The following is a 54606-nucleotide window of genomic DNA, read 5'->3' on the forward strand; positions in this document are numbered from 1 at the left end:
CACGGGTATCGTGTGATCTGCCCTGACTTGCGCGGCTCGGGCTGGACGGAGGCGGCGGATCCGCGATTCGGCCCCGAGTCGCAGGTCGACGACATCGAGGTCGTGCTCGACGTGCTCGGCGTCCAGCGGGCGCACTTCGTCTGTCACGACATGGGTGCGATCTCCGGGATGCAACTCTCCTATCGGCACCCGGAGCGGGTGCGGACGATGGTCACACTCGCGGTGCCTCCGGGGTTCATGGAGTTCTCGCCGAAGGTGATGCGCGCCTTCGAGCACATGCCCAAGCTGTTGATGCATCGCCCTGGCCGATCACTGCGCTACCTCTTCAGCCCGCGCTACATGGCCCGGCCGCTGTCGGAGCAGGCGATCGAGGCGTACCTGCGGCCGCACCAGCGGCCCGAGCTCGAGCAGGCCGTGCGGGCGTTGTACCGCGGCATGGTCATGGCTGTCTCGTTCCGTCTGGTGGGCGGGGTGTACAAGCGAATGCGGCTGCATCCCTCGACGCTCGTCGTGTTCGGACGCAGCGATTGGCCGTTCACCGAGGACACGGTGCGCCGTGTCTGCCGATATCACGAGAAGCACGCAGATCGCTTCGAGCTCGCTTTCGTCGACGACGCAGCGCACTTCATCACCGACGATGCGCCGGATGCCGTCACCGCGCTCGCGCTGGACTGGTTCGCCCGCGAGGGGTGAGACGGCTCAGGCGGCAGTGAGCGCGTCCGCGTCGAGGATCGTGTAGCTGTAGCCCTGCTCGGCGAGGAAGCGCTGACGGTTCTGCGCGTAGTCCTGATCGACGGTGTCACGGGCGATCAGCGTGTAGAAGCTGGCCGTGTGACCGGACTCCTTCGGGCGCAGGAGCCTGCCGAGGCGCTGGGCCTCTTCCTGGCGGGACCCGAACGAACCCGACACCTGGATCGCCACTGATGCCTCCGGCAGGTCGATCGAGAAGTTCGCGACCTTCGACACGACGAGCAGCTCGATCTCGCCCTCGCGGAACTGGCGGTACAGCTCTTCGCGCTCGTCCACGGGCGTCGCTCCCGTGATCTGCGGAGCGTTCAGCGCATCTGAGAGCGTCTCTAGCTGGTCGAGGTACTGGCCGATCACGAGGATGCGTTCGCCCGGATGCTTCGCGATGAGTTCGCGCACCGCGTCGATCTTCGCCGGAGCGGATGCCGCGAGCCGATACCTCTCGTCATCGGTCGCCGCTGCGTACTCGAGGCGGTCGTACGCGGGCAGGTCGACGCGCACCTCGTAGCAGGCGGCAGGGGAGATGAAGCCCTGGGCCTCGATCTGCTTCCACGGCGCGTCGAACCGCTTGGGGCCGATCAGGCTGAACACGTCGCCCTCCCTGCCGTCCTCGCGGACGAGGGTCGCAGTGAGGCCGATGCGCCGGCGTGCCTGGAGATCTGCGGTCAACTTGAACACGGGCGCGGGCAGCAGATGCACCTCGTCATAGATGATGAGGCCCCAGTCCAGTGCATCCAGCAGCGCCAGATGCGCGTATTCGCCCTTCCGCTTCGCCGTCAGGATCTGGTAGGTCGCGATCGTGACCGGCTTGACCTCCTTGACCTGGCCGGAGTACTCGCCGATCTCCTCCGCCGTCAGGCTGGTGCGCTTGAGCAGTTCATCGCGCCACTGCCTGGCGGACACGGTGTTGGTGACCAGGATGAGGGTCGTCGTCTTCGTCGCCGCCATGGCGCCGGCGCCGACGATCGTCTTGCCTGCCCCACACGGCAGCACCACCACGCCGGAGCCGTCCTTCGAGAACGCATTGACGGCGTCCTGCTGGTACGGCCGCACATGCCAGCCGTCCTCGGCGAGATCTATCTCATGCGGCGTTCCCGGCGTGTAACCGGCGAGATCCTCTGCCGGCCAGCCGATCTTCAGCAGCTCCTGCTTGATCTGGCCGCGTGCCCACGCATCGACCGCGTAGCGGTCGGGCGCTGGGTGCCCGATCAGGAGGGGCTGGATGCGCTTGTTGTTCGCGACCTGGGCGAGCACCGCCGGGTCGCTCGCACTCAGGATCAGCACGCCTTCCTCGTCGCGTTCGATCACCAGGCGGCCGTAGCGGTTCACCGTCTCACGCAGATCGACCGATACCGACGGCGGCACGGGGAAGCGCGACCAACGATCGAGGGTCTCCAGCATGTCCTCGGCGGTGTGCCCTGCCGCGCGGGCGTTCCACAGGCCCAACCGAGTGATGCGGTACGTGTGGATGTGCTCCGGCGCGCGCTCCAACTCGGCGAAGATCGCCAATTCGTGGCGGGCGCTCTCGGCATCCGCATGCGCGACTTCGAGCAGGACGGTGCGGTCGCTCTGGACGATCAGTGGGCCATCAGACATAGCTGACCAGTCTACCGCGCTCGGGTGTCACGGGCTCGACGTCGTGGGCGGCGCGAGGGACGGGTCGAACACGCGCGCGGAGCGGATGCTCTTGACCGGGAGAGTGCGCTCCACATCGGCCGCGCGATCGCGGCCACGCAGACGGCCGCCACCGAGTCCGCTGGCCTCCAGTAACAGCTCTCGCGTCGACCCGTCCGGCATGCCGACCACGACGAGCAGTACGGCCTTGGTGCGCACCGCGGCCTCGAGTTCCCGATCGAGCCACGCGGCATCAGCATCCGGCCCCTGATGTGCGCGCAGGCCTGCGATGAGGGCGTCGTACGACGGTGCGGTCGACTGGTCGGCCGCAGGAGCGGGATGACGATCCACGACCTGCGGTTTCCCGTCGGCGCCGACGATCGTCGCGGGGTAGCGTGCATCCGTCAGCGCCCAGTAGACCGTGTCGCGGCCGACCCGGGAGGTGAGCCCCGCAGCATCCCTCGACAACGCGAGTGGACGAAGCGACTGATCGACGCCCATCGCATCGAGCAGCGTGGCATCGTCGCTGGCGACACGCGTGCGCTCGGTCTCCTTGTCGGTGAACACGCGCACGAGTCCGTGTCGCTGGGCGGTCTGCGTGACGAGGTACTCCAGCGGCTGAGGGATACCTGTCAGCGAGAGCTGCTCGAGGAAGTCGAGGATCGAGGATGCCGTCTCGCCGGTCGCCAGGGCATGTGAGACGGACTCGGCGGTGAACCGGTAGGACGAGGCCTGAGCCGCGGACTCACGGGCGGCGATCCCTCGCAATCGCACGTCGAGGGCGGGCGCGAGGGGGCCGGGGGCGATCGCTGAGAGGTCGTTCTGCAGGAATATCCGGTCCACCTCGGCCGGGAGCAATCGCTGCAGAGCGGCGATCTCGGCTCGGTGTCCTTCTCGGATCGGCACCGCCCAGGCCGGTTCGCTGTCGCCGTCGGCGATCAGGCCGAGCAGGCGCGCGCGGTCGCGCAGCATGGCGCAGCGTTCTCGCCAGGATGGGTCCCACGGATGCTGGTGCTCCCACGCCGGCACCGGGAGCCAGCCGCCATCGGCGGTGCGCAGACCGCGGGGGAGTGCCGCACGGAAAGCCTCGCTGAGGCGCATCCATCGTTCGGGCGCAGTGAGCCGCAACCAGCTCTCCCCGATCGGGGTGAGGCGAAGCTGCCGATGAGCGGTGGTGACGAGCCCGGCATTCGCCGCGAGGGCGACGAGCGCGTCCACGATGTCGACGGGAAGGCCGGCATCCGTCAGCCTCCGCTTCTCGCCGGCGGCGAGGTTTCCGCTGGTCAGCAGTGCCAGTGGTGTCTCCCTCGCCATCATGAGCAGATCGGCGAGGGATGCGACGCTGGTGAACGCGCGCTCTGCGGCATGCGCCTCCGCGAGCTCCGATGCGGGCGCAGCTGACTCCGGCGCCAGTGCGGGGGGAACATCCTTGGCGCTCACGGCGTCGATGACCGGTGGGTACGGGGTGCCGTCGGGCCGGAGCAGCGCGAGTGCGATCAGCACCGCCGATCCGTCACTGCGATCTCCGTCGTCGGCGAGGCGGACATCTTCGCGATCGCTGTCTGCCCCTGCGACCGCGCGGTGCAGTGAGATGGCCTCCGGGAGGGTCAGGCGCGGCAGCATCCGCTCGATGGATGCCGTATCGAGGAGTTCCTCCGCCGCGTCGAAGAAGTCGGACCACGACGAATCAGGCCGCACCCCGCGCGCCTCGAAGAGGGCGGACAGCTGCGAATCGCTCGCAGCAGCCAACCACACAGCGAGCGGGCGGGCATGCGTGCTCATGTTCAGGAGCGCTTGGCGGCGCGTCCCTTCCTCACGAAGCTCATCACGAGCAGTGCGATGATCATCGCGAACGCGATCGGCAGGCCATACGGCGGGATCGCGATGACGATCGGCCAGAGACCTTCGGCGAAGGACTCCTGCGTCATGCCGGCCGCGCTGCCGATGATGATCGCGAAGAAGCAGATGACGGAGAGTGCGGCGAGCGTCAATGCCGTGAAGGCAAGGATGCGATCCAGGCGGCGGACGGGAACGTCCGGTCCGGAATTCTGCGTGCTCATTCGTCTCAGCCTAGTCCCTCGAACACCGGTAGGCTGGGGGTGGGCGCGCATGCGCGCGCCTTCTTTCCGCACCATCACACAGCGAGGTACTCCATGCCCACCGGCAAGGTCAGGTTCTACGACGACGAGAAGGGCTTCGGCTTCATCGCCAGCGATGACGGCCAGGACGTCTTCCTCCACGCCTCCGCTCTGCCCGCAGGCGCGACGGTCAAGCAAGGAGCCCGCGTCGAGTTCGGCGTCGCCGACGGCAAACGCGGTCTGCAGGCACTGTCGGTGCGGGTGCTCGAAGCCCCGGTCAGCCTCGCCAAGGCGAAGCGCAAGCCCGCGGACGACATGGCGATCATCATCGAGGACCTCGTCAAGCTTCTCGACGGCATCGGAGGCGATCTGCGTCGCGGTCGTTATCCGGCATCGAGCCACGGACGCAAGATCGCGGCGATGCTGCGCAAGGTTGCTGAGGACCTGGATGCCTGATGCCGACGCACGTCTGATCGGCGCGCACGATCTCGCGCTCGCAGCGCTGCACGAGATCACTCCTGCCTCGACGGTCGGACCAGCCGCAGGGTACATCGTCGAGGACGACGGGTCAGTGTCGTTGCGCTTCGAGAATCGCCTGCCCGGATACCCGGGCTGGTACTGGACGGTGACAGTCGCTCGCGTCGAGGACGCCGAACCGACCGTGCTCGAGGTGGAACTGATGCCGACCGACGGGGCGCTTCTCGCGCCGGAGTGGGTGCCGTGGGCAGAGCGCCTGGCCGAGTATCGCGCGCACCAGGTCGAACTCGCCGAGCAGGCCGCGGCCGATGCGGCCGAGTCCGGGGATCCCGCAGTCGCCGGTACGGGTGCTGACGACGACGACGCTGACGACGACGACGACGCTGACGACGACGACTTCGACGAGGACGTCGATGACGACCTCGACGACGACGATGAGGACGAGGACGGCGATCCGTCAGAGCCGCGCACGCTGCACGCGGGCGACCTCGACGGCGTCGACATCGACGAGCTCGATGAGTCGGCCGATGACGACGATGAGTCTGACGACGACGACGCGGAGTCCGACGAGGAGGAGTGATCCTCCCGCGGTCGGCTGAACCTAGGCCTGGCCGTTCTCCAGGACGAAGTCGATCGAGCGGATGAGCTGGCGCACGTCATCTGGCTCGATCGACACGAACGTCGCCACGCGCAGCTGATTGCGACCCAGCTTTCGGTACGGCTCGGTGTCGACGATGCCGTTGGCGCGCAGCGTCTTGGCGATGCCGGCCGCGTCGATGCTCTCGTCGAAGTCGATCGTGACGACGACGGGGGAGCGGTGCGCCGGGTCGGCGACGAACGGGGTCGCGACGGCGGAGGCTTCTGCCCAGTCGTACAGTGCCTGCGAAGACTCCGCGGTGCGAGCACCCGCCCAGGCGAGCCCGCCGCTCTCATTGATCCACTTCAGCTGGCTTTCGAGCAGATGCAGGGTAGCGATCGCCGGAGTGTTCAGCGTCTGGTTCAGGCGCGAGTTGTCGACCGCGTTCTTCAGGCTGAGGAACTCGGGGATGTAACGATCGGATGCCGCGATCCGCTCGATCCGTTCGATGGCGGCCGGCGACACCGCCGCGAACCAGAGCCCGCCGTCAGAGCCGAGGTTCTTCTGCGGGGCGAAGTAGTACACGTCGGCCTGGCTCACGTCGATGTCGATGCCACCGGCGGCGCTGGTCGCATCGATCACCGTGAGCGCGCCGTCGGCGTCGACCCGCTCGATGGGAGCCGCGACGCCTGTCGAGGTCTCGTTGTGCGGCCACGCGTACACGTCGACGCCGTCGACGATCTCGGCGGCGACAAGCGATCCGGGCTCCGCCTTGCGGACGTCCGGCGCATCGAGCCATGGTGCACCGGCGGCCTTGGCGAACTTGCCGCCGAACTCGCCGAAGGTGAGGTTCTGGCTGCGACGTTCGATGAGGCCGAAGGCTGCGGCATCCCAGAACGCGGTCGACCCGCCGTTTCCGAGCACGATCTCGTACCCGTCGGGAACGCGGAACAGGCTCGCGAATTGTTCGCGAACGCTGCCGACGAGATTCTTGACCGGCGCCTGACGATGCGAGGTACCGAGGATGCTCGCCCCAGAGGTGACCAGCGCCTCAAGCTGCGCTGCGCGCACCTTGGAGGGGCCGCAGCCGAAGCGGCCGTCGACGGGCAGGAGGTCACGGGGAATCTCGATCGCCATGCGTCGATTCTAGGGCCGCGAGTGTGCAGTCGATTCCCCGTGTGACCCGCTCCGCTGCCCACGCGAGAATGTAGGCTTACCTAAGAAGACCCGGAGGGCCTAATGACGGACTTGATCGACACCACGGAGATGTATCTCCGAACCATCCTCGAACTTGAAGAGGAGAACATCGTTCCGCTGCGCGCGCGCATCTCCGAGCGGCTCGGTCACTCCGGACCCACGGTCTCGCAGACGGTCGGCCGGATGGAGCGCGACGGTCTCGTCGTGGTCTCCGAGGACCGGACGCTCGAGCTCACTGACGCCGGCCGCCGCAAGGCCGTCGATGTGATGCGCAAGCACCGTCTGGCAGAGCGGCTGCTCTCGGATGTGATCGGGCTCGACTGGGCTTTCGTGCATGAAGAGGCATGCCGCTGGGAACACGTCATGAGCGAGCAGGTGGAGCGCCGGCTCGTCGAGCTGCTCGGCCACCCAACTGAGTCGCCGTACGGCAACCCGATCCCGGGTCTTGACCAGCTGGGCGATATTCCCGCGCGCACGTTCGACGAGGGCGTGATCGGCCTCGTGAAGAAGCTCAACGCCGCGAACGAGCCGATCGAGGGAACCGTTCGCCGCCTCGCCGAGCCAGCGCAGGTCGACCCTGAGCTGCTCGAGCAGCTCCGCGATGCCGGTGTGGTGCCTGGCGCGCGGGGGAACTATCGCTACAACGAGGGCTACGTGCTGATCCAGATGGACGGCGTGGATGAGGGGCTTGAACTGCCGGTGGAACTCGCTTCGCACATCTTCCTGGTGGGCGAGCCCGCGTGAAGTGCGTGAGCTGATTCGTGCTCTTTCGGGGGATTGCCAGTGTCTCAGGGTGACAGGATCGTTATCTTCCGGTAACCTCGGACAGGTCGTCAGTGAAGAAGCCCGCTGATGGCATTCCCGCGAAGATCGCCTCACCGGCTCGTCCTCTCCGCGGACAATCCGCACAGAATGTCACCGCGCAGGTGGCACGAGTAGCAGAGTGAAGACGAGCCAGCGCACCCGAGCGCCGAGGCACTGGAGGATTCCCTTTTGGCCGCAGACATCGAACCGACCGCGAACACATCTGAAAAGTCTCTGAAGCGAAGTCGTGCTGCTGCACCCCGTGACGTCGCGCGCAAGATGATCAAGCCGATGCGGTCGATCGCCATCTTCGGCGCAGTGGGCGCGCTCGTCGCCGCCGTCGCGTTGCCTGCCTACGCCGCATCCTCGACGCCGGTCGACGCGACAGCCACCCTTCAGCAGATCGCCGCAGAAGACTCGCAGTCTCTCGTCGTGGCATCCGCGGCCACCGCCTCTCCTCTTGATCGTTCGACGTACAGCGCGACGACGCAGGAGGAGATCGACAAGAAGAAGGCCGCCGCGGCCGCGGCAGCGGCAGCCGCCGCCGCATCGAGGGCTGCGGCAGCATCGGCCGCCTCCTCTTCCGGCGGAAGCATCAACGTAGGAAGCTACGCCCTCGTCTCTCCCGGTTCAGGTGAAGTTCGCTACCCGCTTCCTCGCGGTTCGTACACCGAGGGACGCACGACGAGCGGCGGACACGACGGCGCCGACATGCTCGCCCCGGCGGGTACGCCCATCTATGCGGCAGCGGCCGGTGTCGTTCGCGTGTCGTCCGAGAGCTACTACGGATACGGTGTCGCTGTCGTGATCGACCACGTCATCGGCGGCCAGGCCGTCTCGACGACGTACGCGCACATGACCAACGGAACCCGCCAGGTCCAGGCAGGACAGACGGTGGCGGCGGGTCAGCTCATCGGCGCGGTCGGCAGCACAGGCCGATCCACGGCGAACCACCTGCACTTCGAGGTTCATGTCAACGGCAGCATCCTCGAGCCGTATTCCTGGCTCGCTGCGAACGCCGGCTGAGTCCGTCGGCCGGATTCTCGGCGCGACACGGGGCTGAGTGTTCACTCGGCGTTTCGTCATCCGTCGGTGCGATGGGCTAATCTGATCCCGTCGTCGCACGGACGGGAGAAGCCGATGGAACGAATACCGAGCATCCGCACCATGGATGCGCTGGGTCGTTACGTCCTTCGGCATCGCCCGCAGGGATGCACCGATGTTGTCGTGTGCGAAAGGCGCTGTCTCTGAGACGGCGCCTTTTTTCGTCCCTGCGTACGTTCTGCCGTCCGAGTGACGTCGTGTGATTCGAGAGTGCCGGGAAGCCGTCCCGGCGGATCGAGAGGATGACGATGCGCACACTTGTTCTGAACGCCGGGTATGAGCCGCTTGCGGTGGTGTCCTTCAAACGAGCCCTGGTGCTCGTGATGAATCAGAAGGCCACCGTGATCGAACGCGTGGAAGACGATCCCGTCTGGGGTGCGCGCGGGCCGTACGATCGTCCGGCCGTCATCATCCTCCGCAGATACGTGCGCCTGCCGATGAGCAGACGCGTACCTGTCACTCGGCGTGGAGTGCTGCGCCGGGACAATCACCGCTGCGGCTACTGCGGCAAGACCGCATCCACGATCGATCATGTGCTTCCGCGTTCGCGCGGGGGAGCCGACTCCTGGGAGAACCTCGTCGCCTGCTGCCTGCGCTGCAACAACGTCAAGAGCGACCGCACGCCGCAGGAGATGCGATGGGAGCTGCGCTTCGCGCCGCGTCCACCGCACGGAACGGCGTGGACCGTGCGAGGCACAGAGCGCAGCGACCCGTGCTGGGAACCGTATCTCGCGCTGGCCGCGTGACAGCGCGCGCCGGTTCGGGCGGATAGACTTGTCTGGCCAGCCTCTGTAGCTCAATGGAAGAGCAGTTGCGTCCTAAGCAAACGGTTGGGGGTTCGAGTCCCTCCAGGGGCACCGATTCCGTCCAGCGTCGATGGAGCGTCGCCGACGTCAATCGGTCTCGTCCTCCATCTCGGTCTGGGGGCGACCGATGATACCGATGCCGACGGCTTCGTGGCTGGGCTCCTCCGGCTGCGACGCGTCCTGCGCCTTGGGCTCTTCGCCGGGCTCCTTCTCGGTGCTCGGCTCCCGCAGATCCTCTGTCGACGGCTCCTCCGCATCATGCTGCTCGAGATCCGACGGCGTCTCGGACTCGTCCGTGGGTGCCGCTTCGACCTTCTCGGGGCGCAGGCCCTGATCTTCGATGCCGCTCATCAGCTGTCCATCCTCTCGATCGATCTGAATCAACCAGGCTAGATCCCCATCGCGCACGACACGACCCGGTTGACCGGAGAGGTGCCGCGCGTTATACGCAATACGATGAGCAGGTGCAGATCATCGACACCCTCGCCGCCGTCGGCGAGGCGATGTCATGGATCGGGCTCGGGGTCGGCATCCCGCTGCTGGTCGTAGCCGGCATGGTCGCGCTCGCCGAAGGGCACTGGGAGCGTGTCGACATCGCGGTCATCGAACGTGACGGCGTCGCGATCGCCCGCTGGTTCGCTCGAGGAGACTTCCACGAGCGGCCCTTGCGGGAATCCGAGCTGGTCGCAGAGGACTGGCACCGCGGTTACGTCAGCACCAGGAGCCCCGAGAACGCGCGGATCCATCCTCCGATGGGCAGGCGCCTGCTCCTCACACTCGGCATCATCTTCACGATCGCCGGCCTCGTCGGCTTCCTCGTGTCGTTCCTGCCCGCCTTCGTCTGAATCGAGTGGCCCGCGGAAGGGCGACGAATCACTCCTCGCCGCGCCCCAACTTCGACGGCCACCAGATCTTGCGACCGATGTCATAGCTCAGCGCAGGAACCAGCAGGGAGCGCACGACGAACGTGTCGAGCAGCACACCGAAGGCGACGATGAACGCCAGCTGCACGAGGAACAGGATCGGGATCACGGACAGTGCGGCGAACGTCGCCGCGAGCACAAGGCCTGCAGAGGTGATCACGCCGCCGGTGATGGCGAGCCCGCGGAGCACACCCTGCCTCGTGCCGTGCGCGATCGACTCCTCGCGCACGCGTGTCATCAGGAAGATGTTGTAGTCGATGCCGAGCGCGACCAGGAACACGAAGCCGTACAGCGGCACTGCCGGATCCGCGCCAGGGAAGTCGAAGATCCCGTTGAACACGAGCGCCGAGACGCCCATAGCGGTGCCGAAGGAGAGCACAGTGGTGAGGATCAGCAGCACTGGCGCGAGGATCGAGCGCAGCAGCAGCATCAGGATCAGCATGATCACGACGAGGATCACAGGGATGATCAGATTGCGGTCATGGATGGAAGCGTCGTTCGTGTCGATCGACGTCGCCGTCACGCCTCCGACGAGCGCGTCGTAGTCGGCGAGTTCGGTGCGGATGTCGCGAACCGTGGATGCTGCGGCGTCGGAGTCCGCGGCATCGGTCAGCGTCGCCTGCAGCATGACTTCGCCGTCGACGACCGTGGGTGCGGGAGCAGGCGTGCCTGGAGGGCCGACGGCCGAGATGCCGTCGGAGGTGACGTTCGCGGTGCCGCTGGGGGAGTCGGACGCGTTGACGGCGACCGCATCCACGCCGTCATTCGAGAGCAGCACGTCGGCGACATCCTGCAGCGACGCCTCGTCGACGACGACGTAAGCGGGACTTCCGGAGCCACCGGGGAAGTGCTCGCCGAGCGCCACCTGTCCGTCGCGCGCTTCGGATTCGCCGATCACGAGGTCGGACTGAGGAACACCGACGGCGTTGAGCTGCGTGACGCCTGCGGCGCCTGCCAGCAGCACCAGTGTCGTCGCGATCCAGATCACGCGTGGGCGGCGCTTGATGAGGCCGGCGAGCTTCGCCCAGAGTCCCTTGCTGGGCATGCCGTTCTCTTCGGCAACGACATCCGGCTCGAACGCGGGGCGACGTGGCCAGAACACTGCGCGGCCGAACAGGAGAAGCATCGACGGAAGCAGCGTGAGCGCGGAGAGCATCGCGAAGAGGATGCCGATCGCGGCGACGGGGCCGAGCGTGCTGTTGGACTTCAGATCGCTCAACAGCAGGCAGAGCAGCCCGGCGATCACCGTTCCGCCGGAGGCGAGGATCGGCTCGAAGGAGCCCTTCCATGCGGACAGCACAGCCGCACCCTTGTCGTGTGTGACGCGCAGCTCCTCTCGGAAGCGCGCGACGAACAAAAGGGCGTAGTCGGTGGCGGCGCCGATCACCAGGATGAACAGGATGCCCTGCGTCTGCCCGCTGAGCAGCAGCACTTCGGCCTTCGCCAGCCACCAGACCACCAGCAGCGCGACGCACAGGGCGAACAGGCTAGTAGAGAGCACCACGATCGGCAGCAGCAGTGAGCGGTACACCAGGATCAGGATCACGAACACCGCCAGCAGGGCGACGCCGAGCAGCAGCCCGTCGATGCCGGAGAATCCGGCCACCAGATCCGCGCTGAAGCCGGCAGGGCCCGTGATGTAGACAGTGACGCCGTCCGGCGCCTCATCCTGCAGCTGCGCGCTGAGCGACTGCGCGGTCTCCGCAAGCTCGGCGTCGCTCTCTATCGGGATGAACGCCTGAGCCGCCATGTCGTCATCCGATGCGATCGCGGGGGAGACCTCGTCGCTGATGCCCTCCAGCGACGGCGCATCTGCCACGGCATCCGCGATCGTCTCGAGGTCCTCATCGGTGAGCTCTTCGTCTCCCACGAAGACAGCGATCGCCGGGATCGAATCGCCGTCGTTGAACTCGCTCAGCAGCGCCTGCACCTTCGTGGCATCCGCCGACGAGGGAAGGTAACTGGTCTGATCGTTCGAGGAGACTTCATCGACCTTGCCGAACAGCGGTCCGCCGAGTCCTGCACCGATGACCCAGGCGAGAATCAGCACCACGGGGATGAGCACCCGAGCCCAAGAGTGGCGGCGCACGCGAACGCGCCGTGTCGAATCGCTGTCGTCAACCATGTCGTCCCCAATTTAGCTAGCCTGGCGAGAAGAAACCTTAGCATGAAAAGAGTGAAGGAGATAGCATCAACATCATGCCTGCATCCGACGAAGCCGAATCAAGATCCTTCGCGGTCGGGCAGGGGATCTACGACGTCGATGTCAGCGATCCTGCCGGTGAACTCGTCGACCGCGCGGGGATGTCCGAGGAGGACATCCGCGACATCAGCGGTCTCATGCAGGCGCTCGGCGGGCTCCGCGACGCCGAGCAGAAGCTGTCCGAGGCATCGCTTCGCTACATGAAGCTCAATCAGACGGACATGCGGGCGCTGCACTTCCTCATCGCGTGCGAGAACAGCGGGATCACCGCCACCCCGGGTGGGATCTCCGCCCACCTGGGCATCTCCACCGCGTCCACGACCAAGCTGCTCGACCGGCTCGAACGCGGTGGTCACATCACCCGCTCACCGCATCCGTCCGACCGACGAGCGCTGGCGATAGCGATCACTCCGGAGACGCGCAGATCAGCGATCGAGACGGTCGGCAGACAGCACGCCCGCCGATTCATCGCAGCGGCCAGGTTGTCAGCGCAGGAGCGCGATGTCGTCCGGCGGTTCCTCGTGGACATGACGACGGAGATCGCCCTCGGCGAGGAGCCGTGGGCGACCTCCGAAGAAGCGTGAGTGGAAGATCAGTGGGCGGCGCGGTACGCGTCCACGATGGTTCCCGGAATGCGACCACGCTCGGAGACCGTGTAGCCGTTGGCGTTCGCCCACTCGCGGATCGCAGCCGTCTCAGGGGAGCCGGCGGATCGTTTGCGTGGCGAGCCTCCGCGCGATGAGGTGGACGACGATGCTCGTCGAGCGGCCGAGATGTACGGCTCCAGTGCCTCGCGGAACGCCTCCGCATTCTCGATCGTCAGATCGATTTCATATGCCGTGCTGTTGAGAGAGAAATGGACGGTTTCGCCCTCTCCGATTCCCAGAACAGTTCCATCGAGGTCGTCTACGAGCTGATGCACAATACGTCGGGCCATTTCGTCAGCTTACGCGCGAAAGAATGCACCGACAACAATTGCCCTTCTATTCGTGACCAGGATCGATGAGTTTGAGACCGACAATGCAGCCGACAAGACCGAGCAACAGCAGAATCCGCACCCAGGAGATATCGGTGTCTCCGGTGATCATCGCGTAGACGACGGTCAGAGATGCGCCGATTCCCACCCAAACCGCATATGCCGTGCCTGTGGAGATATCCTTCATCGCCCAGGCGAGGCCGAACATCGACAGCGCGAGTCCGACGAAGAACACGACGCTCGGCCAGAGCTTGGAAAGACCGTCGGATTTTCCGAGAGCGGTCGCCCAGACCGCTTCGAGAACTCCGGAGACGATGAGAATGATCCACGACATGGTCTGCTCCTTCGGAGCCAGTCTTTTCGCGTTCCGGGTACTGGTTCACCTCGTCCGGTGTCGCAGAGGGCGACCAGATTCAGAATACCGGGCGATCCTGGGCAGTGTCAGGGCAACAGCCCGGCCCGCCGCGCCCGTGCGACAGCAGCATGCCTGGTGGACGCATCCAACTTCGACATCGCCGTGCCGAGGTAGGCCTTGACCGTCCCCTCGCGCAACCCGAGTTGGGATGCGATCTCGGCATTCGTCGCGCCGAGCGCCGCACAGGCCAGCACATCGGTCTCGCGCGGCGAGAGATGGACCGTCGATACGGGGCCGGTCGCGACAGGCGGTTCCTCGCCGGCGACCGTGAGCAGCCGCTTCTCGAGCCTGGTGAGTCGCTCGCGCATCTCCGGATCCGTGACGTCCGCGGAGATGCTGCGCAGATCCGCGAAGCTCTCTCGTAGTTCCTCGAGCCGAGAGGGGGAGAAGCTCGGGGGACGCGGAGAGAAGGAACGCATGCGCCGCTCCACCTCATCACGGACTCGCAGTTCTGATGCCACGGATTCAGCGACGTTCATCGCAGGGGCGGTGCTCACCCCGCCGACGGGCGTCTCCTGCCAGGCGCCGGCGTAGAGCACTCCGCGCGAGCGCCCCCCGACGACGATCGGGATGGCCAGAAGGGTGCGCAGTCCCTCCCCGAGAATGAATCCGTCGTAGTCGTGGGTGATCTGCCGAGAGGCTCCGTAGTCGCTGGTCATACGGGGGCGCAGCTCTGTCATCGCGCGGCCGCCGAGGCCGCGCTCCGGTCGCACGCTGAGGCCCTCGAGGCTTCGCGTGCGGTTGCCAACGATGCTGGTCACCGAGACGACGCCATCTTCGATCAGTCCGCCGAATGCGACGGGGAAGCGGGTGCGACGAGACAGCTCCCGCACCGCATGAGCGACGACATCTGCTTCTGGGTCCATTGTGATCGTGGTGCTCACCAAGTACCTACTTTCGGGGGTGACGACGCCGTGCCCCGTTTCGTAGCGTCGACCCTACCACTCGCGCGGCACCACCGCGCGGGCTCCCGACATGTGGCAAGGAGGCCCCATGACCGACCGAATCGACTCTGCACCGCCCGGTGGAATCGACTACATCGCCGTCGAGGAATCACCACGATTCCGGCAATTGAAGAAGACCCAGCGCTCATTCATCTTCCCCATGGCCGCATTCTTCCTCATCTGGTATTTCGTCTATGTGCTCCTCGCAGCATTCGCGACGGATTTCATGGGACAGCGTGTGTGGGGCGACGTCACTGTCGGATTGCTGCTCGGCTTGGGACAGTTCGTCACCACTTTCGCGATCACCATGGCCTATGTCTCTTTCGCGAACAGGAAGCTTGATCCGAAAGCACAGGAAATCCGCGAAGAACTCGAGAAAGCTGAGGCGGGCGCGTGAATGTCATCCCCATGGCTGCCACCTCTACGGCAGACAACAATCCCATCCTCAACATCGCCATCTTCGCCGCATTCGTCGCGGTGACGCTCTTCATCGTCATCCGTGCCAGCCGCAACAACAAGACCGCGGCCGACTACTACGCGGCCGGACGTTCCTTCACCGGCCCGCAGAACGGGTTCGCCATCGCGGGCGACTATCTCTCCGCGGCGTCTTTCCTCGGCATCTGCGGCGCGATCGCAGTGAACGGCTACGACGGATTCCTGTATTCGATCGGATTCCTGGTCGCCTGGCTGGTCGCATTGCTGCTGGTCGCGGAACTCATGCGCAACACCGGCAAGTTCACGATGGCGGACGTCCTGTCATTCCGTCTGAAGCAGCGCCCGGTGCGTATGGCTGCAGCCATCACGACCCTCGCCGTCTGCTTCTTCTACCTGCTCGCCCAGATGGCGGGAGCCGGCGGACTGGTCTCGCTGCTGCTCGGCATCGACGGACGGATCGGGCAGTCGATAGTGATCGGCGTGGTCGGCGTGCTGATGATCGTCTACGTGCTCATCGGCGGCATGAAGGGCACCACATGGGTGCAGATCGTCAAGGCCATCCTGCTCATCGCGGGCGCCATCGTGATGACGATCTGGGTGCTCGCGCTCAACGGGTTCAGCCTGAACACGCTGCTGGAAGCGGCCGTCGAGAACTCGCCCTCTGGCGAGGCCATCCTCGCTCCAGGACTGCAGTACGGTGCGAACCCCTGGGACTTCCTCTCGCTCGGAATGGCTCTCGTTCTCGGCACTGCGGGGTTGCCGCACGTGTTGATGCGGTTCTACACCGTGCCGACGGCGAAGGAGGCACGTCGCTCGGTGGTATGGGCGATCTGGCTCATCGGCGGGTTCTACCTGCTGACTCTCGTGCTCGGCTACGGAGCCGGTGCTCTCGTCGGTGCCGACGTCATCATGGCCGCTCCTGGCGGTGTGAACTCGGCGGCGCCATTGCTCGCGCAGCACCTCGGCGGGCCGATTCTGCTCGGCTTCATCTCGGCCGTCGCGTTCGCGACGATCCTGGCGGTGGTCGCCGGACTCACGATCACGGCGGCCGCGTCGTTCGCACACGACATCTACGCGAACATCATCCAGAAGAACCGCAAGAACAATGACGGGACGGCGGCTGACCCCGACCCGAACGGCGAGGTCAGGGTGGCCCGGCGCACTGTGGTCGTCATCGGCATCCTCGCGATCCTCGGTGGCATCGGAGCGCAGGGGCAGAACATCGCCTTCCTCGTCGCGCTGGCGTTCGCCGTGGCAGCATCCGCGAACCTGCCGACGATCCTGTACTCGCTGTTCTGGCGGCGCTTCAACACGCGCGGTGCCGTGTGGAGCATGTACGGGGGGCTGGGATCGGCGATCGTGCTGATCATCTTCTCCCCGGTGTTCTCGGGCTCGGAGACGGCGATGATCCCAGCGATCGACATCGTGCTGTGGCCGTTGAACAACCCCGGAATCGTCTCGATCCCGCTCGGCTTCATTCTGGGTTGGCTCGGCACGATCACCAGCCGCACCGCTGAGTCCCCGCAGCTGGCGGCCGAGATGGACGTGCGCTCTCTCACCGGCTTCGGTGCGGAGAAGGCGACCGAGCACTAGCAGGCGCCCGGTCACATCCAGCAGGAACCCCCGAGGGCCCACACCTCGGGGGTTCCTGTCGTCTATCGCTCCAGATCGAGCAGATAGCGTTTGTGCTCCGGGTGTGCACCGTACTGCCCCGGTGTGCCGTCCGAGCGCACGACGCGGTGCACCGGCACGATGATCGAGAACGGCGTCAGCCGACACGCCGTGCCCACCGCCCGAGCAGCACCGGGGCTGCCTGCCACCACTGCCACCTCTCCGTAGCTCATCGTCTGGCCCCACTCGATCGAGCTGATCGTCTGCAGCGCAGTGCGGTGGAACCCTTCGATCAGTCGCCAGTCCAGTCGCACGTGCTCATCGAACCGAACGGGGACGCCGGCGAAGTAGTCGTCGAGCAGATGGGCGAGTTCGTCCGCCGCGCCAGGGTCGGGAACCGGAACCGCATGGAGGCGGGAGGAGATGTCTTCCAGGAGCCACGGGACGGTCGGATCGACCGATTCGGAAAGGTCGAAGCGCACGATCCCCTCATCGGAGAAGACCACGAGCGCGTCGCCGAACGGCGTGGGAGCGAAGTCGTAGCGGAACGTCATGACCCCATCCTGACGTGCCCGCCCGACGGGCGCGTACTCGAACCTGCGGGTGGGGGATAAGCCCCGATACGAGTGTGAATGTGCAGGAAAAGTGGGCCAATACGGTGAAACCCGCCCGGGATACAGGGAGTGCGCGGCCTCGGAGCCTAGTCTGTCCTGTGTGTGGCGACGTGAAGAGAAAGCTGCGGATGCCGCGGCAGCGGACGCCGCGATGACTCTCGGCGACCAACAGGACGACCAGATCACCATCGCGGTCGCGCACGTCGCCGACGCCGAACGCACCAGGCTTCGTGCCGAGGCCGCAGACCTCGGCGGACCATCACCGCTGGTCAACTACCGCGATACGGTCGAGGGCGGCATCGACATCTCCCGTGCGCATCCGGGGAGCCTGCCGCAGTTCATCACCGGCAGATCCACGCTGCTCTCCAACCTGTTCCGGGATGAGGTGGGGCTGCGTACCGCTCGTCTCGCCGCGGAGCGCATCACCGCCAAGCACACCGAACTGCGCACAGTGCGAGGCATCGAAGCGGTGCACCTCGCCGTCGGTCTCGCCGGCTGGCGCATCGGCGGCGCGGACTTCGCGGCTCCTGTCCTGCTGCGTCCGCTCGCCATCCGTCGACACCACACCGACTTCGAATTGAAGCTGCAGGGCGCCTTCATCGTGAACCCTGAGCTCGTGCGGGTCACCCGCGAGCATTTCGGCATCACGATCGATGCGGATGCCCTCGCATCCCTCGCCTATGACAGCGGCATCTTCAAGCCGCAGCCGGTCATCGACAGCCTGCGCGCGGCAACGCAGTCCATCGACACGTTCACGGTGCTGCCACGACTGGTCGTGTCGACGTTCGCAGATGTCGGCGCCGCGATGACCCGCGACAGCAGGACTCTCGACCACACCCTGCTCAACGCGCTGGCCGGCCACGTCGCCGACCGCGAGCAGGTCACCGCAGCCCGCCCAGAGCCTCACATCACGAGTGCCGACGATCGCGCACCTGCCTCGGACACCCTTCTGCTCGACGCCGATGCGGAACAGGAATCCGTGCTCGCGCGCATCTCCGCCGGACACTCGCTTGTGGTGGCGACGCTTCCGGGAACCGGTGGAACGCAGACGGTGATCAATGCCCTCGGTGAACTCGTGCGCGCGGGCAAGCGCGTGCTCGTCGTCTCGGCTCGACGCTCGACGCTCGACGGCGTGCGCCACAGGCTGTCAGGCATCGCGTTGGACAGCCTGGCCGTCTCGCCGGCCGGCATCCGCCGTGACCTCGTGCGCGCTATCGGACGCAACGAGAAGGCCACCGCACCCAAGGTCAGTGACGTCGACGACGCTCTGGTGCGCCTGCGCACCGTGCTGCGCGACTATCGGAAGGCCCTGACCACTCCGGTGGCGGGCCTCGACGTGTCCGTGCTCGATGCCACGCGCCATCTCGCCAGGCTCGCGTCGCTTCCCGCTCCGCCGTCGACCACGGCGAGGCTGAGCACCGAGACGCTGCGCCGCCTCGCCCGCGATCGCACTGCCGCTGCCGCCGCTTTGGTGCAGGCGGCCCGCCTCGGCGAGTTCCGCTTCGGTCCGAACGACTCGCCATGGTACGGGGTCTCCTTCACCAGTACGGAGGCCGCGCGATCCGCGCACGAGCTGGCAGGCAGGCTGCACGGATCGAGTGTTCCCGCCCTGCTGGAGCGCGGCTACGAGCTCATCTCCCAGACCCGCATGCGTCCGTTCGCGACGATCGATGAGCTCGGAGAATACCTGCGGCTGATCGAGGGCATCCGCGACTCGCTCGACCGCTTCAGCCCGACCGTGTTCGAGCGCCCGTTGGGCGAACTGATCCAGGCGCACGGCTCACGACGCGACGCGCCAGGGATGTCGGGCGCCAACCGCCGTCGACTGCGACGCCTGGCCAAGGAGTACGTGCGCCCTGGTGTGCACATCACGGAGATGCACGAGGCGCTGCTGCGCATCCAGCAGCAGCGCACGCAGTGGCAGCGTTTCGTCGACGCCGGTGTGGCCCCTGAGATCCCGCTCGGGCTCTCCGATGTGTACGGATCCTGGCAGCGGGTGAGTGCCGAACTGGCCGAGCTGGATGTCGCTCTCGGGCGGCGTGAGCCGCTGGCGTCGCTGCCTGTCGAGCGACTGGTCCGCACGCTCGCAGGTCTTGCCGCACGCTCGGATGTGTTCGACAACCTGATCGAGCGGGCGACGATCCGTGACACTCTCGCGACCCTTGGTCTCGAACCGCTTCTCGCGGAGCTCTCGGTGCGACACGTGGCCGAGGATCAGGTCGCGGACGAGCTGGAGTTCGCGTGGTGGCAATCGCTGCTCGAACGCGCACTGCAGGACGATCGTGCCCTGCTCGGCGCGAACACCGCGGTCGTCGACCGCCTCGAGCGTGACTTCCGCCTCGTGGATGAGGCGCACGCCTCCATGGCCGGACCTCTTCTGGCGTGGCAGCTGGCGAATCAATGGCGCATCGCGATCGTCGATGAACCCATCGAGTCGCAGCACCTGCGGCGTGCGCTCACGCAGGGCGTCCCGTCGACGGCGGAGATAATCAGCGCCGCTCCGACGCTCATGAACGTGCTCGCGCCGGCATGGATATCTTCGCCGTATCAGGTGCCGGAGATCCCCGACTCCGTCGAGTTCGACACGGTGCTGCTGGTGGATGCCGCGGCCATCAACCTCGCTGAGGCCGCGCCGGCGATCCGCCGAGCCCGCCAGGTGGTCGCCTTCGGAGACCCGGTGACACAGCGCCCGACTCCGTTCGAGGTCGCCGTGGATGCAGACCGCGAGTGGGAGGCGGAGGTGCCTTTCGACGAGGTCTCGGTGTTCGAGCGCCTCGCCGAGCTGCTGCCGGTCATGACGCTCACGCGCAGCTACCGTGCCGGGGGAGAAGACCTGGCGGAGCTCATCAACGACGCGTTCTACGGCGGCGAGATCATTTCGCTGCCATGGGCCGGTTCCTACCTCGGCCGCGGCAGCCTCACCGTCGACTACGTCGAAGGCGGCGTCGGTGCCCCTGATCCGATCTCGGGCGCGGTCGAAAGCCCTGACGCCGAGGTCGCGCGGGTCGTGACGCTCGTGGTCGAGCATGCGATTCACCGGCCGTCCGAGTCGCTCATGGTCATCACCGCGAGTGCTCGTCATTCCGAGCGCGTGCGTGCGGCCGTGACCAGCGCCTTCGCCGGGCGATCAGATGTCGCCGACTTCGTCGGACGCGACACGGCTGAGCCGTTCGCCGTGCTCACTCTCGAGGAGTCGGTGGCCGAGAGTCGCGACCGCGTCATCTTCTCGCTCGGGTACGGCCTGACCAAGCACGGTCGAGTCCTCAGCGACTTCGGTGACCTTTCCACCCCTGACGGCGAGCGACTGCTGACCGTCGGAATGACGAGGGCGCGCCGATCGATGGTGCTGGTCTCATCCATCCGCCCGTCATCATTCGACGACGGACGGCTGGAGCACGGCGCCTCCACCCTCATGTCGATCCTCGGCGGGCTCGCCGCCCGCGGCCGCGATTCGCGCCTCGAGGATCTCGCCGACCCCCTCACCCTCGCTCTCGCGCGCGAGCTTCGCAGGCTCGGCGCATCGGTCGATGTCGACTATCGCGGTCTGCTGCCGCTGGTCGCGCAGCACGGCGGCAAAGCCGTCATCATCGAGTCGGATCCCGAGTCGCGTGGCGAGTCGCTGCGTGAGACGCTGCGCCTGCGCCCGCACGTGCTGCGCCGCCTGGGATGGCACTACGTGCGTGTGCACGCGTTCGATCTCTACAGCGATCCTGTGACGACGGCATCGCGCATCGCCGCGGTGCTCGGCATCGCTCCGGATGCCGTGAGGTCCGATACCGACACGCAGCCGATCGACTTTCCCGGCGATGCCTGAGGAGAAGTCGTCTGATCCAGAGCGTCAGCGCGTCGTCCGTGTGCCTGGCAGCCGGCGCGCGCAGCTCACGCCGGCCCCACATACGGACCCGTCGCCGGACGTTGTGACGAATCCCGCACGCACGAAGAGGCCGGGTGGTGGCCCGAACGACGAGCGGATGCTGGACGACGTCCCCCCGCACTACTGAAAGGCCCCCACCTCCGCATGGAGATGAGGGCCTTCATGTGGAGATCGCGTCAGTTCAGCGCATCCTTGCGGAGCAGATCGCGGATCTCGATGAGCAGCTCCTGCTCAGTCGGCAGGGTCTCCTCCTCGACCGCGGGGTTTCGTGCCGCCTGGCGCTCCTTGTACTTGTTCATCGGCACGACGAACACGAAGTACACGACCAGCGCAACGGCGAGGAAGCTGATGATCGCGGAGATCAGCTCGCCGAGTGGGAAGGTCACCGGGTCGCCGTAGATGCTCGTCAGCTGGGGGCCGAAGTTGCCGGCGGCATCCGCTTTGAAGAACAACGAGACGAGCGGATTGATGATGCTGGAGACCACCGCGTTGACGATGGCCGTGAATGCGCCGCCGATGACGACGGCGACAGCAAGATCGATGACATTGCCCTTGGTGATGAATTCCTTGAATCCCTGGAACACGGGAACCCCCATCTGTTGATGCAGACCTCAGGTCGAGGCGGGAGTCGACGCGGGCGCCGGGGTGGAACTCGTCGAAGACTCCGATTTCGATGATGACGAAGAATCTGTCTTCCCGCCACCGCCACTCCGGGAGTCGGTGCGATAGAAGCCCGATCCGTTGAATGTCACGCCGATCGAGCCGTACTGCTTCCGCAGAGCGCCGCCGCACTCGGGGCAGATGGCGAGGGCATCTTCGGAGAAGCTCTGGACAGCGTCGAACTGGTGACCGCACGAAGTGCAGGCATAGGCATAGGTGGGCATATCGTCTCGGATGGATCAGTGCCGCGCAGGCGACAGGGTGAGGGTGCGAGTGGGTGTCACGACGCCGGTGACCGGCTGGTCGTGCATCTCTCGCGGAAGGGAATCGAGTATCTCGGAATCATAGGTCACGGCATACACCGGCGGGCATCTCTCCATGGACCCGATGGTCTTGTCGAAATAACCGCGACCCCACCCGAGCCGCATCCCGGTGCGGTCGACCGCCGCTGCGGGGATGATCATGAGGTCGACGTCGTTCACCGCGATCGGGCCGAGCACCTCGCCGGTCGGCTCGGGGAGCCCGAACAGTCCCTCGGTGACGTCGTCCGAATCGTCAGCGACGGCCCAATCCAGCAATCCGTCCGCGCGGGTGATGGGCAACAGTACGCGAATGCCCCGCTGCACGGCTGCAGTGACGAAGGCCCTGGTGCCCGGCTCGGTCGTGGCGGAGAGGAAGCAGGAGATCGATTCGGCGGAGTGTGCAGCGACGAGAGCGTCGAGCTGCTCGCGGATGCCGGATGCTGCGGCCTCGCGCTGAGCGTCGGAGAGCAACTGTCGGCGCTCTCGCAGCTCCGCACGCAAGGCGCGTTTCTCCTGCTCGATGTCGGTGGACATGCTTCGAGTCTACGTGTCGCCAGGACGAGTGCCCCCGCTAAGCTGGGCTGATGGGACACCAGAAAATGAAGGCAGTGATTCCGGCAGCTGGCCTTGGTACGCGGTTCTTGCCTGCAACGAAGGCGATGCCGAAGGAGATGCTCCCGGTAGTGGACAAGCCGGCGATCCAGTACGTCGTCGAAGAGGCCGCTGCGGCCGGCATCGATGACATCCTCGTGATCATCGGCCGTAACAAGAACATGATCTCGAATCACTTCGACTCGGTACCTGAGCTCGAGGTGAAGCTCACCGAGAAGGGTGACATGGGGCGCCTCGAGCGCGTCATGAAGTCCAGCGATCTCGCCGACATCCACTACCTTCGCCAGGGCGAGCCCAAGGGGCTCGGGCACGCGGTGCTGCGCGCCAAGACGCACGTCGGCGACAGCTCGTTCGCGGTGATGCTCGGTGACGACCTCATCGACGAACGCGATGAGCTGCTGACCACGATGATCGACGTGCACGAGCGCACCGGCGCGACCGTCGTGGCGCTGATGGAGGTCGACCCGTCAAACATCCACCTCTACGGCGCCGCAGCCGTCGAGGCGACCGACGATGCGGATATCGTGCGGGTCACGGGTCTCGTCGAGAAGCCCGCCCCTGAGGATGCCCCCTCCAACCTCGCCATCATCGGTCGCTACATCTTGCCGGCTGAGGTCTTCCCCATCCTCGAGCGCACCGAGCCGGGCAAGGGCGGGGAGATCCAGCTCACCGACGCGCTGCAGGAACTCGCCGCAGACACCGAGGGCCCTGGTGTGATCGGCGTGATCTTCCGTGGACGTCGCTACGACACCGGCGATCGGGTCGACTACATCAAGGCGATCGTGCAGCTCGCGACAGACCGCGACGACCTCGGCGCCGAACTGCGACCGTGGCTGAAGGAATTCAGCGAGCGCCTCTAGGCGTTACGGGCGAGGTGCGTATGGATTTGCTGCAGGGGCACCGTCACGGTCCGGTGGAGCTTCGGCTCATCAGGACGCGTGACGCGCGCGTGCTGCAGCACGAACTGCTGAACAACCGTGCCTGGCTGCAGCGCTGGGAGGCGACGATCCCGAATGGGTCGGCGTCCTTCGATATGCGTCTCAGCATCCGTCGTCTGCTGCAGCAGTACCGAGACGGCGGGGGATACCCGTTCGTGATGGAGTACGACGGCGAGATCGCCGGGCAGCTGAATGTGTGGGGCGTCGCCCGAGGGTCGCTCTGCTCTGCAACTATCGGATACTGGGTCAGCGAGAGATTCGCAGGCAAGGGCATCACTCCGACCGCTGTGGCGCTCGCCACCGACGCGTCGTTCAGAGAGTACGGGCTGCATCGCATGGAGATCTGCATCCGCCCGGAGAACGAGGCGAGCCTGCGGGTCGTTCAGAAACTCGGTTTCCGATACGAAGGGCTGCGTCGCCGCTACATCCACATCGACGGCGACTGGCGCGATCATTACGCATTCGCGCTCACCCGTGAGGATGCTCCGGAGGGCGTGCTCGCGCGCTGGCTGAGCGGGCGTGTCCCGCAGGATGCCGCGATGGTCCCGCCCTCTGACCGTCTTTCGATCTGAGATTCATCGTCCCGCGTGGCGACACGCGCCCGGACTGAGGGGCAGGGGGCGCCCGGTCGCATACCGTTGACCCTATGAATGGGCCGGTGCTGAGTGGGGGCGTTATCGTCCTCGTCGCGGTGCTGCTCTGGATGCTGTATCTGCTCCCGTCGTGGCGCGGACGCTACCAGTACAACACCTCGGAGCGGAACGCTGTGCGGCTGAATCAGGCACTGCGCGTGCTCGCGGAGACGAGCGAGACTCCGGCAGAGGTGCACCTCGAACTCAACGCCCGTACCGCGCACGCTCAGCAGAAGCTGGCGAAGCGGCTGCAGTCGGAGAAGGAATCGGTTGAACTGCTCCGGCTCCGTGAAGAGCTCGCAGCGACCCGCGCCGACCCGGTCGTGCGTCAGGCTCGTGCTCGTCGCCGCGTGCGCGTGGTCGGAACCGTGCTGTTGTTCGCTGGTCTCGCAGTGGCAGGGCTCGGTGTGTGGCAGCTTCTGACCGGCGGTGCGCAGCTGCTGATCTGGGTCGGGGGTGCTCTCGGCCTCGTGGCCGCGGTCACATTGCAGAAGATGGCATCCGTCTCTCGTCGCGCCGCACGCCGACCCGCATACCCCGTCGTAGAGGAAGCGCCGGCTCGCGTCTCGCCTCCGCTGCATGATCAGGGGCGTGCTTCGTGGACGCCGAGGCGGCTGCCGGAGTCGATGGTGGCTGTGACCGGTTCTGCCACCCAGATCGCCATGGCGGAGATCGAGGCGCAGCACGAACTGCGCCGAGCCGCTCGGGTGGCCGCGCTTCGTGAGCGCGCGGAGCAGATGGCGGCACCTGCCCCGATCTCGCTGCCCGCGGCAAAGGAGACGTCCTCGCCATATGCCCGGATGGGCTTCGTGGACGATGCCGAGATCGAACAGCACGTGCGACAGCTTCTCGAGCGACGTGCCGCAGGCTGAGTCTGTTCTCGGCGCGGCGCACCGTTCGGGCGTGATAATCTAACTGAGGTTCACGGGCCTATGGCGCAGTTGGTAGCGCGCCTCGTTCGCATCGAGGAGGTCAGGGGTTCGAATCCCCTTAGGTCCACACTGTGTTGAGACAGTGAAGAACAGGCCCCGCTTCGGCGGGGCCTGTTCTGTGTCCGGGGCCGGCGTCGCTCGCTCAGTTCGCGCGGCCGGCGTCCTGGATGATCTGGGCCACCACATCGGCGTCGTAGTGGAAAACCACATCGTCGGGCGTCAGACGTTCGACGAACGGCACGATCCGCACGTGGTCGCCGTCGATGGTCACGACCGAGCCTCCGAAGCCGTCGATGGCAGATTCCTCGGCCGGATCCGCGAACGCGCGAGCGAGATTCGTCACGCCAGGAGCAACCGTCACGGGTACGCCCGCGACGATCTCCGTGATCGGCAGGTGATAGTGACCGCTGAGGATCACACGCACATCCGTGCCGCGGACGATGTCGAGAAGTTCCCGGCCGTCGTGTTCGTCGAGCGCCAGTGCCTGCAGCAGCGCAGTCTGTGCGGGCAACGGCGGGTGGTGCACGATCACCACGGTGCCGTGTGCGGCGGGCTCGGCGAGGATCTCCTTCAGGAAGGAAAGCTGCTCGGACTCCAGGTGCCCATAGCCGGCGCCGGGAACAGAGGTGTCGAGCACCACGATCCGCCAGCCGTCCTGAGCGACCAGAGACACCACTGGGCGGTCGAGATCGACGCCGGGCGGCTGCTGCTCGTCGGCATCCGGCTGGCCGCTCCCCAGCACTGCGCGAAAAGCGCCGCGTTGATCGTGATTGCCCATGGCGAAGACCGCACGGGCTCCACGGGCGCGCGCCCACGGCGTGACAGCGTCCCTGACCTGTCGGTAGGACTCCTCCGATCCGTCTTGACTGACGTCACCGGAGACCACGACGAGATCGAACGTGAGGTGCCCCACATGCGAGAGCGCGCGGCGCAGGTGCTCGGCGGTGTCGACCACGCCGTAATGGCGGCCGCCGTCGCCGGAGAAGTGCGTGTCACTGAGATGCAGGATGCGGAGTGCGCTCATGGTGACACTCTTGCAGTCTCGCGGGCTCAGCCCAAGAGTCAACCCAGTAGGAACGTCGCGATCAGCAGCACAGGCACGCATCCGATGGTCGTGATGAACACCGTGTCGCGCGAGATCGACTCGCCGATGTCGTAGCGCTGCGAGTAGTTGAAGACGTTCTGGGCGGTCGGCAGGGCCGCGAGCACCACGACGATCAGCACCTCGTGGGCGGACAGGCCGAAGACGAACTGCGCGACGGCCCAGGCGATGACGGGCATGGCGAGCAGCTTCAGCGAGCTGGCGAGGAGCACGTCGCGCCGGCGGTGTGAAGAGCCGAGGACCTTCTGACCGTGCAGCGAGATGCCGTAACTGATCAGCAGCACCGGGACACAGGCGTTCGCCAGCAGCAGGGCGGGCTCCATGACGATCGGCGGCAGATCGATTCCGAGCACCGAGACCAGCGTGCCGAGAGCGGAGCCGAGGATGATCGGGTTCGTCGCCGTGCGTACGAAGGTGCGCCATGCCGACGTCTTGCCGCTGGTGACGGCGTCGAGGATCGTCAACGAGATCGGCGTGAAGACGAGCAGCTGGAGAAGGATGACGGGTGCCGGATACGCGGCGCTGCCGAGCAGGTACAGCGACAGGGGGATGCCGATGTTGTTCGAGTTGACCTGGCCGGCGGAAAGAGCGCCGATCACGGTCTCGCCGACACTGCGCTTCCAGATCAGCCTCGCGACCAGTGCGTATGCCGCGATCACCACCACTGCGGCGACGGCTGACACCGGCAGCAGCGACGAGAACAGCACCCCAGCGTCGGCCTGCGCCAGCACAGTGAACAGCAGGAAAGGCGAGAGCACGAAGAAGGTGAGGCGCCCGAGCACATGGCGGGCGTGCTCACCGAGCAGGTCGATACGACCGATGATGTATCCGACGGCGATGGCGAGTCCCACGACGACGAATCCGGTGAGAGTATCGAGCACCCTTAGAGCGTACTGGGCGCTGGATCACGTGAAGGATCAGACGACACTTTTTTTCCTGCTCACCGGGTAATTTGACTTCGGATGGATACCGGCTATGGTCGGAGGTTACACACGCCAGCCAACCGAAGGGGAAGCGAGTCAGATGTCAGGCAAGGCACCACAAGCACGCGACGGCAAGAAGGTCGCCAAGGCGTCCTTGAAGGAGAAGCGCGCGGCCAAGCGCGCGAAGCAGGAACCCGTATCGTTCATCAAACCTCGCAAGGGCGCGAACGGCTGAGCAACTCGATAGGGGTTCCCTTCGGGCCGGCCCCGCAGGCGTCGACGATCGTCGGCATCCTGCGGGGCCGGCCCCTTTCACGTCGCGACGTCGGCAGGCTCCGGTCCGTCCACGTGCGCATCACCCTGCGCCAGGAATCAGACTCACGTTCTGCCCTGAAGTCGCCTGGCGAGTTCCTGTGCTGTGTCGTCGACCACCGCTGCGAGCTTGGCGACGTCACGCCGCGACGTCGGGTCCTCCGGCCAGGTCACGGCGACCGCGGCGACCGGCCAGCCGGAGGGGTCCATGACGGCGACGCCGACGGATGACAGGCCAGCGCTCACCTGGCCGTCCTCGGTGGCGAAGCCGGCGACGCGGATGCTGCGCAGCAACTCACGCAGCTCGCTCGGACGAGTGGGGCCGAGTCCTGTCCGCGAGGGGAATGCGGAGGCATCGGGATACAGCGCTCGCACCTGCTCGCGGGGGAGTGCTGCCAGCATCGCCCGGCCCGTCGCGGTGAGGTGCGCCGGCAACCGGACCCCGACGTCTGTCACGAGTGCCGGACGTCGGTGAGCACGCTCCTCGACGATGTAGAGCACATCGCTCCCGCTCATCACGGCGAGGTGCGCGCTCTCGCCGACCCGATCTGCGAGCGAGGCGATGAGTGGGCGTCCGAGCCGTGCGAGTGGCTGCTGGCGTGCATACCCTCCCGCCAGCTCGAAAGCGGAGGTGCCGAGCCCCCAGCGCTGCTCTTCGCGCAGATGCAGCACGAACCCGTACGCTGCGAGCGTCGTGAGCAGGTGATACACCGTGGACCGCGGAAGCCCGAGGTCTCGTGCGATGGCGGATGCCGCGACGGGAGCCGTCCGCGCTGCGAGGTGGCGCAGGATGCGCAGCGTGTGCTCCGCGGCCGGCACCTGCTGATGCGCGTTGTCTGGGATCACAGACACAGGATGTCACCATCACCTGTCCGACGCCAGCGCGGCGGTGTGGAATCAAGGCATGACTGAACCCGTCCTCGTCGGTGCTGCGCCACTCTCACCCGAACAAGTCGTCGCCGTGGCCCGCCACGGAGCATCCGTCGCGCTCGATGGCGAAGCGATGAGAAAGGTGGCTGAGACCCGGGGCGTCATCGAAGAGCTCGCCGCTGATCCGCATCCGCATTATGGCGTCTCAACCGGTTTCGGTGCTCTCGCCACGACCTTCATCGCTCCCGAACGCCGTCGCCAGCTGCAGGCGAGCCTGATCCGCTCCCACGCGGCGGGCACCGGTGCCGAGGTCGAGGTCGAGGTGGTTCGAGCGCTGCAACTGTTGAGACTGCAGACGCTCGCATCCGCCAGGACGGGAGTGCGTCGCCGGGTCGTGGAGACCTACGCCGCGATGCTCAACGCGGGAGTCACTCCGGTGGTGCGCGAGTACGGCTCGCTGGGCTGCTCCGGCGACCTGGCACCGCTCGCGCACATCGCGCTCGCCGCGATCGGCGAGGGGGAGGTGCGCGATGCGTCCGGCTCGCTCGTGCCGGCATCCGACGCTCTCGCCGCCGCCGGTATCGAACCGCTCGTGCTGGTCGAGAAGGAGGGCCTCGCGCTCATCAACGGCACCGACGGGATGCTGGGGATGCTGCTGCTCGCCCTGCACGATCTCGAGACGCTGCTCACGACGGCCGACATCGCCGCGGCCATGTCGATCGAAAGCCAGTTCGGAACGGATGCCGTGTTCGCCGCCGACCTCATGGCACTGCGTCCGCAGACGGGGCAGGCTCGCTCCGCTGCGAACCTGAGGGTGTTCCTGGCCGATTCGCCGATGGTCGCCAGCCACGCCGGCCCTGAAGACGGCCGCGTGCAGGACGCGTACTCACTGCGCTGCTCGCCGCAGGTGCACGGCACGGCGCGAGACACCATGGAGCATGCTTCGAACATCGCCTCTCGCGAACTCGCGAGCGTCATCGACAATCCGGTGATCACGGTCGATGGGCGCATCGAGTCGAACGGCAACTTCCACGGGGCACCGGTCGCCGCCGTGCTCGATTTCCTCGCGATCAGCGTCGCCGATGTCGCGAGCATCTCCGAGCGCCGCACCGACCGTGCGCTCGACCCGGCTCGCAGCCGGGGCCTTCCCCCCTTCCTCGCCCACGAGGTGGGCGTCGATTCCGGTCTCATGATCGCGCAGTACGCCGCGGCGGGGATCGTCTCCGAGCTGAAGCGCCTCGCTGTTCCGGCATCCGTCGATTCGATCCCGTCGTCGGCGATGCAGGAGGATCACGTGTCGATGGGGTGGGCCGCGGCCCGCAAGCTGCGCCGTGCGATAGACGGCCTGACCCGTGTGCTCGCGATCGAGGTGCTCACCGGTGCGCGCGCTCTCGACCTGCGTGCGCCGCTCGAGGCGGGCCCGGCGACGGGCGCCGTGCGCGACCTCGTCCGCACCGTCGCCGACGGCCCAGGGCCCGATCGCTTCCTCTCCCCGGAGATGGAAGCCGTCACCGAACTCGTCCGATCGGGCGCCGTCGCCCGTGCTGCTAAGGAGAACGCACATGTCTGACACTTCGACAGGCTCAGTGAGCGCAGGCATCAGGGCCGCGCGCGGCCCCGAGCGCACCGCGAAGAGCTGGGGCGCTGAGGCCGCCAAGCGGATGCTGATGAACAACCTCGACCCTGAGGTCGCGGAGCATCCGGAAGATCTCGTGGTGTACGGCGGCACCGGCAGAGCCGCGCGGTCGTGGGAGGCATACGACGCGATCATCCGCACGCTGGACGAGCTCGAGCCGGACGAGACGCTGCTCGTGCAGTCAGGTAAGCCGGTGGGTGTGTTCCGCACGAACGAGTGGGCTCCGCGGGTGCTGATCGCGAACTCGAACCTCGTCGGCGATTGGGCCACCTGGCCGGAGTTCCGCCGGCTCGAGGCTCTGGGGCTCACCATGTACGGGCAGATGACCGCCGGCTCGTGGATCTACATCGGCACACAGGGCATCCTGCAGGGCACGTACGAGACCTTCGCCGCAGTGGCGCGTTCGCTCAGCCGCGAATCTCTCGCAGGGACGCTCACGCTCACCGCCGGCGCCGGCGGCATGGGCGGCGCCCAGCCGCTGGCAGTCACCATGAACGGCGGCGTCGTGCTGATCGTCGACGTCGACGAGACGCGCCTCGTCCGTCGCGTCGAGCACGGATATCTCGACGAGAACGCCGCCGATCTCGATGCCGCGGTGACACGGGTTCTCGCTGCCAAAGAATCAGGTGAGCCACTGTCGGTGGGAGTCGTCGGCAATGCCGCCGAGGTCTTCCCCGAACTGCTGCGCCGCGGTGTGCCGATCGACATCGTGACCGATCAGACCAGTGCGCACGATCCGCTGGCGTACCTGCCGATCGGCGTCTCGATCGAGGAGTGGAAGTCCGAGGCAGAGCGGGATCCGGAGGAGTTCACCCGTCGATCCCGCTCATCGATGGCTGCGCATGTCGCCGCGATGGTGGGATTCCAGGATGCCGGTGCGGCGGTCTTCGACTACGGGAACTCCATCCGCCGTGAGGCGGAGCTCGGCGGCTTCGAGCGCGCCTTCGAGTTCCCCGGCTTCGTCCCCGCATACATTCGGCCGCAGTTCGAGGAGGGGCGAGGGCCCTTCCGCTGGGTGGCGCTCTCCGGGGACCCGGAGGACATCTACAAGACCGATCGGGCCATCGCCGAGCTCTTCCCCGAAGACGCTGCCCTGCACCGTTGGCTGGAGCAGGCGGGCGAGAAGGTGCACTTCGAGGGACTTCCGGCGCGTATCTGCTGGCTCGGTTACCAGGAGAGGCACCTCGCGGGAGTGAAGTTCAACGAGATGGTCGCGGCCGGCGAGCTGAAAGCGCCGATCGTCATCGGCCGCGACCATCTCGACTCGGGCTCGGTCGCCTCGCCGTACCGCGAGACAGAGGCGATGAAGGACGGCTCGGATGCCATCGCCGACTGGCCGCTGCTGAACGCGTTGCTCAACACGGCATCCGGTGCGTCCTGGGTGTCGCTGCATCACGGTGGCGGCGTCGGCATAGGGCGAAGCATCCACGCCGGCCAGGTGTGCGTCGCAGACGGTACAGCGCAGGCCGCCGAGAAGCTCGAGCGTGTGCTCACTAACGACCCCGGCACCGGGGTGATGCGTCACGTCGACGCCGGATACGAGCATGCACGCGATATCGCCCGTGAGCGCGGGCTGAAGGTTCCGATGCTATGAACACCCTGATCACCGACATCGGCGAACTCACGACGAACTCCGACGCCGGCACGCTGCATGACGCCGCCGTGCTCATCGAGAACGGCCGGATCGCCTGGGTGGGTGCGGCCGACGACGCGCCTGCGGTGGGTGGATCCGACGTGTTCGACGCGGCGGGGCGCGCTCTCATCCCCGGTTTCGTGGACAGCCACAGTCACCTCGTCTTCGCCGGCGACCGCGCGGCCGAGTTCGAAGCGCGGATGGCCGGGCAGAAGTATGCCGCTGGTGGCATCCGCTCGACGGTCGCAGCCACCCGAACCGCGACCGACGATGAACTGCGCGCGCGGCTGCGCGGATTCATGGACGAGCTGCGCGCACAGGGTACGACCACGGTCGAGATCAAGAGCGGCTACGGCCTGACGGTCGCCGACGAGGAGCGCCTGGTGCGCCTCGCCGCCGAGGTCACTCCGGAAGTGACATTCCTCGGCGCGCATGTGGTGCCGGTGGAGTACGCGGAGCGCCCAGACGAATATGTCGACCTCGTCACCGGTCCCATGCTGGATGCGTGCGCTCCGCACGCGAGGTGGATCGACGTGTTCTGCGAGACGGGTGCCTTCACCGTCGAACAGTCCAGGAGGGTGCTCGAGGCCGGCATCGCGCGCGGGCTCTCACCGCGCGTGCACGCCAGCCAGCTCGGTCCAGGAGACGGCGTGCAGCTCGCTGTGGAGCTCGGCGCTGCGTCGATCGACCACGGGACTTACCTCACCGACGAAGACGTGGCAGCTCTCGCCGGCTCTGACACCGTACTCGCGCTGCTGCCCGGTGTGGAGTTCTCGACCCGTCAGCCGTATCCCGATGCCCGGCGCCTGCTCGACGCCGGAGTGACCGTCGCGCTCGCATGCGACACCAATCCGGGATCCAGCTTCACCTCGTCCATGCCGTTCTGCATCGCGATCGCCGTGCGCGACATGGGCATGACGCCCTCGGAGGCGCTGTGGGCGGCGACAGCCGGCGGCGCACGTGCGCTGCGCCGCGATGACATCGGCGTGATCGCCCCCGGCGCGCGCGCCGACCTCGTGCTGCTCGACGCACCGACCCACGTTCATCTCGCCTACCGGCCGGGTGTGCCGCTCGTGCACCAGGTCTGGAAGGACGGTGCGACCCATGTCTCTCGCGCATGATGATCTCTGGCCGCGGGCCGGCGGCTGGCCGTCGTTCGCGGCGGGAGAGCGGGCGGATGCCGCGATCCTGGGTGTTCCGACGTGGCACACCTCGTTGTCGCCCACAGGTGCGCACGCGACGCCGGCCGCGATCCGGGAGGCGCTGTCCCGCTACAGCCCGACGCTGATGGGCCCCCCGGTCGTCGATCTCGATGCGGCATTGCGCATCGTGGATGCCGGCGACGTCATCGAGCCGGACGGCGATGCCGGTATCGCGAGGACAGTCGCTCGGGTGTCAGCCCTTGCGGCGGGCACGGACCTCGTCATCGCGCTCGGTGGAGACAACTCCCTCACCTACCCGGTGGCGCGCGGGGCAGGTGCGAACGGGCTCATCACGATCGATGCGCACTTCGATCTGCGCGACGGCGTCTCGAACGGCTCGCCCGTGCGCCGACTGGTCGAGGATGCTCCGGTGGATGAGCGCATCGATCCGACGCGCATCGTGCAGATCGGGATCGCCGACTATGCGAACTCCGCAGCATATGCGCAGCGCGCGGCTGACTGGGGCATCCGCGTCATCACCCTCGACGAACTGCGTCGCCGCGGCATCGAAGACGTGGCGGGTGAAGCGCATGAGATCGCGGGTGGGGCTGCCGCAGCGCGCATCCATCTCGATGTCGATGTCGATGTCGCGGATCGATCAGCCGTGCCGGGGTGTCCCGCCAGCGTGCCCGGCGGACTCGCCGCGTTCGAGTTGCGGGCGCTGGTCCGTTCCCTCGCCGGCGACACCGGAGTCGTCAGCGCGGACATCGCTGAGGTCGACGCGACCGCGGATGCGCCTGACGGGCGTACCGTGCGTCTCGCGGCGCTGTGCGTGCTGGAACTGCTGGCCGGTCTCGCCGGGCGCTGACCCCGACCTGTCGCCGGACGCTCAGACCCCGGGGATCACAGCGTGGGCGATCGAGAAGATCGCGAGTCCCGCGAGCGCTCCGACCACGGTGCCGTTCAGGCGGATGTACTGCAGGTCGCGGCCGACCATGAGTTCGATCTTCTCGGTCGTCTCAGCTGGGTCCCACCGCTCGACCGTGTCGGTGATGATCGAGGCGATGTCGTGCCGGTAGCGGTCGACGAGGAACACAGCGGCCTCAGACACCCACGTGTCGACGCGGGTCTGCAGCGCGGCATCCGTCGTCAGCCGCTCGCCGACCTCCTGCACGGCCGTCGCTGCGCGCACGCGCAGTCCGCTCGCCGGGTCGGCGAGTGCCGTCAGCAGCCCGGCCTTGGCGGTGTTCCAGGCCTCGGCCGCCAGCGCGCCCACCCGGGGGCTGTCGAACAGCGAGGCCTTCGCGTTCTCGAGCTTCGCCCTGGTCGCCGGATCATTCTGCAGGTTGTCGGCGAGGCGCGCGAGGTAGCCGTCTATGGCGAGGCGCGCAGGGTGGTGCGGATCGGACTGCACTGCATGGACGAACTTGACCGCCTCGTGGTAGACCGTGTCGTCGACGAGACGGTGCGCGAGTCGCGGGACCCATGAAGGGAGGCGTCGGGAGACCAGCCCGGTGAAGGACTCTGCGTTCGCATCCAACCAGGTCGCGATGCTGTCGGCCGCCAGATCGACCGCGCCGTGGTGGGCATCGGCGTCGACGATCTTCTCGAGCCACACGCCGGCCGGAGGACCCCACTCCGGCTGCACGAGATGCTCGCGGGCGAGATCGGCGATGAGATCGCGCACGTCGTCGTCGCTGAGTGCGTTCAGCACCGCGGTCGCGATGGTGGCGCCCTCGGCCGCGACGCGCTCGGCGTGCGGCGGTTGCTGCAGCCACTCGCCGGCGCGCCGCGCGATCGCCGTCGTGGCGAGCTTCGTGCGGACGACGTCCGCGGCGAGGAAGTTCGTCTCGACGAACTCACCCAGTGTGCGGCCGATCTCATCCTTGCGATTCGGGATGATCGCCGTGTGCGGAATCGGCAGGCCGAGCGGGTGGCGGAACAGCGCGGTGACGGCGAACCAGTCGGCGAGCGCGCCGACCATGCCGCCCTCTGCAGCGGCGCGGACGTATCCGAGCCATCCCAGACGTTCCTGGAACGCGAATGCGATGACGAAGACGATCGCCATGAACACGAGCGCGCCGATCGCGATCGCCTTCATCCGTCGCAGGGCGCGCAGGCGCTCCTGATCGGCGGGAGAGAGGAGGGCCATCGGAGTGCGCGGCATGTGTGTCATCCTCGCATGCGCAAGCGGCGGATGAGCGGACCGGGGTAGCCTCGAATCGTGATCGATGACATCAAGAAGCGCGCTCTGCACCGCACCAGCATTCTCGAAGGTCAGCTGCGCGGCGTCACCAGGATGATCGAGAACGAGGAGTACTGCATGGACATCATCACGCAGTCCCGCGCGATCCAGAAGTCGCTGGAGTCCCTCAACCGTCTCCTGCTCGAGAACCATCTCCGCACGCACGTGACGCACATGTTCGATGAGGGCGGCGACCAGCGGGAGCAGGCAGTCGGAGAGCTGCTGAAGGCTTTCGACTTCGACCGGAGGTAGTCAGCCTTCCAGCGGCCCGAGCAGCGCGCTCGCCGCTGTGGCGTGGGCGGACTCCGGGTCGGAGGGGTGGAACATGCCGGCCAGTACGTCGCGGTACAGCCGTGAGAGCTCGTTGGAGGAGAAGTACGATCCGCCGCCTGCGGTGAGGATCGCGTCATCGACGACCTGCTTCGCCATCACCACAGCGCGGTGCTTGACGCCCGACAGCAGTGTGAACCAGCGCGCGCCGTGATCGACCTTCTCGTCGACGTCACGCGTGAGGGCTGCGATCTGCGGGACGAGGGCGTCGTACGCGAGGCTCATCCCTGCGATCCGCCATCGGATATCGGGGTCCTGACTGTACGTCAGACCTGTCTTCTTCGACGTGCGCTTCTGCACGGTTTCCACCGCGACGTCGAGTGCTCGTCGGGCGATGCCCGTGTACACCGAGGCGAGCAGCAGCTCGAAGACGCTGAAGATCCCGAAGATGATCGGATCAGGGCTCGGGCCCGGATCGATGCGGCGTACCACGTGCTCGGCCGCCGCGACGGCACCGTCGAGACGCGTCGTGCGGCTCTGTGTCGCGCGCATCCCCACGGTGTCCCAGTCGTCGCTGGTGGTGACGGCATCCGTGCGGTCGATGAAGGCGAACACGAGCTTCGGCGCATCAGGGGATGTGGTGTCGAGGCCGTGCAGGCCGAGCTTCGTCCACACCGGTGCGAGGGAGGTGAAGATCTTCGTTCCGGTGAACGCGTACCCGCCGTCGTCCTTCGGCACCGCTGCCGTGTCACTGCCGAAGAGGACGAGGTCGTTGCCGCCCTCGCTGATCCCGAACGCGAAGACCTCGCCGCGTGCGGCGCCGTCCTGCACGAACTCCAGACCTGGAACGCCGCGGTCGCTGAAGACCTTCGCGACACCGGTCCACACCAGGTGCATGTTGATCGCGAGGGCAGTGGCCGGTGATGCGGTGGCGAGGCGCTGCTGCAGGACTGCTGCCTGTTCCAGGCCGAGTCCCGCCCCGCCGCGTGCGGTCGGCACGAGGATCCTCAGGTATCCGGCATCCCGGAGCTCTTCCAGATCCTGCTCGGGGAATGTGTTCTCCCTGTCGTGGATCGGCGCCCGTTCGCGGATGCGAGCGAGCAGGTCGTCGGACAGGTACTCAGTGGGATCGAAACTCATGACAGTGCCTCCAGGAGCCTGCGGATCGTTTCATCGGGCTTGTCGCGATGCGGAGAGTGTCCTGCTCCCGCGACGATCGACATCGAGATCTTCTCATTCGATGCGAGCACCGCGTCGGCGGTGGGCCCGGTGAAAAGGCTGTACACCTCGGGGTCTGCGCCGATGATGTGCGTCGGAACGGCCAGGCGCGCAGCATCCGCTCGAACGTCCCACGGCTGATTCTGGGCGCTGGTCTGCTCGACCGCCCATCTGCTCGCCCGCAACACGGCGTCGATCTTCAACTCCAGATCCTGCGGATGCCAATGCGGATGCTCCTCCTGCACGACCTCGATGCGGTTGTCGGCGAACGCACGTTCCTGACTGCGACGCACGATCGACGCATCCCTTCCATCGACGAGGATGGCCGGGTCGATGAGGACGAGTCTGCGTGTCCAGCGAGGATCGGATGCCGCGGCCACGGTGCTCGCAGCACCACCGAGTGAATGACCGATGACCGCATCCCACGCACCGCCGCGCACGGGGGATGCAGCGGCGAGGTCCGCAGCGTAGGCGCCGACGGAGTAGTCCAGGGTGCGCGGCGCGTCACCGTGCCCGCGCAGATCGATCGCGACGGCGTGCCAGCCGGCGTTCGCGAGCGCGTCGCCCATCCGCCACATGAGGGCTCCGGAGGATCCGAGGCCGTGCACGAGCAGAGCGGTGTTGTGGGCATCGGGATCGCCCCAGGAGAGCTGGGGCAACTGAACCGGAGCGGGCATGCCCTCAGCCTACGAGCGCTGTCGGCATGGGGCTCGGAAAACCCGGACCGTCTGGCGTGTCGGCGGCGTGTCACTGGGCCGGCGCGCCGGTTCGCGCCGTGTCGCCCCGTGGTTTCCCGCGTGATGCAGGAGGGTCAGTCGATCGGGGGCATGTCCGCGGCGATCGTGAGCACGCGCTCTGCCGCCGCATGCCCCGCAGACAGCCGCTCGGCGAGCGGCTTGTCCTCGAGAGTCGCGGCGAGGAAGCCGCTGGCGAACGCGTCGCCGGCGCCCACCGGTTCGACCACCTCGACCACCGGCGCCGCGACGAACACGGGCTCGGCGTCGCCGTCGAAGGCCGTGGCGCCCACGTCGCCGTCCTTCACGACGAGCAGGGCGCAGTCCGGCAGGAAGGCGCGGATCTCCTCGGCGGTGGAGGTTCCCCAGATGCGTTCCGCCTCATCGCGGCCGACCAGGGTGATGTCGGCGGCGTTCGCCAGTCGGGCGAGCGTGGCGGCGGCGTCCTCCATCGACCACAGTGCGCGGCGGTCGTTGACGTCGAACGAGACCAGCGCGCCGGCGGAGCGCGCATCGTTGAACAGGCGATCGACCATGTCGCGAGTGGAGGGTGAGAGGGCGGGGGTGATGCCGGTCGTGTGCACGATCCTCACACCGCTGAGCCGTTCGACGGACAGCTGTCCCGGAGCCATTCGCGAGGCGGCTGAACCGCGGCGGTAGTAGTAGACGGACGAGCCCTCAGCGCCCGGGTCCTTGAACATCACACCGGTGGGGGCGTCCTGGTCGAGTTCGACCCACAGCTCGACGCCGCGCCTGGTCAGCTCCGACGTGATGCGCGCGCCGAGAGGGTCATCGCCGAGACGCGACGCCCAGGCTGCGCGGTGGCCTGCGGCGGCGAGTCCTGCTGTGACGTTCGACTCGGCTCCGGCGAGGCCGAGTGAGGCCTCGTGCGCGTGGGAGAGCGCACCGTCGGTCGGGGTGACCAGAGCCATCGTCTCGCCGACGCATACGACCTCCGGGGTCTGGTCGGGCGTGCGTGTGTCCGGAAGGGAAGGGGTGCTCATGAGGGGGTGACCGCCACTGGTTCGGTGTCAGGAAAAGGGCTGGGGTCGCGATCGCGAAGGTCGGGCAGAGCCCGGACGAAGATCACGGAGACCGTCACTCCGACGATAGCGAACAGTACAGCCGCCAGGTACGCGCCCTGCGGTCCGCCGGTGCCGTCGACGAGGAAGCCGGCGATGGCGGAACCTGCGGCCGCACCGATCAGCTGCCCCGTGCCCGCCCAGCCGAATGCCTCGGCGGTCTCGCTGAATTTCACGCTCGCGGTCGTGATGGCGAAGAGCACGGCGAGCGCGGGCGCGATGCCCAGACCGGCCAGGAACAGTGCGCCGCCCAGCCAATACGCATTGAGCATGACCATGGTGAGCGTGAGCCCGACCGTGACGATGACCAGACGACGCGCCATCGCCCACGGGCCAATCGGGATGTGACCGAACGACAGCCCACCGACGAGACTTCCACCGGCGAAGACGGCGAGCACGACGCCGGCTTCCAGGCTGCCGTGCTCGAACGTGGCGACGACGCCGACCTCGACGGCCGAACACGCGCCGATCACGAGGAAGCCGATCGCTGTGGCGAGCGCCACCGGTGGCTTGAGGAGCACGCGCCCAAGTGCACGTCGACTGCGGGGGATGCGCACGCGCCCCACTTCGGGGCTGAGGATGAACCATCCGCAGCCGAGCACGAGGACGATCGCGACGAGTATGAGGCCCTCGGTCGTGCCGACCTGCGTCGACACCAGGGTGATGACCACCGGAGCGAGTATCCAGATGATCTCCTGCAGAGAAGCGTCGAGCGAGAACAACGGAGTCAACTGTGAGGAGTTGACGAGCTTCGGGTAGATGGTGCGCACGGCTGATTGGATCGGCGGAGTCGACAGCCCGGCGATGAGCCCGAACGCCATGTAGCCGGAGAGGTGCAGAGGCAGCAGGCCGAGGCAGAGCACGGCGAGGGTGCAGACGGCCGCCGTCAGCGTGAGGACTTTTCGCATGCCCCACACGCCCATCCATCGACTCGTGACGGGTCCCGAGACGGCTTGGCCGACGGAGGTCGCAGCGAGCACGAGACCGGCCGCTCCGTACGAGCCGGTCTGCTGTTCGACATGCAGCAGGATCGCCAGCGATGCCATCCCGCTGGGGAAGCGCGCAGTCAGTTGAGCGGCGATCATGCGCCCGACCCCTGGGGTGCGAAGAAGGTCCCGATATCCCGCCACGAGACAACGGTACCCGGGTCGTCGGGGGTGGTGTGCAGGGTCGGAATCGCGACACGCCGCGACACGCCGAAGAGCGCTCTCCACAGGAAATCGGATGTCCGAACCCCGGCGTAGCCTCCGACCTGTGGATGGATTCCTGAAGGCCGCCTGAGAACCGCGAGATCATGCGCTTCGCGACCCTCGAAAAGAGGTCGCGATCTGTGGATGAAATGGTGGACAACCTGTGTTGTATCAGTGGAGAGCGGTGGAAAACTACACGGATGTAACTACTAGCCCTTGTGGTCGCCCTCAATGTCCGTACCTATATGTAGTATTGAACTCCCGGCGGGGGGACTGCCGGAAAATCCAGATTTGAGGGGAAAGAAATGTCGATCACGGTCTACACCAAGCCTTCGTGCGTTCAGTGCAACGCGACGTATCGTGCGCTGGATGCCAAGGGCATCGAATACGAGATCCACGACCTCTCCGAGGACGCGTCGGCGCTCGAGCAGGTCAAGGCGCTCGGCTACATGCAGGCGCCCGTCGTCGTGACCGACGAGGACCACTGGTCGGGCTTCCGTCCCGACAAGATCGACGCTCTCGCCTCTCGTCTGGCGTAGAGCCTTCGGCGATCGCAGGAGCGAAAGGGGTGAGTCATGACAACCGTCGCGACGGCCGCGCCGCTCCTGGTCTATTTCTCCAGCACCTCGGGCAACACCGCAAGGTTCATCGAGAAGCTCGGCCTGCCGGCGCAGCGCATTCCGTTGCATCGGGGTGACGGCGACCTCACGGTCGACGAGCCCTTCGTTCTCGTCACTCCCACTTATGGCGGAGGCCAGGGCAGGGGCGAGGAGAAGGGCGCTGTACCCAAGCAGGTCATCCGGTTCCTCAACGACGAGGGCAACCGGCGAAACATCCGCGGAGTGATATCCGCAGGCAACACCAACTTCGGCGCGTCCTTCGGCGTCGCCGGTGACATCATCAGCCGCAAGTGTCATGTGCCGCACTTGTACCGGTTCGAAGTATTCGGCACGCAGGACGACGTAGATCGCGTGAGCGACGGATTGGAACGATGGTGGGTATTGCAGTTGAAGAGCACGACGCAGTGACCGAGCAGGCGGCATTCAAGGCGAACTCTGCATACGAGGGCCTCGACTACCACGCGCTCAATGCGATGTTGAACCTCTACGACGCGAACGGGAAGATCCAGTTCGACGCCGACAAGCGTGCAGCGCGGGAGTACTTCCTGCAGCACGTGAACCAGAACACGGTGTTCTTCCACTCCCTCAAGGAGCGTCTCGACTACCTGGTCGAGAAGGAGTACTACGACGGTTCTCTTCTCGAGAAGTACTCGCACGAGTTCGTCCAGAAGCTCAACGATCTCGCCTACGACAAGAAGTTCCGTTTCGAGACGTTCCTCGGCGCGTTCAAGTACTACACCAGCTACACGCTGAAGACCTTCGACGGCAAGCGCTACCTCGAGCGCTTCGAGGACCGGGTCGTGATGACCGCCCTCGGACTCGCCGACGGCGACGAGCAGCTGGCGGTCAAGCTCGTGGAGGAGATCATCTCCGGGCGCTTCCAGCCGGCGACTCCGACCTTCCTCAACGCAGGCAAGGCGCAGCGCGGTGAACTCGTCAGCTGCTTCCTCCTGCGAATCGAAGACAACATGGAGTCGATCTCCCGTGGGATCAACTCGTCGCTGCAGCTGAGCAAGCGCGGCGGCGGCGTCGCCCTCCTGCTGTCGAACATCCGCGAGTCCGGTGCGCCGATCAAGCAGATCGAGAACCAGTCCAGCGGCATCATCCCCGTCATGAAGCTCCTCGAAGACAGCTTCAGCTACGCCAACCAGCTGGGTGCCCGGCAGGGTGCAGGCGCGGTGTACCTCAACGCCCACCACCCCGACATCATGCGCTTCCTCGACACGAAGCGTGAGAACGCCGACGAGAAGATCCGCATCAAGACCCTGTCGCTGGGCGTCGTCGTGCCCGACATCACGTTCGAGCTCGCCAAGAACGGCGAAGACATGTACCTCTTCTCGCCGTACGACGTCGAGAAGGTCTACGGAGTGCCGTTCGGCGACATCTCGGTCACCGAGAAGTACCGCGAGATGGTCGACAACCCGCGCATCAAGAAGACCAAGATCAACGCGCGCGAGTTCTTCCAGACCGTCGCCGAGATCCAGTTCGAGTCGGGCTACCCGTACATCATGTTCGAAGACACGGTGAACAAGGCGAACCCGATCAAGGGCCGCATCAACATGTCCAATCTCTGCAGCGAGATCCTGCAGGTGAACACGCCGACCACGTACAACGACGACCTGTCGTACGACCAGATCGGCAAGGACATCTCGTGCAACCTCGGTTCGATGAACATCGCTCTGGCGATGGATGCCGATGACCTGGGCATCACGGTCGATACTGCGATCCGCGGTCTGACAGCGGTCAGCGAGCAGAGCCACATCTCCTCTGTCCGCTCGATCGAGGACGGCAACGACCGCTCGCACGCCATCGGCCTCGGCCAGATGAACCTGCACGGATACCTCGCCCGCGAGCACGTGCACTACGGCTCCGAAGAAGGCATCGACTTCACGAACATCTACTTCTACACGGTGCTGTTCCACGCGCTGCGTGCCTCGAACGCGCTCGCGATCGAGCGTGGCACCGCCTTCGACGGCTTCGAGGACTCGACGTACGCGTCGGGGGAGTTCTTCGACAAGTACATCGACCGCGCGTGGGTGCCCGAGACCGAGAAGGTCAAGGAGCTCTTCGCCGGCAAGCACATCCCCACGCAGGACGACTGGGCAGAGCTGAAGGCATCCATCCAGAAGCACGGCATCTACAACCAGAACCTGCAGGCGGTGCCGCCGACCGGCTCGATCTCGTACATCAACAACTCGACGAGCTCGATCCACCCGATCGCGTCGAAGATCGAGATCCGCAAGGAAGGCAAGCTCGGCCGCGTCTACTACCCGGCGCCGTTCATGACGAACGACAACCTGGAGTACTACCAGGACGCATACGAGATCGGCTATGAGAAGGTCATCGACACGTACGCCGCCGCCACGCAGCACGTCGACCAGGGCCTGTCGCTGACGCTGTTCTTCAAGGACACCGCCTCCACGCGCGACATCAACAAGGCGCAGATCTACGCATGGCGCAAGGGCATCAAGACTATCTACTACATCCGCCTCCGCCAGCTGGCGCTCGAGGGCACGGACATGTCCGAGTGCGTCAGCTGCATGCTCTGACCCTTCGACAGGCTCAGGGATCGAAAAGGAAACAAGAGACATGACACCCGAATCGCTCAAGCTGGTCGAGCACGTACAGGCGATCAACTGGAACCGCATCCAGGACGACAAGGACCTCGAGGTCTGGAACCGTCTGGTGAACAACTTCTGGCTGCCTGAGAAGGTGCCGCTGTCGAACGACGTGCAGTCGTGGAACACGCTCACACCGGACGAGCAGCTGCTCACGATGCGCGTCTTCACCGGCCTCACCCTGCTCGACACGATCCAGGGCACGGTCGGCGCGGTGTCGCTGATCCCCGATGCGATCACACCGCACGAAGAGGCGGTGTACACCAACATCGCATTCATGGAGTCGGTGCACGCGAAGAGCTACTCCTCGATTTTCTCGACGCTCGCGTCGACGAAGGAGATCGATGAGGCGTTCCGGTGGTCCACGGAGAACGTGAACCTTCAGAAGAAGGCTCAGATCATCATGGACTACTACCAGGGCGACGACCCGCTCAAGCGCAAGGTCGCATCGACCCTGCTCGAGTCGTTCCTGTTCTACTCGGGCTTCTACCTGCCGATCTACTGGTCGTCCAAGGCGAAGCTCACGAACACGGCCGACCTCATCCGCCTCATCATCCGCGACGAGGCAGTGCACGGCTACTACATCGGCTACAAGTACCAGAAGGGTCTCGAGAAGGAGACCCAGGAGCGCCGGGACGAGCTGAAGGACTACACCTTCAACCTGCTCTTCGAGCTCTACGACAACGAGGTGCAGTACACGCAGGACCTCTATGACGGCGTCGGTCTGACCGAGGACGTCAAGAAGTTCCTGCACTACAACGCCAACAAGGCGCTGATGAACCTCGGCTACGAGCCGATGTTCCCGTCCACCGTGACGAACGTGAACCCGGCGATCCTGTCTGCGCTCTCCCCGAACGCCGACGAGAACCACGACTTCTTCTCGGGTTCGGGATCGTCATACGTCATCGGCAAGGCCGAGGCCACCGAGGACGAGGACTGGGACTTCTAGAAGCCACTGGTCGGAGTAGGAATTCTCGAACCACGATCGAAATCGTCAAGCCCTCTATCGGCAGCTCGAGTGAGTAGCTGGTAGGGGGCTTGCTCGCATTCTGTTGATCCGACATCACCGGCCCAGTGATCACGATCGAGGAAACGCCGGCCCCGTCTCACACCACGGTGAGGTCCTGGCTCGGACAGGGGCGAGTAGTGTGCACTCCATGGGAACACTCGAGTACAACAGCTCACACCCCGCGATAGAGATTGAGGATGAAACGCTCGCGCACCTGAAGATCGTGATCGGCACGAAGCTCCGCCGTCACGAGAGCTTCATGATGACGTGGCTGGCAGACGAAACGAACACTGCGGGTCGCCTCACCATCTGGATGCACCCCGCCATCCCTCTGCTGATCGCGTTCGAGGACGCCAAAATGCCTGTGATCGATCAGAAGAGGCTCGAGCGCATGATGGAGCACCTCAACGCCCGCGGCGAACTCGTACTCGACCAGCTCTCGTGATTCCGATCAGCGAAGCTCAGCGCCGACTCTCATGCGTCCCGTCGCTCACGGAAAGTAGCTTCGACGCTCTGCATACGCAACCCCATATTTCTGGCGCCTTCTCGGGTCTTAGAGTGCGGGGATGAGTTCGATGCAGACGATGGTTCAGTCACACGCGATAATCGACGATGTTCCGTACTCGCTCGCACAAGGGCAAGACCTCGAGCAGCTGAAGCGGGCGGTGGAAGAGTCGGTGAGAGCGGGGGGCGCCTTCGTAGAATTCACCATCGTCGGTCACCGAGAGGTCAGTGCACTCATCTCGCCCTCCACTCGCGTGGTGTTCACGGTCGAGACCGTTCAGTTCGATGAGCGCGATACGGGAGATCTGGGGCTCCCATTCGGTGGGAAGTACGACTACGGCATGGAGTTCTAGACCGGTACACGTGCACGTCCATCTACGATCTGATCTCGACGAAGCGGATGGACGAGGAGGATACATGTCGGACGCGCTCATCACAGTGCCTGAATCGGAGCTGGAGTCGCTGCGAGACAGGATCCACGCTACGCGCTGGCCTCGGCCCTGGCCGACGAACGGGTGGGGCGCAGGAACCGACCCGCATGAACTGCGTCGCTTGGCAGAGCCCTGGGCGGATGGCTTCGACTGGCGCGCACACGAGCGCGCGATCAACGCCCTTCCCTCGCACCGGACGACTGTCGACGCCGCGCCGGTGCTCTACCTGCGGTTTGACGGCGAGACAGCGGACGCGACGCCGATCGTGTTGACGCACGGTTGGCCGAGCACCATCCTCGAAGAGGTCGAGCTGGCGAGGCGACTCGCTCACCCCAGCGAGTACGGCGCGGCAGGCGAGCGCGCGTTCACCGTCATCGTGCCTGCGCTGCCCGGCTTCGCATTCACCCCGGAGCAGCCGGTGATACCAGGCATCGCCACGCACGAACTGTGGCACGCGCTCATGACGCAGCTCGGCTTCAGACGGTATCTCGCGCACGGCGGCGACCTCGGAGCAGGCGTCAGTGCCCGGCTCGCACAGGCGCATCCCGAAGCGGTGGCCGGCATCCACGTCCTTGCCACCGGAGATCCCGCCGACCAGGCGAATCCGACGCACGAGGAAATCGACCATCTCGCCCGGAGCGCGCAGTGGTACGCCGACGAGGGCGGCTACGAGCACCTGCAGCGCACCCGGCCGATCACTGCGGCCTACGCCCTCAATGACTCACCGGTCGGGCTGCTCGCATGGCTGCTCGAGAAGTATCACGCCTGGACCGACCATGGCGCCCGGGTGTCGGGTATCAGCGACGATCTGACCCTCACCCAGGCGAGTGTGTACTGGTTCACCGGAACGATCGCCGCCAGCTTCCGCCCGTACTGGGAACACGAACACCACCCTCCCGGCCCTATACACGTCACGGTTCCGACGGGCCTCGCGGTATTCCCCGCCGACCTGGCCCATCCGCCACGCAGTTGGGCGGAACGCAATCACAACGTCGTGCATCACACGAAAATGCCTCGCGGGGGGCACTTCGCGGCCATCGAAGAGCCCGACCTGCTCGCCGCCGACATCCGTGCCTTCGCGGCGGCCGCGCTATGAACCGGTCATCGACTCGCTGGATGACGAGGCGACGAAAGAGGGCAGATCCTCGCTCGAGGCTCTCGGGAGTTCGCCACGCGGCGCGCTGGGCGCTGGCCGCCGCACTCGCGTTGACCGGCTCCGGACACCTGAGCTGGGGTCGCCGCGGGTTCCGGATCACGGTGCCGGACTGGGCGACGCGTGTACTGCGCATGGACAAGGACGCGATCGTCGTCGCATCTGGCGTGGTCGAGCTCCTGCTCGCGGCTGCGCTGTTGATGCTCCCGAGGGAACGTGCGCGCGTCGGCTGGGCGGTTGCGGCCTTCTTCGTCGCGGTTCTTCCTGGCAACGTGCACCAATGGCGCACGCGGCGATCGGCGCCATTGCTCGACACTGACGGTCGGCGACTCGGCCGACTGTTCCTGCAGCCTCTGCTCGTGGTCTGGGCGCTGTGGAGCACGGCAGCGCCCGAGGGTCGCCGACGCGGCTGACTCGCCTCGTTGCGCACGATACGGTGGCGTCATGAAGACAGTGCCGTTCGGAACCTCGTCAGCCCCTGCCGTCGTCGCGGGGATGATGCGCATCAAAGATAAAGCGGATGCACAGATCCGAGAGCTCTACGGATCGGCTCGCGAAGCCGGTATCGACTTCTTCGACCACGCGGACATCTACGGCGGCCGGATGCACGCCTGCGAGGAGCGCTTCGCCGAAGCGCTTGCCCTGTCACCTGCAGAGCGGGACGAGATCACGATTCAGACGAAGTGCGGGATCGTCCCGCAGGACGGGACCTTTGACTTCTCCTACGGGCACATCCTGCGCCAAGTGGACGGATCACTGCGTGCACTCGACACCGACCGCATCGACGTGCTGCTGCTGCATCGACCCGACGCTCTCGTCGAACCGGAGGAGGTCGCCCGCGCGTTCGACGAGCTCGAGGCTTCGGGGAAGGTGCGCGCCTTCGGCGTCTCCAACCACACCCCGCGTCAGATCGACCTGCTGCGCACCGCAGTGAAGCAACCACTGGTCGCCAATCAACTCCAGCTCTCGCTCACTCAGGCGCCGATCATCGCCCAGGGCATCGCCGCGAATATGAGCGGCACGGACCAGGCCGTCGTCCGCGACGGCGGGGGCATCTTGGAGTACTGCCGAATCAACGGCATCACCGTCCAGGCGTGGTCGCCGATGCAGGCCGCGGCAGGTGCAGGCACTTTCGTCGGGAACCCCGACTACGCCGAGCTGAACGACGTGCTCGACCGGCTCGCCGATCTGCACGGCGTCACGCCGACCGGCATCGCGGTGGCCTGGATCACCCGGCACCCTGCGAACATGCAGGTCGTGATGGGCACCACTACGCCAGAGCGGCTGGTGGCAGCTGCGGACGGGGCGGACGTCGCGCTCACGCGGGCGGAATGGTACGAACTGTTCCGGGCCGCCGGACACATCGTTCCGTAGGGCGCATCGTTCCGTAGCGCTCGTCGTCGCGGCATCCGATGCCATCGCCCGACGGCACGGGCGGTAGGCTGGTTGCGGCATTCACAACAGGAGGCAGCCGTGATTCTCAGCTTCATCGTCTACTTGGTCCTCTTCGTGGGCGGCATCGTGCTGATGGGCATCTCGCACGGACTTCCTGACTTCCAGGCGCTCGTCTTCTGCGCGGGCCTCGCGGCCGTCTGCCTGTCGATGGCATGGATCATGCGTGCGGGTCGCAGCGGCGCCACTCGCCGTTCGGACAATTGGGACGGCGGTCCCGCGGCCAACTGATGACCGCTGTGTGATCGGAACACCCTGGCGACGAGTGCCCTAGGCGCGTACCGTTGATCTGAGAGCGAATGGCGCGAAAGCGAGCGTCCTGCTCTGGTCAATGAAGACGGCGCCGACCCTTCACGACGGCGTCGGAGAAGAGGTCGCCATGGGCGCCATACGTTCGACCACACATCCGGGACCTCGCGAGCACGCTCGGCGCGGCCCCAGCGAGTTCACCGAACTGGCGGAGATGATCCGCGGGAGCGGCTGGCTGCGACGGCGGTACGGCTACTACTGGACGAAACTCGTCGCAGCGCCGCTGGTACTCGCCCTCGGACTCACCGTCTTCATCTGGATCGGCGACACCTGGTGGCAGCTGTTCACCGCTGCAGCCCTGGCGATCGTGTTCACTCAGATCGCCTTCCTCGGTCATGATGCCGCGCATCGGCAGATCTTCGTGTCAGGGCGATGGAACGACTGGATCAGCCTGATCCTCGGCGACCTGCTCGTGGGCATGAGCTATGGATGGTGGCAGCACAAACACACCCGGCACCACGCGAACCCGAACAAACTCGGCTCCGATCCCGACATCGAACTGCCGGTCATCGCGGTCACAGCCGAAACAGCGGCCCGGCACCGAAGCCCGGTGATGACCTGGCTGCGCGGACATCAAGGGCTGCTGTTCTTCCCGATTCTTCTCTTCGAGGGCGTGTCTCTGCATGCGTCCAGCGTGCGGAGGGTCGTGAGCGGGGGACACCTGAATCGTCGGTGGGTGGAGATCGTGTTCATCGCCGTGCGCCTCATCGGATTCGTGGTGCTCGTCTTCCTGGTGCTGTCGCCCGGTATCGCGTTCGTCTTCCTCGCCGTGCAGTTGGGCCTGTTCGGTTTCTACATGGGCGTCGCATTCGCTCCGAACCACAAGGGAATGCCGATCGTGCCGCGCGATGTCGCGCTCGACTTCCTTCGTCGTCAGGTGATGATGAGCCGCGACATCCGCGGCACCCGCCTGCTCGACATCGCGATGGGCGGACTCAATTATCAGATCGAGCATCATCTGTTCCCGTCGATGCCGCGACCGCACCTACGGCAGGCAGCGCCCGCGATCGCCGCGTACTGCCGCGCGCACGACGTTCCCTATGCACAGACCGGGCTGCTCGCGTCGTACGCCATCGTGGTGCGGTACATCAATCGAGTGGGCCTCGGCGAGCGGGACGTGTTCACGTGTCCGCTCGTGGAGCAGCGTGCGCAGTTGACGGTCGGGGAGTGACTAGCGACGCTTCGCGCGACGCGCCTCGAGGTTCGCCTTCACGGCCGGCCACTCTGGCTCGATGATGGAGAACTCGACGGAGTCGCGCAGCGCGCCGTTGCGGTAGCGCGAGATCGCCCGCATCACGCCGTCCTGCTTAGCGCCGAGGCGTTCGATCGCCGCACGTGATTGGAAGTTCACCCACTGCGTGGTCAACCCCACACGGAACACCCCCAGCGTCTCGAACGCGTGGGTGAGCAGCAGCAGCTTCGACTCGGCGTTCGTACCAGTGCCATGCGCCGACGGACGATTCCAGGTGTAGCCGATGTGCAGTCGCGGCACTTCAGCGACCAGGTCGTAGTACGTCGTCATCCCGATCACGCGCCCCGACGCGTCGACAGCGGTGAACGGCACCATCTCGCCCTTCTCGGCGAGCGCGAGGCGACGGTCGATCTCGGCGGCGACGCCGTCGGGTGCCGGCACAGATGTGTACCAGGCCGTCTGCCACAGGTCATCCTCTTGCACAGCCTCGACGAGACCGTCGTGGTGTGAACGATCGAGCGGTTGCAGTTCGACCAGTCGCCCGGTCAGCGTCACGGGCCCTGGAGGGGTGCGAAAATCCATGGCGTCATTCTATGAGCGACGGCTATTCTGAAATCATGCCGTTCATCTCGCTCCTCATCATCGCGTTGATGATCTTTGCGTTGATCGACCTCATCACGCGCGACGATTCGCAGGTGAAGTACCTGCCGAAGATGGTCTGGATCATCATCGTCATCCTGCTTCCGCTGATCGGCAGCGCACTCTGGTTCGCTCTCGGACGTGAATATGGCGGAAGCGGCATATCGATTCCGCGGCTTCGGAGGCGCACTGCGCAGCCGAAGACACAGACGGCACCGGCAGCTCAGACATGGTCGTCTCCCGCCGAGCCCCGCACCACCGAACAGCAGATCGCCGACCTCGACCGTGAGATCGAGGAGTGGCGGCTACGGCAGGAGATTGAGTCGCGCAGACGCGAGCGCGGCGAACCGGGCACAGCATGACCGACGCCCGCTCGAGTCGGAGCGGACGACGTGCGGTTCTGGGCGGAGGAACCGGCGCGCTCGGCGGCGCTCTCGCCCGAGCTCTCACCGAAGACGGCTACGAAGTGCGGGTGATCGGTCGGAGCGGCCCCGATGCACGGTGGGACGATCCCGACGGCATCCTGCGTCTCGTCGACGGAGCAGATCTCGTGATCGGGCTCGCCGGCAAGTCCGTGAACGCCCGCTACACCGACGCGAATCGCGACGAGATCCTGCGCTCGCGAGTGGACACTACCCGGGCGCTGAACGAGGCCATTGCGCGCGCCGAGCGCCCACCTGCCGTCTGGATGAACGCCAGCACTGCCACTCTCTATCGATATGCCCTCGATCGTGCGCAGACCGAGCAGGACACGGTCTTCGACACGGGGTTCTCTCCCGATGTCGGCCGCGCCTGGGAAGCCGAGCTCTTCCGTGGCGACCTGCCGGGTACGCGGCGCATCGCGCTGCGCACAACGATCGTGCTCGGGGAAGGGCCGGTCGGCGACCTGCTCTTCCGCCTCGCACGGCTGGGCGTCGGCGGCCCGCAGCACGACGGATGGTGGTTCCCGCACAACCGCTACAGGGGGATAGGCCCGCATCCGACCGAGCCTCGTCAGCAGGGCGTCCGCTCTCATGGGCGGCAGCGCTTCAGCTGGATCCACATCGATGACTTCGTCGGCGCCGTCCGATTCCTCCGTGATCATCCGGAGATCGATGGACCGGTCAACCTCGCGGCGCCCCGCGCAGTGGAGAACCGTGAGCTGATGGCGGCGTTGCGGCGCACAGTCGGCATGCCGTTCGGGCTGCCGGCGTGGCGTTTCATGCTGGAGCCGGCGATGTGGGTGCTGCGCACGGAATCGGAACTCATCCTCAAGAGTCGGTGGGTGGCACCGGGTGTGCTCACAGACGCCGGATACACCTTCGGCCATCCCGAACTGGAAGAAGCGCTTCGCGACATTCGCGCGCGGCGTTGAGCGACCCCGGCTCAGAGGTCGCGCAGCCGCACCAGACGCTCGTGCCCCGTCTCCTCGAGTTCGGTGATCTTGTCGCGCGACTTGAGGAAGTCGGAGAACGAACGGTAGCCGAGCGCCTTCTCGCTGAAGGACGGGTCCATGCGGCGCATGTGCGTCTTCACGGCCGAGCTGTGCAGCCACTCGTCCGCATCGGCCTTGTCGTGGCCGAGTCGCAGTGCGCGCTCCAGCAGAAGCGTCGCCTCATCCTGCTCCGTGAGCGTCGTCACCTCCGGCTCAGCGGGCTTCGTCGCCTTCTTGGCACGCGTCCTCGAAGACTTGGCCTTCGCCGGGGCTTCCGCCTCGGCATCCGGCTTCGGGGTCTCCGCAGTCGCCGTTTCGGCAACGTCTTCTGCCGGGGGAGCGACCTTCTTCTGCACCGGACGCACGACACCTGGCAGCGAATCGTACGACTCGAACTCGTCGCACGCTGCGGCCAGCGACTTCGCGGTGGAGCCCGCGACGCCGACGCCGATCACGTACCGACCGAGACGCTTGCAGCGCTGGGCCAGCGGCACGTAGTCGCTGTCGCCGGCGACGAGCACCACGTGGGTGAGGTCGGAGAGACGGAACATGTCTTCGACGGCATCCACTGCGAGGCGGATGTCGGCGCCGTTCTTGGCGTATGCCGCAGCCGGGAACAGCTGGACGAGGTCGACCGCACGTGCGACGAGCTGCGAACGGTACTCCGCGTTCACGGGAGACGACCAGTCGGCGTACGCGCGTGTGAGCACCAGCGTGCCGAACGAGGCGGCATAGTCGATGATCGCGCCGACCTCGATCATCGCGGCCTTGAGCCGCTCGACGACCTCGGGGTCGTGGGGATTCTCGGCGATGCGCTGGCGATCCTTGCCATAGGCGTTGCGGCCGTGGACGCGGTCGTACCAGGAGATGACGATGTTGTCGAAGTCGAGGTAGACGGCGACGCGGGGGTCCTGTGTATCAGCCATCGTTGCGTTCCTCCGTGGGGTAGCTGACGCCGATCTGGGCGCGGATCTCGTCGAGCGTGCCCATGATGGCGACGCTCTCCGCGAGGGGAAGGGGCAGCAGAGCACCCGCGACGTCGCCGGCGGTCACCGCGCCTTCGGCGGCGAACGCCTGGTACTGCATGCCTCGGCCCTCGACCTCCGAGGTGTAGCTCTCACGCACCGTGCCGTCGGGCGTGACCACGCGGAACGAGGTCGGCGTGTACCAGACGCGGTCGATGTCGATCCGCGCCTCGGTACCGATGATCGAGGCGGCGTTCGGTCCTGCGGCTCTCGAGGAGGACAGGCTGGTGGAGACCGCACCGCCTTCATGCGTCATGATCGTGGCGACCTCAGAATCGGCGCCTGTTTCGACCAGTCGCGCGGTGGCCTTGATGCTGGTCGGGGCGCCGAGGATGTCCCAGATGAACGAGATCGGGTAGATGCCGAGGTCGAGCAGGGCCCCGCCGCCGAGCTTCAGATCGTTGAGGCGGTGCGCGGGGTCGGAGCTGATGAGCTGGGTGTGATCGGCGGTGACGGCGCGGACCTCGCCGAGGGCGCCCTCTGCCAGAATCTCGCGAATGCGCACCATGTGCGGCAGGTAGCGCGTCCACATCGCCTCCATGGCCAGCAGGCCGCGCTCGGTGGCGATGCGCTGCAGATGCTCCGCCTCGGCGCGGTTGACGGTGAACGCCTTCTCTACGAGCACGTGCTTGCCGTTCTCGAGGGCGAGCTTCGCGTCGGCGTGGTGCATCGGATGCGGCGTGGCGACGTAGATGATGTCGACGTCCGGATCGGCGACGAGCGCCTGGTACGACGCGTGCGCGTGCGGGATGTCGAACTTCGCGGCGAAAGCGTCAGCCGACGACTGCGAGCGTGAACCCACAGCGACGAGATCGAGACCTGCAGTTCGCAGATCGGAGGCGAAGGCGGACGCGATGCCACCGGTTGCGAGGATTCCCCAGCGAAGACCAGTCATGTTCTCAGCGTAGAGCAGTTGCGAGTGCCTCCTGCGGCACGAGCGGGAAGACCTGCTCCGCGATGCGCTCGAGCTCCTCATCCAACGGCGATGCCTGGATCAGCAGCAGCGTGATGCCGGCCTCTGCGTAGTCGTTGATGCGCTCGGCGACCTGTTCGGCTGTGCCGACGAGGTTCGGGCGCAGCCCGCGCGTGCCGACGGAGTACTCACGACGGCTGACCTCGAGAGAGAGGTTCGAGTGGCGCGAGAACTCCTCGAAGGAGGCGTACCCGGGGGAATCGGGATCCACCGTCGTGATCCGGTCGAGTTCGCGCTGCGCCTCGGCCTCGGTGTCGCGCACGATCACGTACGCGGGCATCCCGAACTCGGCGATCGGGCGACCGTGGATCCGCCCGGAGCGGGCGTTCATGTCCACGACGTTGCTGCGCACCTCGTCGAGCGTGCCGCCGTGCATGACGTAAGCATCGGCGAAGTCGGCGATGGCCTCGCGACCGGCGTCGCTCTCGCCGCCGGCGAACACCACGGGGTGCGACGACGGCTTCGGCTCGACGATGGTGCCTTCGAACTCGTAGTGGTCGCCGGCGTACGAGAACGGCGTCTGGTCCCAGAGCCCGTTCAGCACCTCGACGAACTCCTTCGCCTGCGCGTAGCGCTCGTCGTGCGCGGGGAAGTTCCCGCCGAATTGCCGGGCCTCTTCGGCCCACCAGGCCGCCACGACGTTGAGGGAGACGCGTCCTGGGGCGATGCTGTCGAGCGTGCTGACGGTCTTCGCGAGCACGGCGGGAAGATGGAAACCAGGGCGTACTGCCGTCATCACGCGCAGTCGCTCGGTGACCGCGAGGATTGCCGCTGACAACGACCACGCTTCCAAACTGGGCGCCTCGACGCCCTTGCGGTCGTTGAGATACAGCTCGGGGACGAGTGTGGTGTGGAACCCGAGGCGGTCGGCCTTCAGCGAGACCTCGCGGATATGCTCCCAGGTGGCGGCCATCCGTCCCTCATCGGTGACGTTGCGCAGGAATCCGCCGTAGACGGGCGTCCAGTAACCGAGATTCATGCTCATGTTGCTCCTGTCAGTGTGCGCAGGGCGCGGGTCAGATGCGCGCGAGTGCGCGGTCGAGGTCGGCGATGAGGTCGGCGGGATCTTCCAGCCCGGCACTCAGACGGATGGTGCCCAGCGAGATCCCGGCGGCGGCGCGCTGTTCGGCATTCAGATGCGAGTGCGTCATGGATGCCGGATGCGAGACGAGACTCCGCGCGTCTCCGATGTTGGCGACCAGACGGAAGACCTCGAGGGAGTCGACCACCCGCGCGATGCGCGCCTGGGTGCCGGCATCCTCTGCTCCGCGAAGGTCGATCGAGAACACCGAAGGCGCTCCGCGCGGCAGGTAGCGATCGGCCAGCGCGTGCCAGCGGTTGCCTTCAAGTCCAGGATGGTGAACGGCGACGACATTCGGATGCTGCGCCAGATGCTCGGCGATCGTCAACGCGGTCGCGCTCTGACGGGCCACCC

Annotated in this window: 59 protein-coding genes, 2 tRNA genes and 1 riboswitch (2 of these 62 only partly in view); of the genes, 35 read left to right on the forward strand and 26 right to left on the reverse strand. The window is 66.3% G+C overall.

Features of this window, described 5'->3' with window-relative positions:
* Window positions 1-693 carry the 3' portion of an alpha/beta fold hydrolase gene (locus ACP7AR_RS00570; RefSeq protein WP_426181381.1) on the forward strand. Its footprint begins 210 nt before the window's first position, so only the last 693 of its 903 coding nucleotides appear in the window; its start codon lies off the left edge, out of view; its stop codon occupies window positions 691-693.
* Window positions 694-699: 6 nt separating this feature from the next.
* On the opposite strand, the gene ACP7AR_RS00575 is transcribed toward ACP7AR_RS00570, so the two are convergent.
* The 3 genes from ACP7AR_RS00575 to ACP7AR_RS00585 are packed head-to-tail and all read right to left on the reverse strand — an operon-like array spanning window position 700 to window position 4421.
* Window positions 700-2343, reverse strand: a complete 1644-nt coding sequence (locus ACP7AR_RS00575; protein WP_426181383.1) for a DNA repair helicase XPB — start codon at window positions 2341-2343, stop codon at window positions 700-702.
* Between the two features lie 27 nt (window positions 2344-2370).
* Window positions 2371-4143, reverse strand: coding sequence for a helicase-associated domain-containing protein (locus ACP7AR_RS00580; RefSeq protein WP_426181386.1), 1773 nt, complete (start codon window positions 4141-4143; stop codon window positions 2371-2373).
* A 2-nt stretch (window positions 4144-4145) separates the two neighbouring features.
* Window positions 4146-4421, reverse strand: coding sequence for a multidrug ABC transporter ATPase (locus tag ACP7AR_RS00585; RefSeq protein ID WP_426181388.1), 276 nt, complete (start codon window positions 4419-4421; stop codon window positions 4146-4148).
* A 93-nt stretch (window positions 4422-4514) separates the two neighbouring features.
* Here ACP7AR_RS00585 and ACP7AR_RS00590 point away from each other — a divergent pair, with 93 nt between their 5' ends.
* Together ACP7AR_RS00590 and ACP7AR_RS00595 are read left to right on the forward strand one after the other, a co-directional pair.
* Window positions 4515-4895: a cold-shock protein gene (locus ACP7AR_RS00590; RefSeq protein WP_426181391.1), complete on the forward strand. Its 381-nt coding sequence runs from the start codon at window positions 4515-4517 to the stop codon at window positions 4893-4895.
* On the forward strand, window positions 4888-5496 hold the full coding sequence (locus ACP7AR_RS00595; protein WP_426181393.1) for a DUF3027 domain-containing protein: 609 nt from the start codon (window positions 4888-4890) through the stop codon (window positions 5494-5496). The genes ACP7AR_RS00590 and ACP7AR_RS00595 overlap by 8 nt, the downstream gene beginning before the upstream one ends.
* Window positions 5497-5517: 21 nt before the next feature.
* Here the strand turns inward: ACP7AR_RS00595 and serC are convergent, their stop codons facing one another.
* On the reverse strand, window positions 5518-6630 hold the full coding sequence (serC, locus tag ACP7AR_RS00600) for a phosphoserine transaminase (protein WP_426181396.1): 1113 nt from the start codon (window positions 6628-6630) through the stop codon (window positions 5518-5520).
* A 102-nt stretch (window positions 6631-6732) separates the two neighbouring features.
* Between serC and ACP7AR_RS00605 the strand changes: the two genes are divergently transcribed.
* The 4 genes from ACP7AR_RS00605 to ACP7AR_RS00620 all read left to right on the forward strand — a co-directional run bounded on the left by ACP7AR_RS00605 (window position 6733) and on the right by ACP7AR_RS00620 (window position 9455).
* Entirely contained in the window at window positions 6733-7434 is a 702-nt protein-coding gene (locus ACP7AR_RS00605; RefSeq protein ID WP_426181399.1) for a metal-dependent transcriptional regulator, read from the forward strand.
* 351 nt (window positions 7435-7785) lie between these two features.
* Complete coding sequence (locus ACP7AR_RS00610; protein ID WP_426181401.1) at window positions 7786-8520, forward strand: M23 family metallopeptidase; 735 nt, start codon at window positions 7786-7788, stop codon at window positions 8518-8520.
* A gap of 326 nt (window positions 8521-8846) precedes the next feature.
* Window positions 8847-9344: an HNH endonuclease gene (locus ACP7AR_RS00615; protein ID WP_426181404.1), complete on the forward strand. Its 498-nt coding sequence runs from the start codon at window positions 8847-8849 to the stop codon at window positions 9342-9344.
* A 39-nt stretch (window positions 9345-9383) separates the two neighbouring features.
* A tRNA-Arg gene (locus tag ACP7AR_RS00620) sits at window positions 9384-9455 on the forward strand.
* A gap of 36 nt (window positions 9456-9491) precedes the next feature.
* On the opposite strand, the gene ACP7AR_RS00625 is transcribed toward ACP7AR_RS00620, so the two are convergent.
* The gene (locus ACP7AR_RS00625) at window positions 9492-9755 is read right to left on the reverse strand and encodes a hypothetical protein (protein WP_426181407.1); all 264 of its coding nucleotides are present in this window, start codon (window positions 9753-9755) and stop codon (window positions 9492-9494) included.
* Between the two features lie 113 nt (window positions 9756-9868).
* Between ACP7AR_RS00625 and ACP7AR_RS00630 the strand changes: the two genes are divergently transcribed.
* Window positions 9869-10249: a hypothetical protein gene (locus ACP7AR_RS00630; RefSeq protein ID WP_426181410.1), complete on the forward strand. Its 381-nt coding sequence runs from the start codon at window positions 9869-9871 to the stop codon at window positions 10247-10249.
* A 28-nt stretch (window positions 10250-10277) separates the two neighbouring features.
* Here the strand turns inward: ACP7AR_RS00630 and ACP7AR_RS00635 are convergent, their stop codons facing one another.
* Window positions 10278-12452 (reverse strand): MMPL family transporter, encoded by a 2175-nt coding sequence (locus tag ACP7AR_RS00635; protein ID WP_426181413.1) that lies wholly within the window; start codon window positions 12450-12452, stop codon window positions 10278-10280.
* A gap of 74 nt (window positions 12453-12526) precedes the next feature.
* On the opposite strand from ACP7AR_RS00635, the gene ACP7AR_RS00640 reads away from it, so the two are divergent.
* A complete protein-coding gene (locus ACP7AR_RS00640; protein ID WP_426181415.1) occupies window positions 12527-13114 on the forward strand; it encodes a MarR family winged helix-turn-helix transcriptional regulator in 588 nt (195 codons plus the stop codon).
* Window positions 13115-13122: 8 nt separating this feature from the next.
* On the opposite strand, the gene ACP7AR_RS00645 is transcribed toward ACP7AR_RS00640, so the two are convergent.
* The 3 genes from ACP7AR_RS00645 to ACP7AR_RS00655 all read right to left on the reverse strand — a co-directional run bounded on the left by ACP7AR_RS00645 (window position 13123) and on the right by ACP7AR_RS00655 (window position 14805).
* Window positions 13123-13467, reverse strand: coding sequence for a histone-like nucleoid-structuring protein Lsr2 (locus ACP7AR_RS00645; protein ID WP_426181418.1), 345 nt, complete (start codon window positions 13465-13467; stop codon window positions 13123-13125).
* Window positions 13468-13513: 46 nt separating this feature from the next.
* Window positions 13514-13840 carry a DMT family transporter gene (locus ACP7AR_RS00650; protein WP_426181421.1) on the reverse strand — a complete coding sequence of 109 codons (327 nt, stop codon included), beginning with the start codon at window positions 13838-13840 and terminating at the stop codon, window positions 13514-13516.
* 11 nt (window positions 13841-13851) lie between these two features.
* Window positions 13852-13919: riboswitch (guanidine-III (ykkC-III) riboswitch) on the reverse strand.
* Window positions 13920-13947: 28 nt separating this feature from the next.
* The gene (locus tag ACP7AR_RS00655; protein WP_426181424.1) at window positions 13948-14805 is read right to left on the reverse strand and encodes a LuxR C-terminal-related transcriptional regulator; all 858 of its coding nucleotides are present in this window, start codon (window positions 14803-14805) and stop codon (window positions 13948-13950) included.
* Between the two features lie 109 nt (window positions 14806-14914).
* Between ACP7AR_RS00655 and ACP7AR_RS00660 the strand changes: the two genes are divergently transcribed.
* Window positions 14915-15262: a DUF485 domain-containing protein gene (locus tag ACP7AR_RS00660; protein WP_426181426.1), complete on the forward strand. Its 348-nt coding sequence runs from the start codon at window positions 14915-14917 to the stop codon at window positions 15260-15262.
* 11 nt (window positions 15263-15273) lie between these two features.
* Entirely contained in the window at window positions 15274-16893 is a 1620-nt protein-coding gene (locus tag ACP7AR_RS00665; RefSeq protein WP_426181429.1) for a solute symporter family protein, read from the forward strand.
* 62 nt (window positions 16894-16955) lie between these two features.
* Here ACP7AR_RS00665 and ACP7AR_RS00670 read toward each other — a convergent pair whose 3' ends face one another.
* Entirely contained in the window at window positions 16956-17465 is a 510-nt protein-coding gene (locus tag ACP7AR_RS00670) for a methylated-DNA--[protein]-cysteine S-methyltransferase (RefSeq protein WP_426181431.1), read from the reverse strand.
* A 211-nt stretch (window positions 17466-17676) separates the two neighbouring features.
* Between ACP7AR_RS00670 and ACP7AR_RS00675 the strand changes: the two genes are divergently transcribed.
* Entirely contained in the window at window positions 17677-21339 is a 3663-nt protein-coding gene (locus ACP7AR_RS00675) for an AAA family ATPase (RefSeq protein ID WP_426187555.1), read from the forward strand.
* A gap of 236 nt (window positions 21340-21575) precedes the next feature.
* On the opposite strand, the gene mscL is transcribed toward ACP7AR_RS00675, so the two are convergent.
* Genes mscL through ACP7AR_RS00690 form a run of 3 tightly spaced genes read right to left on the reverse strand, consistent with a single transcriptional unit; the run spans window position 21576 to window position 22895 of the window.
* On the reverse strand, window positions 21576-21983 hold the full coding sequence (mscL, locus tag ACP7AR_RS00680) for a large conductance mechanosensitive channel protein MscL (protein WP_426187557.1): 408 nt from the start codon (window positions 21981-21983) through the stop codon (window positions 21576-21578).
* A gap of 27 nt (window positions 21984-22010) precedes the next feature.
* Window positions 22011-22283 carry an FmdB family zinc ribbon protein gene (locus ACP7AR_RS00685; protein WP_426181433.1) on the reverse strand — a complete coding sequence of 91 codons (273 nt, stop codon included), beginning with the start codon at window positions 22281-22283 and terminating at the stop codon, window positions 22011-22013.
* 15 nt (window positions 22284-22298) lie between these two features.
* A complete protein-coding gene (locus tag ACP7AR_RS00690; RefSeq protein ID WP_426181436.1) occupies window positions 22299-22895 on the reverse strand; it encodes a 5-formyltetrahydrofolate cyclo-ligase in 597 nt (198 codons plus the stop codon).
* A 50-nt stretch (window positions 22896-22945) separates the two neighbouring features.
* Between ACP7AR_RS00690 and galU the strand changes: the two genes are divergently transcribed.
* The 4 genes from galU (at window position 22946) to ACP7AR_RS00710 (ending at window position 25542) form a co-directional block, all read left to right on the forward strand.
* Window positions 22946-23833 carry a UTP--glucose-1-phosphate uridylyltransferase GalU gene (galU, locus tag ACP7AR_RS00695; RefSeq protein ID WP_426181438.1) on the forward strand — a complete coding sequence of 296 codons (888 nt, stop codon included), beginning with the start codon at window positions 22946-22948 and terminating at the stop codon, window positions 23831-23833.
* Window positions 23834-23853: 20 nt separating this feature from the next.
* Window positions 23854-24483, forward strand: coding sequence for a GNAT family N-acetyltransferase (locus ACP7AR_RS00700; RefSeq protein ID WP_426181441.1), 630 nt, complete (start codon window positions 23854-23856; stop codon window positions 24481-24483).
* A 74-nt stretch (window positions 24484-24557) separates the two neighbouring features.
* Window positions 24558-25415, forward strand: coding sequence for a hypothetical protein (locus tag ACP7AR_RS00705; RefSeq protein WP_426181443.1), 858 nt, complete (start codon window positions 24558-24560; stop codon window positions 25413-25415).
* 54 nt (window positions 25416-25469) lie between these two features.
* Window positions 25470-25542, forward strand: a tRNA-Ala gene (locus ACP7AR_RS00710).
* A 75-nt stretch (window positions 25543-25617) separates the two neighbouring features.
* On the opposite strand, the gene ACP7AR_RS00715 is transcribed toward ACP7AR_RS00710, so the two are convergent.
* Complete coding sequence (locus ACP7AR_RS00715) at window positions 25618-26499, reverse strand: metallophosphoesterase (RefSeq protein WP_426181445.1); 882 nt, start codon at window positions 26497-26499, stop codon at window positions 25618-25620.
* A gap of 38 nt (window positions 26500-26537) precedes the next feature.
* Window positions 26538-27458 (reverse strand): AEC family transporter, encoded by a 921-nt coding sequence (locus tag ACP7AR_RS00720; RefSeq protein ID WP_426181448.1) that lies wholly within the window; start codon window positions 27456-27458, stop codon window positions 26538-26540.
* Between the two features lie 142 nt (window positions 27459-27600).
* On the opposite strand from ACP7AR_RS00720, the gene ACP7AR_RS00725 reads away from it, so the two are divergent.
* Window positions 27601-27735: a hypothetical protein gene (locus tag ACP7AR_RS00725; protein ID WP_426181450.1), complete on the forward strand. Its 135-nt coding sequence runs from the start codon at window positions 27601-27603 to the stop codon at window positions 27733-27735.
* A gap of 143 nt (window positions 27736-27878) precedes the next feature.
* Here ACP7AR_RS00725 and ACP7AR_RS00730 read toward each other — a convergent pair whose 3' ends face one another.
* Window positions 27879-28664, reverse strand: a complete 786-nt coding sequence (locus tag ACP7AR_RS00730) for an IclR family transcriptional regulator (RefSeq protein ID WP_426181453.1) — start codon at window positions 28662-28664, stop codon at window positions 27879-27881.
* Between the two features lie 52 nt (window positions 28665-28716).
* Between ACP7AR_RS00730 and hutH the strand changes: the two genes are divergently transcribed.
* The 4 genes from hutH to ACP7AR_RS00750 are packed head-to-tail and all read left to right on the forward strand — an operon-like array spanning window position 28717 to window position 33961.
* Window positions 28717-30252, forward strand: a complete 1536-nt coding sequence (gene hutH / locus ACP7AR_RS00735) for a histidine ammonia-lyase (RefSeq protein ID WP_426181456.1) — start codon at window positions 28717-28719, stop codon at window positions 30250-30252.
* Window positions 30245-31912, forward strand: coding sequence for a urocanate hydratase (gene hutU / locus ACP7AR_RS00740; RefSeq protein WP_426181459.1), 1668 nt, complete (start codon window positions 30245-30247; stop codon window positions 31910-31912). Before hutH ends, hutU begins: the two co-directional genes overlap by 8 nt.
* On the forward strand, window positions 31909-33072 hold the full coding sequence (hutI, locus tag ACP7AR_RS00745; protein ID WP_426181462.1) for an imidazolonepropionase: 1164 nt from the start codon (window positions 31909-31911) through the stop codon (window positions 33070-33072). Before hutU ends, hutI begins: the two co-directional genes overlap by 4 nt.
* The gene (locus ACP7AR_RS00750; RefSeq protein WP_426181465.1) at window positions 33056-33961 is read left to right on the forward strand and encodes an arginase family protein; all 906 of its coding nucleotides are present in this window, start codon (window positions 33056-33058) and stop codon (window positions 33959-33961) included. Before hutI ends, ACP7AR_RS00750 begins: the two co-directional genes overlap by 17 nt.
* Window positions 33962-33982: 21 nt before the next feature.
* On the opposite strand, the gene ACP7AR_RS00755 is transcribed toward ACP7AR_RS00750, so the two are convergent.
* Window positions 33983-35260 carry a DUF445 domain-containing protein gene (locus ACP7AR_RS00755; RefSeq protein ID WP_426181468.1) on the reverse strand — a complete coding sequence of 426 codons (1278 nt, stop codon included), beginning with the start codon at window positions 35258-35260 and terminating at the stop codon, window positions 33983-33985.
* 57 nt (window positions 35261-35317) lie between these two features.
* On the opposite strand from ACP7AR_RS00755, the gene ACP7AR_RS00760 reads away from it, so the two are divergent.
* A complete protein-coding gene (locus ACP7AR_RS00760; RefSeq protein WP_426181471.1) occupies window positions 35318-35590 on the forward strand; it encodes a metal-sensitive transcriptional regulator in 273 nt (90 codons plus the stop codon).
* Here the strand turns inward: ACP7AR_RS00760 and ACP7AR_RS00765 are convergent, their stop codons facing one another.
* The 4 genes from ACP7AR_RS00765 to ACP7AR_RS00780 all read right to left on the reverse strand — a co-directional run bounded on the left by ACP7AR_RS00765 (window position 35591) and on the right by ACP7AR_RS00780 (window position 39772).
* On the reverse strand, window positions 35591-36748 hold the full coding sequence (locus ACP7AR_RS00765; protein ID WP_426181474.1) for an acyl-CoA dehydrogenase family protein: 1158 nt from the start codon (window positions 36746-36748) through the stop codon (window positions 35591-35593). It lies immediately after the preceding gene.
* Window positions 36745-37503, reverse strand: a complete 759-nt coding sequence (locus ACP7AR_RS00770) for an alpha/beta fold hydrolase (protein WP_426181477.1) — start codon at window positions 37501-37503, stop codon at window positions 36745-36747. The genes ACP7AR_RS00765 and ACP7AR_RS00770 overlap by 4 nt, the downstream gene beginning before the upstream one ends.
* 134 nt (window positions 37504-37637) lie before the next feature.
* Window positions 37638-38564, reverse strand: coding sequence for a sugar kinase (locus ACP7AR_RS00775; RefSeq protein ID WP_426181480.1), 927 nt, complete (start codon window positions 38562-38564; stop codon window positions 37638-37640).
* On the reverse strand, window positions 38561-39772 hold the full coding sequence (locus ACP7AR_RS00780; RefSeq protein WP_426181483.1) for an MFS transporter: 1212 nt from the start codon (window positions 39770-39772) through the stop codon (window positions 38561-38563). The genes ACP7AR_RS00775 and ACP7AR_RS00780 overlap by 4 nt, the downstream gene beginning before the upstream one ends.
* Window positions 39773-40137: 365 nt before the next feature.
* Here ACP7AR_RS00780 and nrdH point away from each other — a divergent pair, with 365 nt between their 5' ends.
* The 11 genes from nrdH to ACP7AR_RS00835 all read left to right on the forward strand — a co-directional run bounded on the left by nrdH (window position 40138) and on the right by ACP7AR_RS00835 (window position 49099).
* Window positions 40138-40371, forward strand: coding sequence for a glutaredoxin-like protein NrdH (nrdH, locus tag ACP7AR_RS00785; protein WP_033106720.1), 234 nt, complete (start codon window positions 40138-40140; stop codon window positions 40369-40371).
* A 36-nt stretch (window positions 40372-40407) separates the two neighbouring features.
* Complete coding sequence (gene nrdI / locus ACP7AR_RS00790) at window positions 40408-40860, forward strand: class Ib ribonucleoside-diphosphate reductase assembly flavoprotein NrdI (protein WP_426181486.1); 453 nt, start codon at window positions 40408-40410, stop codon at window positions 40858-40860.
* A complete protein-coding gene (nrdE, locus tag ACP7AR_RS00795; protein WP_426181489.1) occupies window positions 40824-43001 on the forward strand; it encodes a class 1b ribonucleoside-diphosphate reductase subunit alpha in 2178 nt (725 codons plus the stop codon). Before nrdI ends, nrdE begins: the two co-directional genes overlap by 37 nt.
* 40 nt (window positions 43002-43041) lie before the next feature.
* Entirely contained in the window at window positions 43042-44019 is a 978-nt protein-coding gene (nrdF, locus tag ACP7AR_RS00800; protein ID WP_426181492.1) for a class 1b ribonucleoside-diphosphate reductase subunit beta, read from the forward strand.
* 208 nt (window positions 44020-44227) lie between these two features.
* Entirely contained in the window at window positions 44228-44524 is a 297-nt protein-coding gene (locus ACP7AR_RS00805) for a hypothetical protein (RefSeq protein WP_426181494.1), read from the forward strand.
* A 121-nt stretch (window positions 44525-44645) separates the two neighbouring features.
* Window positions 44646-44936, forward strand: coding sequence for a hypothetical protein (locus ACP7AR_RS00810; protein ID WP_426181495.1), 291 nt, complete (start codon window positions 44646-44648; stop codon window positions 44934-44936).
* Between the two features lie 64 nt (window positions 44937-45000).
* Window positions 45001-46110 carry an epoxide hydrolase family protein gene (locus ACP7AR_RS00815; RefSeq protein WP_426181496.1) on the forward strand — a complete coding sequence of 370 codons (1110 nt, stop codon included), beginning with the start codon at window positions 45001-45003 and terminating at the stop codon, window positions 46108-46110.
* 20 nt (window positions 46111-46130) lie between these two features.
* Window positions 46131-46580: a DoxX family protein gene (locus ACP7AR_RS00820; RefSeq protein WP_426181498.1), complete on the forward strand. Its 450-nt coding sequence runs from the start codon at window positions 46131-46133 to the stop codon at window positions 46578-46580.
* A gap of 31 nt (window positions 46581-46611) precedes the next feature.
* On the forward strand, window positions 46612-47541 hold the full coding sequence (locus ACP7AR_RS00825) for an aldo/keto reductase (RefSeq protein WP_426181501.1): 930 nt from the start codon (window positions 46612-46614) through the stop codon (window positions 47539-47541).
* A 99-nt stretch (window positions 47542-47640) separates the two neighbouring features.
* Window positions 47641-47850, forward strand: a complete 210-nt coding sequence (locus tag ACP7AR_RS00830) for a hypothetical protein (RefSeq protein WP_426181504.1) — start codon at window positions 47641-47643, stop codon at window positions 47848-47850.
* Window positions 47851-47998: 148 nt separating this feature from the next.
* Entirely contained in the window at window positions 47999-49099 is a 1101-nt protein-coding gene (locus ACP7AR_RS00835; protein ID WP_426181507.1) for a fatty acid desaturase family protein, read from the forward strand.
* On the opposite strand, the gene ACP7AR_RS00840 is transcribed toward ACP7AR_RS00835, so the two are convergent.
* Window positions 49100-49702, reverse strand: a complete 603-nt coding sequence (locus ACP7AR_RS00840) for a GNAT family N-acetyltransferase (RefSeq protein WP_426181510.1) — start codon at window positions 49700-49702, stop codon at window positions 49100-49102.
* Window positions 49703-49737: 35 nt separating this feature from the next.
* Here ACP7AR_RS00840 and ACP7AR_RS00845 point away from each other — a divergent pair, with 35 nt between their 5' ends.
* A complete protein-coding gene (locus ACP7AR_RS00845) occupies window positions 49738-50121 on the forward strand; it encodes a PLDc N-terminal domain-containing protein (RefSeq protein WP_426181512.1) in 384 nt (127 codons plus the stop codon).
* Window positions 50118-51113, forward strand: a complete 996-nt coding sequence (locus ACP7AR_RS00850) for an epimerase (RefSeq protein ID WP_426181515.1) — start codon at window positions 50118-50120, stop codon at window positions 51111-51113. Before ACP7AR_RS00845 ends, ACP7AR_RS00850 begins: the two co-directional genes overlap by 4 nt.
* Window positions 51114-51124: 11 nt before the next feature.
* Here the strand turns inward: ACP7AR_RS00850 and ACP7AR_RS00855 are convergent, their stop codons facing one another.
* The 4 genes in view from ACP7AR_RS00855 to ACP7AR_RS00870 are tightly spaced (at most 31 nt apart) and all read right to left on the reverse strand, a layout consistent with a single transcriptional unit that may run on beyond the window.
* Window positions 51125-52099 (reverse strand): NYN domain-containing protein, encoded by a 975-nt coding sequence (locus ACP7AR_RS00855; RefSeq protein WP_426181518.1) that lies wholly within the window; start codon window positions 52097-52099, stop codon window positions 51125-51127.
* A complete protein-coding gene (locus ACP7AR_RS00860) occupies window positions 52092-53093 on the reverse strand; it encodes a Gfo/Idh/MocA family protein (RefSeq protein WP_426181520.1) in 1002 nt (333 codons plus the stop codon). The genes ACP7AR_RS00855 and ACP7AR_RS00860 overlap by 8 nt, the downstream gene beginning before the upstream one ends.
* Window positions 53094-53097: 4 nt before the next feature.
* A complete protein-coding gene (locus ACP7AR_RS00865; protein ID WP_426181523.1) occupies window positions 53098-54156 on the reverse strand; it encodes an LLM class flavin-dependent oxidoreductase in 1059 nt (352 codons plus the stop codon).
* 31 nt (window positions 54157-54187) lie between these two features.
* Window positions 54188-54606: the end of an O-acetylhomoserine aminocarboxypropyltransferase/cysteine synthase family protein gene (locus tag ACP7AR_RS00870; RefSeq protein ID WP_426181526.1), read on the reverse strand. Its footprint extends 874 nt past the window's final position; only the last 419 of its 1293 coding nucleotides appear in the window; its start codon lies off the right edge, out of view; the stop codon is at window positions 54188-54190.

Source organism: Microbacterium sp. TWP3-1-2b2 (assembly GCF_049896145.1).
In the GTDB taxonomy this organism is placed as follows: Bacteria; Actinomycetota; Actinomycetes; order Actinomycetales; family Microbacteriaceae; genus Microbacterium.

Coding starts and splice junctions, on each gene's coding strand:
- ACP7AR_RS00575 (WP_426181383.1), bottom strand. CDS start 2,343: ATGTCTGATGGCCCACTGATCGTCCAGAGCGACCGCACCGTCCTGCTC.
- ACP7AR_RS00580 (WP_426181386.1), bottom strand. CDS start 4,143: ATGAGCACGCATGCCCGCCCGCTCGCTGTGTGGTTGGCTGCTGCGAGC.
- ACP7AR_RS00585 (WP_426181388.1), bottom strand. CDS start 4,421: ATGAGCACGCAGAATTCCGGACCGGACGTTCCCGTCCGCCGCCTGGAT.
- ACP7AR_RS00590 (WP_426181391.1), top strand. CDS start 4,515: ATGCCCACCGGCAAGGTCAGGTTCTACGACGACGAGAAGGGCTTCGGC.
- ACP7AR_RS00595 (WP_426181393.1), top strand. CDS start 4,888: ATGCCTGATGCCGACGCACGTCTGATCGGCGCGCACGATCTCGCGCTC.
- serC (WP_426181396.1), bottom strand. CDS start 6,630: ATGGCGATCGAGATTCCCCGTGACCTCCTGCCCGTCGACGGCCGCTTC.
- ACP7AR_RS00605 (WP_426181399.1), top strand. CDS start 6,733: ATGACGGACTTGATCGACACCACGGAGATGTATCTCCGAACCATCCTC.
- ACP7AR_RS00610 (WP_426181401.1), top strand. CDS start 7,786: ATGCGGTCGATCGCCATCTTCGGCGCAGTGGGCGCGCTCGTCGCCGCC.
- ACP7AR_RS00615 (WP_426181404.1), top strand. CDS start 8,847: ATGCGCACACTTGTTCTGAACGCCGGGTATGAGCCGCTTGCGGTGGTG.
- ACP7AR_RS00625 (WP_426181407.1), bottom strand. CDS start 9,755: ATGAGCGGCATCGAAGATCAGGGCCTGCGCCCCGAGAAGGTCGAAGCG.
- ACP7AR_RS00635 (WP_426181413.1), bottom strand. CDS start 12,452: ATGGTTGACGACAGCGATTCGACACGGCGCGTTCGCGTGCGCCGCCAC.
- ACP7AR_RS00640 (WP_426181415.1), top strand. CDS start 12,527: ATGCCTGCATCCGACGAAGCCGAATCAAGATCCTTCGCGGTCGGGCAG.
- ACP7AR_RS00645 (WP_426181418.1), bottom strand. CDS start 13,467: ATGGCCCGACGTATTGTGCATCAGCTCGTAGACGACCTCGATGGAACT.
- ACP7AR_RS00650 (WP_426181421.1), bottom strand. CDS start 13,840: ATGTCGTGGATCATTCTCATCGTCTCCGGAGTTCTCGAAGCGGTCTGG.
- ACP7AR_RS00660 (WP_426181426.1), top strand. CDS start 14,915: ATGACCGACCGAATCGACTCTGCACCGCCCGGTGGAATCGACTACATC.
- ACP7AR_RS00665 (WP_426181429.1), top strand. CDS start 15,274: ATGGCTGCCACCTCTACGGCAGACAACAATCCCATCCTCAACATCGCC.
- ACP7AR_RS00670 (WP_426181431.1), bottom strand. CDS start 17,465: ATGACGTTCCGCTACGACTTCGCTCCCACGCCGTTCGGCGACGCGCTC.
- ACP7AR_RS00675 (WP_426187555.1), top strand. CDS start 17,677: ATGACTCTCGGCGACCAACAGGACGACCAGATCACCATCGCGGTCGCG.
- ACP7AR_RS00685 (WP_426181433.1), bottom strand. CDS start 22,283: ATGCCCACCTATGCCTATGCCTGCACTTCGTGCGGTCACCAGTTCGAC.
- ACP7AR_RS00690 (WP_426181436.1), bottom strand. CDS start 22,895: ATGTCCACCGACATCGAGCAGGAGAAACGCGCCTTGCGTGCGGAGCTG.
- galU (WP_426181438.1), top strand. CDS start 22,946: ATGGGACACCAGAAAATGAAGGCAGTGATTCCGGCAGCTGGCCTTGGT.
- ACP7AR_RS00700 (WP_426181441.1), top strand. CDS start 23,854: ATGGATTTGCTGCAGGGGCACCGTCACGGTCCGGTGGAGCTTCGGCTC.
- ACP7AR_RS00705 (WP_426181443.1), top strand. CDS start 24,558: ATGAATGGGCCGGTGCTGAGTGGGGGCGTTATCGTCCTCGTCGCGGTG.
- ACP7AR_RS00715 (WP_426181445.1), bottom strand. CDS start 26,499: ATGAGCGCACTCCGCATCCTGCATCTCAGTGACACGCACTTCTCCGGC.
- ACP7AR_RS00725 (WP_426181450.1), top strand. CDS start 27,601: ATGTCAGGCAAGGCACCACAAGCACGCGACGGCAAGAAGGTCGCCAAG.
- hutH (WP_426181456.1), top strand. CDS start 28,717: ATGACTGAACCCGTCCTCGTCGGTGCTGCGCCACTCTCACCCGAACAA.
- hutU (WP_426181459.1), top strand. CDS start 30,245: ATGTCTGACACTTCGACAGGCTCAGTGAGCGCAGGCATCAGGGCCGCG.
- hutI (WP_426181462.1), top strand. CDS start 31,909: ATGAACACCCTGATCACCGACATCGGCGAACTCACGACGAACTCCGAC.
- ACP7AR_RS00750 (WP_426181465.1), top strand. CDS start 33,056: ATGTCTCTCGCGCATGATGATCTCTGGCCGCGGGCCGGCGGCTGGCCG.
- ACP7AR_RS00755 (WP_426181468.1), bottom strand. CDS start 35,260: ATGCCGCGCACTCCGATGGCCCTCCTCTCTCCCGCCGATCAGGAGCGC.
- ACP7AR_RS00765 (WP_426181474.1), bottom strand. CDS start 36,748: ATGAGTTTCGATCCCACTGAGTACCTGTCCGACGACCTGCTCGCTCGC.
- ACP7AR_RS00770 (WP_426181477.1), bottom strand. CDS start 37,503: ATGCCCGCTCCGGTTCAGTTGCCCCAGCTCTCCTGGGGCGATCCCGAT.
- ACP7AR_RS00775 (WP_426181480.1), bottom strand. CDS start 38,564: ATGAGCACCCCTTCCCTTCCGGACACACGCACGCCCGACCAGACCCCG.
- nrdH (WP_033106720.1), top strand. CDS start 40,138: ATGTCGATCACGGTCTACACCAAGCCTTCGTGCGTTCAGTGCAACGCG.
- nrdI (WP_426181486.1), top strand. CDS start 40,408: ATGACAACCGTCGCGACGGCCGCGCCGCTCCTGGTCTATTTCTCCAGC.
- nrdE (WP_426181489.1), top strand. CDS start 40,824: ATGGTGGGTATTGCAGTTGAAGAGCACGACGCAGTGACCGAGCAGGCG.
- nrdF (WP_426181492.1), top strand. CDS start 43,042: ATGACACCCGAATCGCTCAAGCTGGTCGAGCACGTACAGGCGATCAAC.
- ACP7AR_RS00805 (WP_426181494.1), top strand. CDS start 44,228: ATGGGAACACTCGAGTACAACAGCTCACACCCCGCGATAGAGATTGAG.
- ACP7AR_RS00810 (WP_426181495.1), top strand. CDS start 44,646: ATGAGTTCGATGCAGACGATGGTTCAGTCACACGCGATAATCGACGAT.
- ACP7AR_RS00815 (WP_426181496.1), top strand. CDS start 45,001: ATGTCGGACGCGCTCATCACAGTGCCTGAATCGGAGCTGGAGTCGCTG.
- ACP7AR_RS00820 (WP_426181498.1), top strand. CDS start 46,131: ATGACGAGGCGACGAAAGAGGGCAGATCCTCGCTCGAGGCTCTCGGGA.
- ACP7AR_RS00825 (WP_426181501.1), top strand. CDS start 46,612: ATGAAGACAGTGCCGTTCGGAACCTCGTCAGCCCCTGCCGTCGTCGCG.
- ACP7AR_RS00835 (WP_426181507.1), top strand. CDS start 47,999: ATGGGCGCCATACGTTCGACCACACATCCGGGACCTCGCGAGCACGCT.
- ACP7AR_RS00840 (WP_426181510.1), bottom strand. CDS start 49,702: ATGGATTTTCGCACCCCTCCAGGGCCCGTGACGCTGACCGGGCGACTG.
- ACP7AR_RS00845 (WP_426181512.1), top strand. CDS start 49,738: ATGCCGTTCATCTCGCTCCTCATCATCGCGTTGATGATCTTTGCGTTG.
- ACP7AR_RS00850 (WP_426181515.1), top strand. CDS start 50,118: ATGACCGACGCCCGCTCGAGTCGGAGCGGACGACGTGCGGTTCTGGGC.
- ACP7AR_RS00855 (WP_426181518.1), bottom strand. CDS start 52,099: ATGGCTGATACACAGGACCCCCGCGTCGCCGTCTACCTCGACTTCGAC.
- ACP7AR_RS00860 (WP_426181520.1), bottom strand. CDS start 53,093: ATGACTGGTCTTCGCTGGGGAATCCTCGCAACCGGTGGCATCGCGTCC.
- ACP7AR_RS00865 (WP_426181523.1), bottom strand. CDS start 54,156: ATGAGCATGAATCTCGGTTACTGGACGCCCGTCTACGGCGGATTCCTG.